This is a genomic window from Cupriavidus oxalaticus (assembly GCF_038900635.1).
Taxonomy (GTDB): Bacteria; Pseudomonadota; Gammaproteobacteria; order Burkholderiales; family Burkholderiaceae; genus Cupriavidus; species Cupriavidus oxalaticus_B.
In genome coordinates, this window is the sequence record NZ_JAYMRX010000001.1 from 341405 (window position 1) to 399075 (window position 57671).

Below are 57671 nucleotides of genomic sequence, written 5' to 3' on the forward strand. Positions count from 1 at the left end.
GGCGCCCTTTTTGCCTTGCAGGCGGGGCAACCCGCCGGGGGCGCGCTGTCGCGCCGTGGGGAGTCATGGCCGAGGCCCGGCCGATCGAAACCGGGTGGCGGCAAAGCCGCGCGGCGGTTAGAGTATGCAGTTGCAGTGCGCTGCCGACCTCGGACCGCGGTCACATGCCGCGGCAGCGCACAGGGGTCTGAATCCAGTTTCAGAGGTCCGAGCCAAATGCCATCGCATCATCCTTCGATCGGAGTACGGCAATGCCCCACAACCTCAAGAACACGCTAAAAGAATTCAAGATCGGCGCTTCCGGCAAGGGCCAGTTCTATTCCCTGCCGCAGCTGGCGCAAGAACTGGACCTGGACCTCGGGCGCCTGCCGGTATCGATCCGCGTCGTGCTGGAAGCCGTGCTGCGCAACTGCGACGGCAAGAAGGTTACCGAAGAACACGTCAGGCAGCTCGCCGGCTGGAAGCCGAATGCCGAGCGTGTCGACGAAATCCCGTTCGTCGTGGCCCGCGTGGTGCTGCAGGACTTCACCGGCGTGCCGCTGCTGGCCGACCTGGCCGCGATGCGCAATGTGGCCGAGAAAATGGGCCAGGATCCCAAGAAGATCGAGCCGCTGGTGCCGGTCGACCTGGTGGTCGACCACTCGGTGCAGGTCGACCATTTCCGCGAAAAGAAGGCGCTGGACCTGAACATGCAGCTGGAATTCCAGCGCAACAACGAGCGCTACCAGTTCATGAAGTGGGGCATGCAGGCGTTCGATACCTTTGGCGTGGTGCAGCCGGGCTTCGGCATCGTGCACCAGGTCAACCTGGAATACCTGGCGCGCGGCGTGCACAAAAAGGATGGCGTCTACTACCCTGACACGCTGGTCGGCACCGACTCGCACACCACCATGATCAACGGCATCGGCGTGGTCGGCTGGGGCGTCGGCGGCATCGAGGCCGAGGCCGGCATGCTGGGCCAGCCGGTGTACTTCCTGACGCCGGACGTGGTCGGCGTGGAGCTGACCGGCCGCCTGCGCGAAGGCGTCACCGCCACCGACCTGGTGCTGACCATCACCGAGATGCTGCGCAAGGAGAAGGTGGTCGGCAAGTTCGTCGAATTCTTCGGCGAAGGCACGGCCGGCCTGTCGGTGCCGGATCGCGCCACCATCGGCAATATGGCGCCGGAGTACGGCGCGACCATGGGCTTCTTCCCGGTCGACGAAAAGACCATCGATTACTTCCGCGGCACCGGCCGCACCGACGAGGAAATCGACGCGTTCGAAGGCTACTTCCGCGCCCAGCAGATGTTCGGCATTCCCCAGGCCGGCGACATCGACTTCAGCAAGACGCTGAAGCTCGACCTGTCCACGGTAGCGCCGTCGCTGGCCGGGCCAAAGCGCCCGCAGGACCGCATCGAGATCGGCAACGTCAAGAGCACGTTCGCGTCGCTGTTCAGCAAGCCGGTGGCCGAGAACGGCTTCAACAAGGATCCCTCCGAGCTGAATCAGCCCTACAGCACCAGCAATGGCATTGAAGTGAAGAACGGCGACGTGCTGATCGCCGCGATCACCTCGTGCACCAACACCTCCAACCCGAGCGTGCTGCTGGCGGCTGGCCTGCTGGCCAAAAAGGCGGTCGAAGCCGGGCTGGAAGTGGCGCCGCACATCAAGACTTCGCTGGCGCCGGGCAGCCGCGTGGTCACCGAATACCTGCAGGCCGCCGGCCTGCTGCCGTACCTGGAGAAGCTGGGCTTCGGCGTGACCGCCTACGGCTGCACCACCTGCATCGGCAATGCCGGCGACCTGACGCCGGAGCTGAACGAAGCCATCATCAAGAACGACCTGGTCGCGGCCGCGGTGCTGTCGGGCAACCGCAATTTCGAGGCCCGCATCCACCCCAATATCCGCGCCAACTTCCTGGCTTCACCGCCGCTGGTGGTGGCCTATGCCATCGCCGGCAATGTCACGCGCGACCTGATGACCGAGCCTGTCGGCAAGGGCAAGGCCGGCCGCGACGTCTGGCTGGGCGATATCTGGCCGACTTCGGAGGAAATCCACGCGCTGATGAAGTTCGCGATGGACGCCAAGACCTTCAAGGGCAACTACGAGCAGGTCAAGAAGCCGAGCAAGCTGTGGGGCGCGATCCAGGGCACCAAGGGCCAAGTCTACGACTGGCCCAAGTCGACCTACATCGCCGAGCCGCCCTTCTTCCAGGATTTCAGCCTGGAGCCGTCGGGCGCCTCGGCCAGCGTGCGCGGCGCGCGCGCGCTGGGCATCTTCGGCGATTCGGTGACCACCGACCATATCTCGCCTGCCGGCTCGATCAAGGACACCTCGCCCGCGGGCAAGTACCTGCAGGCGCATGGCGTGCTCAAGGCCGACTTCAACAGCTACGGCTCGCGTCGCGGCAACCATGAGGTGATGATGCGCGGCACCTTCGCCAACGTGCGCATCAAGAACCTGATGATCCCGCCCAAGTCGGACGGCGCGCGCGTGGAAGGCGGCATCACCATCCACCAGCCCACCGGCGAGCAGATGTCGATCTACGACGCCGCCATGAAGTACATCGCCGAGGGCACGCCTACGGTGGTGTTCGGCGGCGAGGAGTACGGCACCGGCTCGTCGCGCGACTGGGCGGCCAAGGGCACGCAGCTGCTGGGCGTGAAGGCCGTGGTAGCGCGCAGCTTCGAGCGCATCCACCGCTCCAACCTGGTCGGCATGGGCGTGCTGCCGCTGCAGTTCAAGGGCAGCGACAGCGCGCAGACTCTGGGTATCACCGGCAACGAGACCTTCGACATCGAAGGCACGGGCTTGGACAACCCGGGCGACCTCAAGCCGCAGCAGGACCTGGTGCTGGTGATCAAGCGCGCCAACGGCGACGTGCAGCGCGTGCCGGTGCTGCTGCGCATCGACACGCCGATCGAGGTCGACTACTACAATCACGGCGGCATCCTGCCGTTCGTGCTGCGCCAGCTGCTGGCCGCCTGACGCTCGCGCCTGGCCCATGCAAACGCCGCCACCCAGGCGGCGTTTGTCATGGCGCGCATGGTGCGGCGCCGGAATCACCCGCGCCGTTTCTCGCGCGTGTAAGTTCCACGCAAGGCAGTGCTGCCACACTGTGTCGCAAAGAACATTGGTCGCAATGACCCGGAGCGGGGCCACCCCGCTTCAGACAGACACTGGAGACAACATGGCAAAGATCATCATCGCATTCGTCGTCGTTGCCGGCGCGGCCCTCTACCTGCTGACCAAGGGCGGCAGCGACGTGTCGATTTCCGGCGAGCAGCACGGCGTCGAGACCCATGCGCCGGCGGCGCCGGCGGCCAGCGAACAGAAATAAGAAAGAGCCTTCGGCCTCGCCAGGGACAAGTCGCGCCGCATTGCGCGGCCGCCTTGTCAACGCAACGAGTAGAATACCGTTTTACGCATAAACGGACGGTTTCTTTCTATGGCAGGTTTTCGCCCCAAGGCTTCCCCACGTCTTTCGCCCGACGCCGAGCGGCTGGTGGCCGATGCGCTCGCCCTCGACGCATCGGGCAGCCGCATGGAGGATGGCTACTGGGAACGGCGGCTCTCGCAGCGCCTGGGCCGCCTGCTGAAGAACGGTAGCCAGACCGCGCTGGACGCGGCGCTGGAACACCTGTTCAAGCACAACGCCGACGCCTCCGACGTGCTGGCCGAGCAGGCCGAGACGCTGGCCGAATCGGCCACCATCGAGGTCGACGGCCAGCGCTACGACGCGCTGCTGATCGCCGCGCCAATCCTGGCGCACACGCGATACGCCATCCCCTCCGGCGCGCTCAAGCCGGAGCTCTCCCAGACGCTCGCCGTGCATTTGCAGGCACATGTACTGGCTTCCGACACCAAGGTGGCGCTGTCGCCGTACCTGTACAGCATCGACCAGTTGCCGCGCACCCACAGCGACACGTTTGCGCTGACGCACAAGCTGGCCGCGGCAGCGCTGGCCGGCTCGGTGCCCAAGGTTGACTTGCGCGACCTGCCCGAGACCGCGCCGATCCTGGCCGACCCCCGCTACCTGCTGGCCGTGGTGGTAGCCCCGCACGAGCAGGCGCTGTTCCGCTGGCAGGAAGACGCCAAGGAGCACCATGCCGAGCGCTCGGTGTGCCTGGAGCAATGGCGCAGCCAGGTCCAGCCGTCGGTGGCGCTGCTGCTGCCGGGCTGCGAGTTCGAGCTGCTGCTGCCCGACGCCTTCTTCCTGTCGTGCCGCGAATCCGACAAGAGCATCCGTCCGCTGACCGTGCGCGCCGCCGTCAACTACCTCGCCGGCACGCTCGATATCTCCGCCGGCCAGCTGGCCGCGGTGGTGGCCGCGTTCGGCGAGGAAGTGGTCGAGGAATACCGCGTCGGCTTCACCATGCGCGGCGAAAAGGATGTGATCTACGGCATCGTCTGGCCGGTGTACGGCCGCGAAGCCGGCGAAGTCGATGCCGACGAGAAGGGCAATCCGCTCGAGCAGATCTGCGAAGAATTGCGCAATGCCGGCGTGGAAGATATCTTCCGCCACGCGGCGCTGTTCGATCCGGAATACTGCGAGGACTGCGGCACGCCGCTGTATGCCGACCGCAATGGCGAGATCGTGCATGCGGAACTGCCGGAAGACGCGCCGACGCAGCAGCCGCTGTTCCACTGAAATCCTGCGCCCGCGCAAGCAAACGGCCCGCATCGCGGGCCGTTTGCTTTTGTCTTGCCGGCTGTCCTCAGGTGCTGCGCTCGCTGACGCAGCGCCAGAGCCCATGCCCCGATGCCGCGTACTTGCGCTCGAACGGCGTCATCGCCTGCACCGGCTGCCACGGCTCGACCACCTGCGCCGGACGCCCCACCAGCGCCAGCGCCTGCGCGAACTCGTCGATATAGACCCGCCAGTTGCTGCGGCACTCCAGGTAATCGCCGCACGCCGCCAGCGCCGGGAACACCGCATGGCCCTGCCAGCGCCGCCCCAGGTGGCCGATCTTTGGCCACGGATTCGGGTACAGCACGTAGTGGCGCGCCACCGGCACCGCGTCGGCCTGCAGCATGCGCCAGACATCGACCAGGTCGGCCCGCGCCCAGCTGAAATTGGCCGGCATTGCCGCCTCGCCCCACCAGTCCTTGCCCGCGGCCAGGCGCTTTTCGGACTGGTCGACGCCGATCACGTAGTGGTCCGGGAATGACGTCGCCAGGCGCAGCGTGCTTTCGCCCACGCCGCAGCCGGCATCCAGTATCAGCGGCACGCCGCCGGCCTGCTGCCAGTTGTCGAGCGCTATGCTCAGCGCGCGGCGGCTGGCTTCGCCGATCGGCTTGCGGAATGGTTCGGACAGGTGGCGCGCGACACGCGCGCCCAGGTGCTCGTGGACATCGGACTGCGCCGAGACGATGGTGCGGGAATTGGCAAACATGGCCCCATTTTACCGGTGCCGAACCCGGCAGCCGTGCATCGGAGGCTGCAACCATGCCACTTTAGCGGCACAATGCGGGACAAACCGCCTGAGAACCCGTCCGCAAGCGCCGGACCCGTACGAGGAGCCAGTCCCATGCCATCGACAACCGCCACGCCCCGCCAGCCCGTCCGCCAGGCCGCTTTCCACAGGCTGTTCCACGCCACCGCCGCGCTGGTGCTGGGTAGCGCCGCCTGTGCCGCCGTGGCGCTGGTGCCGGCCGGCGCCGCCCATGCCGAGGACCTGCGCATCGGGCTTGCCGCCGACGTCACCTCGATGGACCCGCACTGGAACAATTCCGGCCCCAACAATGCGATCGCGCTGCATGTCTTCGAGTCGCTGGTGTTCATGGACAAGAACGCCCGCTATATCCCCGGCCTGGCGCTGTCATGGAAACCGGTCAACGCCATCACCTGGGAAATCAAGCTGCGCCCCAACGTGAAGTGGCACGACGGCTCGCCCTTCACCAGCGAAGACGTCAAGGCGTCGCTGGAGCGCCCGGACAAGCTGACCAACAGCCCCGGCTCGTTCACCAGCTACACCAAGCCGATCGCCCGCATCGACACGCCCGATCCGCTGACCGTGCGCCTGACCATGAGCGTGCCCAATTACGCCAACCTGGCCAACGACCTGAACAGCGTGCCGATCATGCCGAAAAAGGTCGCCGCCACGCTGACGCAGGCCGATTTCGACTCGGGCAAGGCCATGATCGGCACCGGGCCGTTCAAGTTCGTGCGCTTCGCGCGCGGGCAGGAAATCGTAATGGAGCGCAATCCCAACTACTGGGGGCCCAGGCAGGAGTGGGACCGCGCGGTGTTCCGCATCATCACCGACAACGGCGCGCGCAGCGCCGCGCTGCTGGCCGGCGATGTCGACGTGATCGAGAGCGTGCCGTCGGCCGACGTTGCCAAGCTCAGGCAGAACCCGAAGTTCAAGATCGAGCAGCAGGTGTCGTGGCGCACCATCTTCTGGCAAATGGACCAGTCGCGCGACAACCCACCCTTCGTCACCGACAAGGCCGGCAAGCCGCTGGGAAAGAACCCGTTCAAGGACGCGCGCGTGCGTGCCGCGATCAGCAAGTCGCTGAACCGCGACGCCATCGTCAGCCGCATCATGGAGGGGCTGGCGGTGCCGGCGTCGTCGATCGTGTCGCCGCAGATCTTCGGGCATCCGGGCACCAAACCCGAAGCCTATGACCCGGACGGCGCCAAAAAGCTGCTGGCCGCCGCGGGCTACCCGGACGGCTTCGGGCTGACGCTCCACGCCACCAACAACCGCTACCTGAACGATGCCGCGGTGGCGCAGGCCACCGCCAGCATGCTGACGCGCATCGGCATCCAGACCAAGGTCGAGACCATGCCGGTGGCCGCCTACTTCACGCGCGCGCGGCAGGGCGAATTTGCCTTCCAGATGCTGGGGTGGGGTTCGGCGGCGGCGGATGTGGCGCTGCGCTCGATCACGGGCACGCCCAATCCCAAGACAGGGTATGGCACGTGGAACTGGGGCAAGTACAGCAACCCGCAGCTGGACCAGCTGATCGAGAAATCGCTGACCACCGTTTCCAGCGAGAAAGCGCGCGAAGAGAACGCGCGCACCGCGGCAAAGTTCGCGTTGGCCGACCACGCGATCATTCCGTCGCACAGCCAGCTGGCGATGTGGGCGATGAAGAAGGGACTGAAGTATGAGGCGCGGACGGACGAGTGGTCGCTGGCGCAGTTCTTTCACAAGGAGTGAGGGCGTCCGCCTGCTGGCGGTTTGCTCCCCTCTCCCGCTTGCGGGAGAGGGGCCAGGGGTGAGGGCCGGAATGTCAAAGGCTGACTCCCGTGGGTTTAAACCGTTGGCCTTGCTTGATGTGATACCTTGCCAGACCACCCCTCACCCCAACCCTCTCCCCTGAGGGGAGAGGGAGAACACCTTGCTTAGGCGAGTTCGGGCGGCTTGGGCGCACCCAACACCGCTCTCCCCTTTTTGCGTTTTCGCTTAGATCCTCAACCGCTCTTCCTGCCGCGCATTCGCCGCGCGCAGCTTCTGGACCCAGTCCCGCGCCGGCAACCCCGTGGTGTTCTCGACCACGTCGGCGCGCGCTTCCAGTACTTCCCACGCCACATCGATCTCCGGGCCATTGAACGCCATCGCGATGATGTTGCCGTCATGCACCTCCGGGAACACCAGCACGCGGTTGTCGAAGGCTTCGCAGATGCGCTCGATATTCTTCGGGAAGCTGTCGTGGTCGCCGAACAGGTTGATGGTCATCACGCCCGGCGCCTTCAGCGTGCGGCGGCAGGCACGGTAGAACGCGGTGGTGTCGAGCACCGGGCCGCGCGCGGTGGCGTCATACAGGTCCACCTGCAGCACGTCGATGGCGCCGGCGTGGGTGCCGTCCATCACGTAGTCCCATGCGTCCTGCTCGCGCACGGTCAGGCGCGCGTCGTCCTGGCGCAGGCCGAACATGCTGCGCCCGGCAATGATCACCGCCGGGTTCAACTCGACCGCGGTCACGCGCGCGCGGCTGAACTGGCGGTGGCAGAACTTGGTCAGCGCCGCCGCCCCGAGGCCGAGCTGCACCACGTGGAACTCATCCACCGAAGGCGACAGGAACAGCAGCCAGGCCATCATCTGCTGTGCGTATTCCAGCTCGATCGCATCCGGCTTGCGCAGGCGCATCGCGCCCTGCACCCACTCGGTGCCGAAATGCAGGTAGCGCACGCCGTCCAGCTCCGAGAAGGTCACGGGCGCAAAGCGCGGCGTCATGCGTTTTTCTTCGCGAGCAGTGCCAGCGCCAGGTTCCTGGCCACGGCTGCGACTGCCACGTGCCGGACGGCGCGAGGCCACGGCTTCAATCGATTTGCGTTTCAGTAGGGTCATATTGTCTAGAAATACACGGCTGCCATACCCGGCCGCCGGCAAGCCACTTACTTGCCCAACGCCGCCTGCGCGCGCTGCAGCCACTCGCGGTTGTGTTCGCGGGCATGGCGCGGCCAGTGGCGGGCGTCGTGGACGATTTCGGCATAGAGTTCGCGCGCGCGTTCGCGGTCGGCGGCATCGGGCTGCGCTGCCAGCCAGTCGGCGAACAGGCAGCGCGGCGCGACATCGCTGGCGCTGGTCAGGGCCTGCTCGAACGCGGCGCGCGCGCCTGGCGCGCCGGTGGCAGCCAGCGAGCGAGCATACAGCAAGGCGGGGTCGGGCTGCTGGCGCGCATGCGGGCTGGCGGCGAAAAGCTTTTCCAGCGTCGCCAGCGCCGCGGCCGCATCGCCAGTGGCAAACTGCGCCTGGGCCAGCCCCAGCAGCAGCGCCGGATCGGACGCGAACGGGCCGTTGGCCGCGGCCTGGTAGTGCTGCAGCGCCTCGGCCGGCTCGCCGGCTTCGAGCAGCGCGGCGCCCAGGCGCATGCGGTGCGCCACAGTCGGTGCACGGTCAAAATCGGTGCGGGCCTCGCGCACCGCGCGGTTGGGGTCGACCAGCTGCGAGATGGCGCGCGTGGCCACGCGCGCGCCGCGCGACTGGCGCAGCTCGGGCAGGAAGATGGCAAAGAAGTAGACCAGGCTGCCAAGCCCAGGGAACAGGAACAGGATCAGCAGCCAATACATGTTCTGGTGCGTGCGCACCGCATGCACGGCGAAGAACAACGCAACGATGATATGGATGCTGATACCGAAGATACGCATGGATAAGTCACCCTATGGGTCGTATGGGTCGTATGGGTCGTATGGGTTCGTATGGAGGTCTTATGGGGGCCGTATGGGGTCATCAGTCGGGCAAAGGGCCGGCGCCCAAGCGCTGGCCGCCGGCATTTTGACAGAAAGGCGGCGGCGCGATTCCCCTGCCTTCAGCCCGGAATGCCGGCGCCGGCCGGCTGCAGCCCCGCCACCGCCTGCGGTGTAAGCACCGCCTCGCCTTTCACCGCGCGCGCCACTAGCGCATCGGCGGCGTCGATGGCGATACGCTGCTCGGCATACCAGTCTTCGTCGTAATAGGTATTGCCATAGCGATCGCCGCTGTCGCACAGCAGCGCGACGATCGCACCGGCCTGCCCTGCCGCCCGCATCTGCTGCGCCAGGTACAGCACGCCGACGAAGTTGGTGCCGGTCGAGCCGCCGACGCGGCGGCCGAAGCGCCTGGCCAGGTAGCGCATGGCGGCGAAAGACAGCGCATCGGGCACCTTCAGCATGGCGTCGATGCAACTGGGGATAAACGAGCGCTCCACGCGCGGCCGGCCGATGCCCTCGATGCGCGATCCGGCTGGCAGCGACAGGTCCGGTTCAGGCTTGCCCGCCAGGCAGCTGCGGAAATAATCGAAGAACACCGAATTCTCCGGATCGGCGCACAGCACGCGCGTCTTGTGGCGGCGATAGGCGACATAGCGGCCGAGCGTGGCGATGGTGCCGCCGGTGCCGCCGCTCGACACCAGCCAGGCCGGTACCGGGTGCTCCTCCTCCGCCATCTGCTTGAATATCGACTCGGCGATATTGTTGTTGGCGCGCCAGTCGGTGGCGCGCTCGGCGTAGGTGAACTGGTCCATGAAATGGCCGCCGGTTTCCTGCGCGATGCGGTGCGACGCGGCATAGATCTCCGACGGGCTGTCGACAAGGTGGCAGCGCCCGCCATAGAACTCGATCGCCTCGACCTTGGCGCGCGACGTACCGGCCGGGATCACCGCCACGAACGGCAGCCCCAGCAGCCTGGCGAAATATGCCTCGGAAATCGCGGTCGAGCCGCTGGACGCTTCCACCACCGTGCTGCCCTCATGCAGCCAGCCATTGCACAGCGCATACAGGAACAGCGAGCGCGCCAGCCGGTGCTTCAGGCTGCCGGTCGGGTGGCTGGATTCGTCCTTGAAGTAGACACGAATGTCCGGGTAGCCCGGCAAATCCAGCGGTATCAGGTGGGTGTCCGCGGAGCGGTTGAAATCCGCCTCGATCTTGCGGATGGCTTCATGGGTCCAGTCGGAAAGTGGCATGGCGGCATGCGGGCACGGTGGCCGGGCATTGGGACAGGTCGTCAGCATGCCAGAAGCGTCCGCTGCCGGCAAAAATATGGCCCCGCGCCAGCCCGCAAGCCGGCGGCTGACGGCAAGGCCGCAAGCTTACCGGTAGACCAGCACCGGGATCTTGCTGTGCGTCAGCACCTTCAGGGTCTCGCTGCCGATCAGCAGCCCCTGGACTCCGCGTCGCCCATGCGAGGCCATCACGATCAGGTCGCAGCCCTTTTCTTCGGCGGCCTTGATGATGGCTTCGTAGGGATGGTCATTGACGGCGTACGTGGTATCGCACTTCACGCCTGCGGCGCCGGCCTCGTCGGCCAGGCCGCGCAGGTAGCGGGTGGCATCTTCCCACGCCTGCTTCACGTAAGTCTCGCGGGTGTCCTCCAGCATTTCGACCTGGTAGGTCAGCACATGGTAGTTCGGACAGACGCGCACCGCGGTGATCTGCGCCCCTGTTTCCCGAGCCAGCACGATAGCCTTGCGGAATGCGGATTCAGACAGGTCGGAGCCATCGACCGCCAGCAGGAGATGCTTGAACATGATTGCCTCCTTGCTCGCCAATTACGCTCACTTTCGATGCATCATCGCCTCGCGGCCGAAAGTGTGAGCCGCAAGTCGCACGACAAGGAGCGACCGATACCCCCGGTTTCGAATGATTCGTCACTCGATTGCAGTATAGGGTCGCCATGGCCCACGGCAATACGGGATGCATCACACATGCGATGCACCAAAATCGAGGGGCGCCGGGCGAGCCGGACTACGCCACCAGTGCGCGCCACAGCGCCAGCTTCTGCTCGAAACTGCGCGCGGCGTGCGCGGGACTGGATGAAGGCAGCACCACCGTCTGATAGCCCTGCGCGGCAAACTGCGGCGCGAAACGACCGGATGTGCCGCCGTTGAAGCCGACGCGCTCGAGCGTGGGTGCCAGCTGGCGCAGCCGCGTGAAATCGTTCGCCTGCGGATAGCGGATATTGCTGTCCAGGCTGCCTTCGCGCATGCACGCGCCAAGCACGTCCCAGACGCCGATGCGATGGGCCAGCAGCCGCACCAGCCGCTCGGCATACGGCAGCGCCGGCATCGGTTCGCCGGTGAGCGCGGCCATCAACGGCCAGAACTGGTTGCGGGGATGGGCGTAGTACTGGCGCGCTGCCAGCGACGCGGCGCCTGGGAAGCTGCCCAGCACCAGCACGCGGGTGTGGGTGTCGATGACGGGCGGCAGGCCCTGGTGAAGGTCGGGTTGCGGGGGGACGGTGTCGGGCATGGCAAAGGGCTCGGGCTGCTGGTCGACCACGACAGGCAATGCGAACAGCCGCGAGTGTTGTCTCCCCTCTCCCATTTATGGCGTAGGGGCGGGGGAGAGGGCCGGAGTCTCCACGAAGTGAAACGCCTCGGTGCTTGCCATGCGCCTGCCCTCTCCCCCGGCCCCTCTCCCGCGCGCGGGAGAGGGGAGCAAGACAGCCGCGCCCTCAGGCCAGCAGCTTGTTCACCCGCTGCACGTAAGCCGCCGGGTCTTCCAGCATGCCGCCTTCGGCCAGCAGCGCCTGGTCGAACAGCACCTGCAGGCGGTCGCTGAAGGCATTGCCCGATTCCTCGCCTTGCAGGTCGCGCAGCTTCTTCACCAGCGCATGCTCGGGGTTCAGTTCCAGGATCGGCTGCGCATCCGGCGCCTTCTGGCCGGCCTGCTTCAGCAGGCGTTGCAGGTAGCCGCTCATGTCGCCCTCGTCCGACACCAGGCACGATGCGGACTCGGTCAGGCGCAGCGTCACGCGAACATCCTTGGCCTTGCCGGCCAGCACGGTCTTGGCGCGCTCGACCACGTCCTTCCAGTCGGCCTCGGCCTTTTCCTGTTCGGCCTTCTCGGCTTCATCCGCCAGCTTGCCCAGGTCGAGGTCGCCGCGCGCCACCGACACCAGTTCCTTGCCGTCGAATTCGCGCAGGAACGACAGCATCCACTCGTCGACGCGGTCGGTCAGCAGCAGGACTTCGATGCCCTTCTTGCGGAACACTTCCAGGTGCGGGCTGTTCTTGCCTGCGGACCAGGTATCGGCCGTGACGTAATAGATCTTGTCCTGGCCTTCCTTCATGCGGCCGACATAGGCGGCCAGCGACACGTTCTGCTCGGCGGTGTCGTTGTGGGTCGACGCGAAGCGCAGCAATTTGGCCACACGCTCCTGGTTGGCCTGGTCCTCGCCGGCGCCTTCCTTCAGCGCCTGGCCGAACTGCTGCCAGAAGGTGTCGTACTTGGCGCGTTCGGCTTCGTCTTCACTGTCTGCCAGCGATTCGAGCATCGACAGCACGCGCTTGGTGCAGCCCTCGCGGATCGCCTTGACGTCGCGGCTTTCCTGCAGCAGTTCGCGCGACACGTTCAGCGGCAGGTCGGCGGAATCGACCACGCCCTTGACCCAGCGCAGGTAGCCCGGCAGCAGCTGCTCCGCGTCGTCCATGATGAAGACGCGCTTGACGTACAGCTTCAGGCCGGCCTTGTGGTTGCGGTCCCACAGGTCGAACGGCGCGCGCGCCGGGATGTAGAGCAGCTGGGTGTATTCGCTGCGCCCTTCCACGCGGTTATGGGTCCAGGCCAGCGGCGTCTCGTTGTCGTGCGCGATGTGCTGGTAGAACGCGGTGTACTGCTCGTCGGTGATGTCGGACTTGTTGCGGGTCCACAGCGCGCTGGCCTGGTTGACGCTTTCCCACTCGTCGGTGCGCTTGTAGCTGCTGGCCTCGGCGTCCCACACTTCCTTGGGCATGCGGATCGGCAGCGAGATGTGGTCCGAATACTTCTGGATGATGCTCTTCAGACGCCAGGCCGACAGGAAATCGTCCTCGCCCTCGCGCAGGTGCAGCGTGATGGTGGTGCCGCGCTCGGCGCGCGAGATCGCGTCGACGGTGAACTCGCCGTCGCCGGTGCTTTCCCAGCGCACGGCTTCCTCGGCGCCCACGCCCGCGCGGCGGGTTTCCACCGTGACCTTGTCGGCGACGATAAAGGCCGAGTAGAAGCCCACGCCGAACTGGCCGATCAGCGCGGCGTCCTTCTGCTGGTCGCCGGACAGCTGCTGGAAGAATTCCTTCGTGCCCGAGCGTGCGATGGTGCCAAGGTTGCGGATCGCCTCGTCGCGGCTCATGCCGATGCCGTTGTCGGTGATCTTCAGCGTGCGCGCCTGGGCATCGGCCTCGATGCGGATGGCCAGGTCGGCGTCGTTTTCCAGCAGGGAGGGATTCGCGATCGCCTCGAAGCGCAGCTTGTCAGTGGCGTCCGAAGCATTCGAGACCAGCTCGCGCAGGAAGATTTCCTTGTTGCTGTAGAGCGAGTGGATCATCAGGTGCAGCAGTTGCTTCACTTCCGCCTGGAAGCTCATCGTCTCGTGCGGTGCGGTCATGGTTCTCCTTTTGAATCTCGAAAACAGGGGAATCGGGGATGGTCGGGTGGCCGTCGGGGGCCGGTGCCGCCAGAAATAGGGGCGCCCGGGCCATTTTTCAAGGCCCGGGGATTGCAACGGGTACAGCGAAAAGTCGGCTCAGAGCCGTTCCAGCTGGCGCGCCAGGAAGCGCAGCATGTCTGGATCGCCGCTGCTGGCGACGTTGAAGCGCATCCACCCCGACGGCATCTGCGACGGCGAGAACAGGCTGCCCGGGGCGAACAGGTAGCCCTCTTCATGCCCGGCGGTGGCGATGGCATTGGTATCGCGCCCGGTATCGGCCCACAGGTACATGCCGGCGTGCTGGCCCGGGAACAGGCGCAGGCCCAGCCGCTCCAGCTCGCGCCGGGTCTCGTCGCGGGCGCGGTCCAGCCGGGTGCGCACGCGTTCGACGTGCTTGCGGTAGTGCCCCTCGGTCAGCACCTTGTACAGCACCCGCTCGTTGATCTCGGGCGAGGCCAGGCCCGCCAGCAGCTTGCTGTCGGTCAGTGCCGATGCCATCTCCGGGTGCGCGGCGATAAAGCCCACGCGCAGGTTGGCCGCCAGCGTCTTGGAAAAGCTGCCCAGGTAGATCACCCGGCGCAACTGGTCCAGGCTGGCCAGCCGGGTGGCGGCGTGGCCGGGCGGGCACAGGTCGCAGTAGATATCGTCCTCGACGATCAGGAAGTCGTACTGCTCGGCCAGCTTCAGCAACTGGAACGCCTTGGCGGCGGACAGCGAGGTCCCGGTCGGGTTGTGCAGCACCGAGTTGATCACGAACAGCTTCGGCCGCCGCGCCTGCACGATGCGCTCCAGCGCCTCCAGGTCCGGCCCCTCGGCGGTGTACGGCACGCCGATCACCTGCGCGCCCTGCGCGGCAAAGCGGGCGAACATCACGAACCACGCCGGGTCGCCGACCAGCACCGCGTCGCCGGGCTGAAGGTAAAGACGAGCGATCAGGTCGAGCGCCTGGGTGATGCCGGAGGTCAGCACGATCTGCTCGGCGCCGGCGCGGATCTCCAGCTCCTCCAGCCGGGTGCGCAGCTGCTGGCGCAGCGGCAGGAAGCCCTGCGGCGTGCCGCTGGCCAGGAAATGGTTGCCCGGCTGGCGTCCCAGCCCGCGCAGCGCGCTGGCGATCAGCTCGCCATCGAGCCACTCGTTGGGCAGGAAGCCCAGCCCCGGCGCCTTGTGCGCCTCGGCGGTATGGAACATGCTGCGCAGCAGCCAGGTGACGTCGATGTTGCGCGCCTCGGCCGCGTTGGACGACACCGGCGCCGCGGGGGCGGCCGGCGCGCGCTCGCGCACGTAGAAGCCCGAGCCGCGCCGCGATTCGAGGTAGCCGAGCGCCACCAGCCGCTCATAGGCCTCGACCACGGTAAAGCGCGAAATGCCTTTTTCCTGCGCCAGCTGGCGGATCGACGGCATGCGCATGCCGGCGCGGAACACGCGTTCGTCGATGCGCATGCGGGCCCATTCGGTCAGTTGCTCGACCAGCGTCATCTGCGCCGACGGGATCGGGTCGGGCAGGCGCTCGGTGGGCGGCAGCACCAGGCGCAGCGGGCGTCCGCCCGACGGTGCGGAGACCGGTGCGGAGGTGCCGCGCGCACCGCTTCCGCTATGCTGGGGGCTCGCGGCAGAGGAATCCGCGTCCCGGGTGTTCGCATCCATGTGCTGCTCCTGCAACTGTACTGAAGACGATCCGCAGAACTGTACCGGTACTGTACCGACTACCTTGTCTACCATCAAGCCAAGATGAAGCTCGCCCTCGACCACCTCGTCATCGCCGCGCCCGACCTGGACGCCGGCACCGCCCATGTCGCAGACCTGCTGGGGATTGCGCCCCATGGCGGCGGTGCGCATGCCGCCATGGGCACGCACAACCGCGTGCTCGGCATGTTCGGCGGCATCTACCTGGAAGTGATTGCGATCGACCCCGCGGCCGCCGCGCCCCAACGGCCGCGCTGGTTCGGCCTGGACGCCGAAACCGTGCGGCAACGGCTCGAGAAAGGTCCGTTCCTGCTGCACTGGGCCGCTCGCGTCGAACGCCCCACCGACCTGACGCTGTGGCAGTCGCAATACCCGGCCCGGATCGCGCCGGTGATCCCGATGACGCGCGGCGACCTGCGCTGGCGCATCACGGTGCCTGAGGACGGCGCCCTGCCCGGCTGGCAAGGCGAGGCCGATGCGGCCGGTGACGGCTTCGGTGACGGCCTCGGTGACGGCCTGTTGCCCAGCCTGATCCAGTGGGACGTGGCTGCCTACCCTGGCACCAGCCTGCCGCGGCAGGACCTGGCGCTGCGCAAGCTGTGCGGCCGCCATCCGCGCGCCGAACTGCTGCGGCAGGGCCTCGCCTGGCTGGGCGCGGACCACCTGATCGCGATCGAGCAGGGCGACGGCCAGCCGGAGCTGTGGGCCGACATCGAAACCCCGCAGGGCATCCGCACCCTGCGCTAGCCATACCGGCAAGCAACAAGAATCCCCGAGGAGACACCGATGTCCACGACCCGCAAGCGTTTTGACGACGATCCCTATCTCGATCACTGCACCGCGACCGTGCTGGCGGCCAGCGCCGAAGGCATCGAACTGGACGAAACCGTCTGCTACGCGCGCAGCGGCGGCCAGGCCGGAGACACCGCCACGCTGGCGCTGTCCGACGGACGCACCGTTGCCATCGTCGACACCGTGTATGCCGACGACCGCAGCCGCATCCTGCATCTGCCCACGCCGGACGCCGCGCTGCCGCGCGTGGGCGAGCGCGTCACGGTCACCATCGACTGGGCGCGCCGCCACCGGCTGATGCGCCTGCATACCTGCCTGCACCTGCTGGGCTCGCTGATCCCGGTGCCGGTGACCGGCTGCGGCATCTCGCCGGACTCGGCGCGGATCGACTTCGACCTGCCGGAATCGACGCTGGACAAGAGCGACCTTACCGAACGCCTGAATGCGCTGATCCGCGCGGAAACGCCGGTGCGGGTCACGCTGATCACGCAGCAGGAGCTGGCCGCGCAACCGGAGCTTGTGCGCACCATCGGCGCGGCGCCGCCGGCGGGAACGTCGAGCATCCGCATCGTCGAGATCCCCGGCGTCGACCGCCAGCCCTGCGGCGGCACACACGTGAGCAATACCAGCGAGATCGGCACCGTGGCGGTAACCAAGATTGAGAAGAAGAGCCGCGCCAACCGCCGCGTGGTGGTGGCGTTCGCATGACCGCCGTGACCCCTGGCCTGCTCACCGGCCTGACGGCGGCGCAGTTCCTGGCCCTGCTGACGCTGCTGACGGTCGGCCTGTTTACGCCCGGGCCCAACACCACCATCGCCGCGGTGACCGGTGCCAACTTTGGCCTGCGCGCGACGCTGCCGCATTGCGTCGGCGTGGCGTTCGGCTTTGCCAGCATCCTGGCGCTGTGCGCGGTCGGCGTGGGCGCGCTGATCCTCGGCCAGCCGGCGCTGGCGTCGCTGGTGCACCTGGCCGGCGTGGCCTACCTGCTGTGGCTGGCCTGGAAGATCGCGCGCAGCACGGCACTGGCCGAAAAGCAGGTGCTGCGCCCGCTCAACGTGTGGCAGTCGGCGGCACTGCAGTACGCCAACATCAAGGCCTGGATGCTGGCGCTGGCGGTGGCGGCGTCCTACATGGCAGACGCCCCCGCGCCGCTGCAGCGCATGCTGCTGGTTTGCGGCGTATTCGCCCTGCTGGGCTTCGTCAGCAACGGCGTGTACGGCGTGCTGGGTGCGGCGCTGCGGCAATGGCTGCGCGAGGGCGGGCGCGTGCGCTGGTTCAACCGCGCCATGGGCGGCGCGCTGGCGCTGACCGCGCTGTGGATCGCCGTCGGCGCCCGGCCCGGCGTGCATTGAACCGAACGACAAGAACACAAGAGGCCAACCATGCCCGCTTTCTCGCACACCTCCTCGCACACCTCCTCGCATAACTCCTCGCACAACTCCTCGCCCGCTGCCGTACCCGCCGCGCCCCCTTCCGGCGGCATGCTGCTCGGCTTCATCGGCGTGGCCATCTTCAGCCAGACGCTGCCGTTCACGCGCATGGCGGTGGCCGAGCTGGACCCGATCTTCGTCGCCCTGGCACGCGCCGTTCTGGCCGCGCTGCTGGCGCTGGCATTGCTGGCCATGCGCGGCGCGCTGGCCGCGGCACGCCGCCCGCGCGGCGGACAGTGGCCGCGGCTGGCGGTGACGGCGCTGGGGGTGGTGGTCGGATTTCCGGTGTTCTCGTCGCTCGCGATGCGCGAGGTGCCGGCCGGCCACGGTGCCATCGTGGTCGGCCTGCTGCCGCTGGTCACGGCCGTGTTCGCGGCCTGGTTCGGGCGCGAGCGGCCGTCGGTGGGGTTCTGGCTGTCGGCCGTGGCCGGCAGCGCGCTGGTGGTCGGCTTTGCCGTCTGGCAAGGCGCCGGCGGCCTGCAGCACGCCGACTGGTACCTGTTTGCCGCGGTCGTGCTCGGGGCACTGGGCTATGCCGAGGGCGGCAAGCTGTCGCGCGAGCTGGGCGGGCTGGAGACGATCAGCTGGGCGCTGGTGGCGTCGCTGCCGGTGCTGGTGCCGGTGGTGGCCTGGCTGGCGCTGCGCGAACTGCCGGCGATCGCCGCGGCGTCGCCGCGTGCCTGGGCAGGCATGGCCTATGTTTCGGTGTTCTCGATGTTTGTCGGCTTCCTTTTCTGGTACGCCGGCCTCGCAAAAGGCGGCGTGGCCCGCGTCGGGCAGATACAATTGCTGCAGCCGTTCCTGACGCTGGCGGGCGGTGCGCTGATCCTGGCCGAGCCGCTTGACGCCCCCACCATCGCCTTCGCGGTGGCGGTGATCGCCGTCGTGGCCCTCGGCCGCCGCGCCGCCGTGCGCCAGGGAGCACCTGCCCCCACCCCGGAAACGTCCCCAGTCCGTCCAGGACGCATTCACTGACCAGGAGTCCACGTATGTCCGTCTACGATACCCTTGCCCGCCTCGGCGTCGAGCTGCCGACCGCCAACGCCCCTGCCGCCGCCTACGTGATGGCCGCGCAGACCGGCAATACTGTATTCCTGTCGGGCCATATCGCCCGCAAGGACGGCAAGGTATGGGCCGGCAAGCTGGGCAAGGACATCGACACCGAATCCGGCAAGGCCGCCGCGCGCGCCATTGCCATCGACCTGCTGGCCACGCTGCATGCGCACGTTGGCGACCTGAACCGCGTCACCCGCATCGTCAAGGTGATGAGCCTGGTCAACTCCACCCCCGAGTTCACCGAGCAGCACCTCGTCACCAACGGCGCTTCCGAGTTCCTGGCCGAAGTCTTCGGCGAAAAGGGCAAGCATGCACGCAGCGCCTTCGGCGTGGCGCAGGTGCCGCTGGGCGCCTGCGTCGAGATCGAGATGATCGTCGAAGTGCAGTAATTTCCGCCGGCCGGCCCGGGCGACCGCGACCGGCCGGCCTTGCCACACCGAAACACCCTCCCCAGACCACAAGAGACACATCATGAAATGGGCCATCTCCCGCCGGGCGCAGCAACTGACCAGCTCGGCTATCCGCGAAATCCTCAAGGTCACCGAGCGTCCGGAAGTCATTTCCTTCGCCGGCGGCCTGCCCTCGCCGGCATCGTTCCCGGTAGCGGCCATGGAGGCAGCGACGGCCCGCGTATTCGCCGACAACCCGCAGGCGGCGCTGCAATATGCCGCGACCGAAGGCTACCTGCCGCTGCGTGAATTCGTCGCCAGGCGCCACGGCGTGGAGGTCGAGCGCGTGCTGATCGTCACCGGTTCGCAGCAGGCGCTGGACCTGATCGCCAAGGTGATGATCGACCCGGGCAGCAAGGTGATGGTGGAAACCCCCAGCTATCTCGGCGCGCTGCAGGCGTTCTCGCTGTTCGAGCCTGAATTCGTCTCGATCCCGACCGACGACAAGGGCCTGGTGCCCGAGGCGCTGACGCCCGAGCTGACCGCCGGCGCGCGCTTCCTGTACGCCCTGCCCAACTTCCAGAACCCGACCGGGCGCCGCCTGCCGCTGGAGCGCCGCCAGGCGCTGGTGGCGCGCGCGCAGGAACTGGGCGTGCTGGTGGTGGAAGACGATCCGTACGGCGCGCTCAGCTACACCGGCGACCAGCTGCCGACGCTGCTGTCGATGAACCCGGATGGCGTGATCTACATGGGCTCGTTCTCGAAGATCCTGGCTCCCGGCATGCGCCTGGGCTACGTGATCGCCCCTCCCGAATTGCACTTCAAGCTGTGCCAGGCCAAGCAGGCATCGGACCTGCACACGCCGACCTTCACGCAGCGCGTGGCCTACGAGACCGTGCGCGACGGCCTGCTCGACCGCCATATCCCGACCATCCGCGAGCTCTACAGCAAGCAGTGCCAGACCATGCTGGACGCGCTCAAGCGCCACATGCCGGAAGGCGTGAGCTGGAACACGCCCGAAGGCGGCATGTTCATCTGGATGGAGCTGCCCGAGGGGCTGGACAGCATGGTTATCCTGGAAGAGGCGGTGAAGCGCAATGTGGCCTATGTGCCGGGCGCGCCGTTCTACGCCAGCAACCCGAAGCGCAATGCGCTGCGCCTGGCGTTCGTCACGGTGCCGCCCGAGCGCATCGAGCAGGGCGTGGCGATCCTGGGCGAGCTGTTCCGCGAGTCCATCGCCGCCGCTGCCGCCAAGCAACCGCGCGCGGCCTGACGCCGCAGGGGCGCACGCATTCCAGGAGCCGACATGCTGCGTATCTGGGGCCGACTCTCCTCCATCAACGTGCAGAAGGTGGTCTGGTGCGCGCGCGAGCTGCACCTGGACCATGAGCGCGTCGATATCGGCGTCAACAAGGGCGACCTCGACACAGAGGCCTACGTCCGGCTGAACCCGAACCGCCAGATCCCGGTGATCGAGGACTTCCGCGGCACGGACGTCGGCGGCGAGCCCTTCGTGCTGTGGGAATCGAACGCGATCGTGCGCTACCTGTGCGCGCGCTACGGCGAGGGCACGCTGTGGCCCGAAGACGTCAAGGCGCGCGCCTCGGCCGACCGCTGGATGGACTGGCAGACCACGGCCTTCAGCCCGGCGATGGTGACGGCATTCCTGAACCTGGTGCGCAAGCCCGCCGGAGAGCGCGACGAGGCCGCCATCCGGGCCTCGTGCGCGCGCACCGAGCCGCTGGCCGACCTGCTCGACAAGGCGCTGGCAGGCCGCGAATTCATCGGCGGCGACCGCTTCACCATGGCCGACATCTCGCTGGCCTGCGCCGCGCACCGCTGGATGGGCCTGCCGGTCCGGCACCAGCCGCGGCCGGACCTGGAGCGGTGGCTCGCGTCGATGCGCGCCCGCCCTGCCGCCGGCGGCATCCTGGAACTGCCGCTGCGCTGAGCGGCGGCAGTTTTTTCCTTCCCCTGCTTCTGCCTGCCTACTTCGCGGCGCGCGAGCCCGAAGTCGCCGTAAAGATCCCCAGCCCGATAAACGCCGCTCCCGTCAGGTAGCGGCCGAATGCGCGCGCGCGCCCGGCGCGGCGCAGCGCCGGCATCACGGCGGCCGCGGCCATGACGTAGCAGGCGTCGGTGGTGGCTGCGATCAGCACGAAGGCCACGCCCAGCGCCAGGCTCTGCGCCAGCGCCGAGCCGGCGGGGTTCATGAACTGCGGCAGGAAGGCGGCGAAGAAGATCGCGGTCTTGGGGTTGAGCAGCGCCACCACGAAGCCGTCGCGCACCACCTGGCGCAGGCTGCGCTGCGCCACCTCCGGCGTGCCGCCGTCCGTCGTCGCACCGCCGCCCCGCAGCGCGCGGATGCCCAGCCAGATCAGGTAGGCCGCCCCCGCATACTTGACCACCGAGAACGCCAGCGCCGAGACCGAGAACAGCACCGCCAGCCCCAGCGATGCGCCGATGGCGTTGCCCAGGTTGCCCAGCGCCACCGCGCCGATCGACGCCAGACCGGCCTGCCGGCCTTGCGCCAGCGTGCGCGTCACGATGTAGACCACGGCCGGGCCGGGAGTGATGGCCAGCGCCAGGCTGGCCAGCACGAAGGCGGTCAGCAGCGGCCACGCGGGCAGGAATTCAGTCATTGGGCAGCCTCTTTCGGTATGGGGATGCGGGCGGCGCCCGCTTTATGGCGAACGACAGTATGCGCCGCCCGGCCGCGCTCGCGCCAGTCCCCGCCATGGCTGGCGGGCCAGTCATCCGGGCCGCGCGCAGGCAGGCAGACTTTTGCAACAGGCGCCGTTTAGAGTACTCTGGCCGGTGTGCCGGGCAGGCCCCGCGTGCACTGTAATGCCCCAGGGAAACCCTGATCCCTGAATGTGGCTCATGCCAGGCATGACGCAATGTACGTCAGCGAACACGGAACCCGTTTCTACAATCGCTGGTTCTTTCCCGCGCGCGGCGGATGCCGCATGCCGGTGCAAAGCGCAAGCGGGTTGCCCAGGGCACGCAGATCGCCCGGGCCCCCGAGCCAACCTGAGGAGGATTTCGATCGTGTGGAGTCAAGTCTATGACCCGCTGGGCAATATGGCGCTGTCGACCATTGCCGCGGGCATTCCGGTCGCCGTGCTGCTGGCAGCGCTGGCGTTCTTTCATATGCAGGCACACCTGGCAGCCGGGCTGGCGCTGGTGATCGGCATCGTCGTGGCATCGACGGTGTTCGGCATGCCGGCCGCGATGGCCGGCAAGGCGGCCGGGCTGGGCATTGTCTCCGGGCTGTTCCCGATCGGCTGGATCGTGCTGAACATCATCTTCCTGCACCGGCTCACCACGCTGAACGGATCATTCAAGGTGCTGCAGAACTCGATCTCCGGCATCACCGAGGACCGCCGCCTGCAGCTGCTGCTGGTGGCCTTCAGCTTCGGCGCCTTCTTCGAGGGTGCGGCCGGCTTCGGCACGCCGGTGGCCGTGACCGGCGCCATCCTGATCGGGCTGGGCTTCTCGCCGCTGGCCGCCTCGGGGCTGGCGCTGATCGCCAATACCGCGCCGGTGGCCTATGGCGCGCTGGGCGCGCCGATCATCGGCCTGGCCTCGGTGACCGGGCTGGACCTGCTCGACCTGTCGGCCATGATCGGCCGCCAGCTGCCGTTCTTCTCGGTGATCGTGCCGTTCTGGCTGATCTGGGCCTTTGCCGGCTTCCGCGGCATGCTGGCGATCTGGCCGGCGATCCTGGTCGCGGGCGTGAGCTTCGCCATCCCGCAGTTCCTGGTGTCGAACTTCCATGGCCCGTGGCTGGTGGACGTGATCGCGGCACTGGTGTCGATGGGCTCGCTGACGCTGTTCCTGAAGGTCTGGCATCCGAAGGAAATCTGGACTTCGACCAAGATCCTCGGCCGCCACGATGACTCCAAGGTCGACCACCCCGAAGCGCTCGAAGCCGACGCCCGCGCCAGCGCCGCCGCGGCCGGCATCTCGGTGGCGAAGGCCTGGATGCCGTGGGTGATCCTGACGGTGTTCGTGTTCGTCTGGGGCATCCCCGAGTTCAAGAAGCTGATGGATAGCCTGTGGGCCTGGAAATTCCCGGTGCCGGGTCTCGACAAGGCCATCGTCAAGGTGCCGCCAGTGGTGCCCAAGGAAGTCATCGAAGGCGCCGTGTTCAACTTCAACGTGCTGTCGATGGCCGGCACCGGCATCTTTGTCTCGGCGATCGCCGGCGGCCTGCTGATGGGCTACTCGGTGCCGCGCCTGTTCAAGGAGTACTGGGAAACCATCAAGCTGGTGCGCTACTCGCTGCTGACCATCTGCGCGATGTTCGGCGTCGGCTACCTGACCCGCTACTCGGGCCTCGATGCCACGCTGGGCCTGGCCTTCGCCCACACCGGCGTGTTCTACCCGCTGTTCGGCACCATGCTGGGCTGGCTGGGCGTGGCGCTGACCGGCTCGGATACGGCCTCGAACGTGCTGTTCGGCGGCCTGCAGAAGACCACCGCCGAGCAGCTGGGCCTGTCGCCGGTGCTGATGGCGTCGGCCAACAGCTCGGGCGGCGTGATGGGCAAGATGATCGACGCGCAGTCCATCGTGGTGGCCTCCACGGCGACCAAGTGGTACGGCCACGAAGGTGACATCCTGCGCTACGTGTTCTTCCACTCGATCGTGCTGGCGATCCTGGTGGGCCTGTTCGTGACGCTCCAGGCCTACGTGCCGCCGTTCACGCACATGGTGATCCACCATCCCTGATTGCCCTGCCGCCGCAGCAGTTTCGGCATAGCGTTTCAGAGTAAGCCCCGCCGCTGGCGGGGCTTTTCCATTGGGCAACGCGCGTATCATGTTGCGTCTGATCCGCCGCAAGCGCCCCCGGGATCCCGCAAGGACAAAACGGCCGACTGGGCGTGCCGTGGCACACAACGGGAATCCTGCCATGTTGCGTCGCCTGGAAAGACTGATCGACCCCTTCCGTCCCATGCCCGACCGCGAGCCGCCAGGCCAGGTCCTGCGCTTCTACACCTGGTACCTGCGCGAAGTCTGGGGCGTGTTCGTGCTGCTGTTGCTGGTGGGGCTGGTCGGCGCGCTGATCGAGGTGGCGCTGTTCAGCTTCCTCGGCCGGCTGGTCGACATGGCGCAGAGCACGCCCGGCGCGGAATTCTTCACCCGGCATCGCAACGAGCTGTTGTGGATGCTGGTGGTGGCAGTGCTGCTGCGTCCCATCTTCTTTGGCCTGCACGACGTGCTGGTGCACCAGGTCATCAATCCCAGCCTGTCCAACCTGATCCGCTGGCAGAACCACCGCTACGTGCTCAAGCAGAGCCTGTCGTTCTTCCAGAACGACTTTGCCGGGCGCATCGCCCAGCGCATCATGCAGACCGGCTTCTCGCTGCGCGACTCCGCCGTGCAGGCGGTCGACGCGCTGTGGCACGTGGTGATCTACGCGGTCAGTTCGCTGGTGCTGTTCGCGCAGGCCGACTGGCGGCTGATGATCCCGCTGCTGCTGTGGATCGTCTGCTACGTGGCCGCGCTGCTGTACTTCGTGCCACGCGTGAAGGAGCGCTCGGTGGTCGCCACCGAATCGCGCTCGCGGCTGATGGGGCGCATCGTCGACGGCTATACCAACATCACCACGCTCAAGCTGTTCGCCCATACCCGGCAGGAAGAAGACTACGCACGCGACGCCATGGCCGAGCAGACCGAGAAGACGCGGCTGGCCGGGCGCATGGTCAGCGGCATGGACGTCACCATCACCGCGATGAACGGCGCGCTGATCGCCGGCACCACCGGGCTGGCGGTATGGCTGTGGAGCACGGGGCATGTCACCACGGGCGCGATCGCGCTGACCACGGGGCTGGTGATCCGCATCAACAATATGTCCGGCTGGATCATGTGGGTGGTCAACGGCATCTTCGAGAACGTCGGGCAGGTGCAGGACGGCATGAAGACCATCGCCGTGCCGCGCAAGGTCACCGACCGCGCCAACGCGCAGCCGCTGCGCGTCACACAGGGCGAAGTCCGCTTCGAGCAGGTGGGGTTCCACTACGGCAAGGGCTCGGGCGTGATCGAAGGCGTCAACCTGACGGTCCGCCCGGGCGAGAAGATCGGCCTGGTCGGCCCTTCCGGTGCCGGCAAGTCGACGCTGGTCAACCTGCTGCTGCGGCTCTATGACGTGGAAAGCGGCCGCATCCTGATCGATGGGCAGGACATCGCCGATGTCACGCAGGAAAGCCTGCGTGCGCAGATCGGCATGGTGACGCAGGACACCTCGCTGCTGCACCGCTCGATCCGCGAGAACCTGCTGTACGGCAAACCCTCCAGCACCGAGGCCGAGCTGACCGAAGCACTGCATGGCGCCCGCGCGGACGAGTTCATTCCCAACCTGGTCGATGCCCACGGCAATACCGGACTGGAAGCGCAGGTGGGCGAGCGCGGCGTGAAGCTGTCAGGCGGACAGCGCCAGCGCATCGCAATCGCGCGAGTGCTGCTGAAGAACGCGCCGATCCTGATCCTGGACGAAGCGACCTCGGCACTGGATTCAGAAGTGGAAGCGGCGATCCAGGACAGCCTGGAAACGCTGATGCAAGGCAAGACGGTGATTGCCATCGCGCACCGGCTGTCGACGATCGCGCGCATGGACCGGCTGGTGGTGCTGGACAACGGGCATATCGTGGAGAGCGGCACGCATGCGGAATTGCTCGCGCATGGGGGGCTGTATGCGCGGCTGTGGGCGCATCAGACGGGGGGGTTTGTGGGGGTGGATTGAGACGTTGCCCGCCGGATTGGGGGCTCCCTCTCCCGCTTGCGGGAGAGGGTTGGGGTGAGGGCAGGAGCGTCTTCGAAGTCAAGCCTGCGGTATGCCACCGCCTGCCCTCACCCCCTGCCCCTCTCCCGCAAGCGGGAGAGGGGAGCAAACCAGCAGGCCACTCAATTGCCGCCGGCTGGCTCCACCCGCACCGGATCGATCCTCGGTTCCTTCAGCCTGGCCTCGATCTGCTTGCCCTTGCGCGCGCGCTTGCCGACATAAGGCAGCAGCGACTGCCCGGCCAGCTTCTGCGACGAAGGCTTGCCGCCGCGGCCCGCGCCTGACAGCATCAGCCCCGGCGCGCCCACGGCAACCGCCTGCAGCAGCTTCTCCTTGGGCTCCAGCTCCATCAGGATCACGCCGCGGCCGCCGGCCGACAGCACCTTGACCTCGTCCAGCGCCACCAGCAGCAGGCGTCCGTTGCCGGACAGGCAGGCCGCATGCGTGGCCTCGTCGCCGATCGGCGCCGGCGGCAGCTGGGCATCGCCGTCGTCCAGCGTCAGGAACGACTTGCCGCCCTTCTGCCGGCCGGTCATGTCGCCCACCGTGGTCAGGAAGCCGTTGCCGCCGGCCGTGGCGATCAGCATGCGCTGGCTGGCGCTGCCGGCAAAGGTGTGCGCCACCTGGCTGCCGGACTGCAGCTCGATCAGCGTGGTGATGGGCACCCCATCGCCGCGCCCGCCCGGCAGGCTGGAGACCGGCACGGAATAGACCCGGCCATTGGTGCCGAACACCAGCAGCACGTCGACGGTGCGGCAGTCAAAGGTGTTGTAGAGCGCATCGCCCGCCTTGAAGGTGAACTGCTGCGGATCGTGGCCATGGCCCTGGCGCGTGCGCACCCAGCCCTTCTGCGACATGATCACCGTCACCGGCTCGTCGATCACGCGCACTTCGGCGGCGGCGCGGCGCTGTTCCTGGATCAGCGTGCGGCGCGGATCCTTGTCTTCCGGGCTGTACTGCTTGGCGTCGGTCTCGATCTCCTTGATGATGCGACGGCGCATCATGGTCTCGGACTTGAGCAGCACGTCCAGGTCGGCCTGCTCTTCGCGCAGGTCCTTCAGTTCCTTCTCGATCTTGATCGCTTCCAGCCGCGCCAGCTGGCGCAGGCGGATTTCCAGGATGTCCTCGGCCTGGCGGTCGGTCAGCTCGAAGGCTTCGATCAGCGCGGGCTTGGGCTCGTCGCTCTCGCGGATGATGCGGATCACCTCGTCGATATTGAGCAGCACCAGCATCCGGCCTTCGAGGATGTGGATGCGGTCCTCGACCTTGCCCAGGCGATGGCGCGTGCGGCGCGTGACCGTGTCGAAGCGGAACGCGATCCACTCGCCCAGGATCTCGCGCAGGCCCTTCTGCCGCGGGCGGCCATCGGTGCCGATCATCACCAGGTTGATCGGCGCGCCCGACTCCAGGCTGGTATGCGCCAGCAACGCCTGGATGAACTCCTGCTGGTCGATGTTCTTGCTCTTGGGCTCGAACACCAGCCGCACCGGCGCGTCCTTGCCGGACTCATCGCGCACCGCGTCCAGCACCGCCAGCACGGTGGCCTTGAGCTGCTGCTGGTCCGGCGTCAGCGCCTTCTTGCCGGCCTTGATCTTGGGATTGGTGATTTCCTCGATCTCTTCCAGCACCTTCTGCGCAGATGTGTTCGGCGGCAGTTCGTTCACCACCATCTGCCACTGGCCGCGCGCCATTTCCTCGATGGTCCAGCGCGCGCGCACCTTCAGGCTGCCGCGGCCGTTCTCGTAGATCTGGGCAATGTCCACCGCCGGCGAGATGATCTGGCCGCCGCCGGGATAGTCCGGCCCCGGCATCAGCGCCAGCAGCTCGGCCAGCGAGATGTTCGGGTTGCGGATCATCGCCACGGTGGCCGCGGCGACTTCGCGCAGGTTGTGCGGCGGGATCTCGGTGGCCATGCCGACCGCGATGCCCGAGGCGCCATTGAGCAGCACGAACGGCAGCCGTGCGGGCAGCAGCTTCGGCTCCTGCATCGAGCCGTCGTAATTGGGGATGAAGTCGACCGTGCCCTGGTCGATCTCGTCGAGCAGCAGCCGCGAGATCGGCGTCAGGCGCGCTTCGGTGTAGCGCATCGCCGCCGCGCCGTCGCCGTCGCGCGAGCCGAAGTTGCCCTGGCCGTCGATCAGCGGGTAGCGCAGCGAGAAGTCCTGCGCCAGGCGCACCAGCGCGTCATAGGCGGACTGGTCGCCGTGCGGGTGGAACTTGCCCAGCACGTCGCCGACCACGCGTGCTGACTTGACCGGCTTGGCATCCGCGCGCAGGCCCATCTCGTGCATCGAGAACAGGATGCGGCGCTGCACCGGCTTCTGGCCGTCGGCCACTTCCGGCAGCGCGCGGCCCTTGACCACGCTGACGGCGTAATCGAGGTAGGCGCGCTCGGCGTAGCGGGCCAGTGTCAGCGAATCGGCCGGCTCTTCAGATTGAAACGTGATGTCTTGTTGTTCCATGGATAGGCAAGAATTCGGCGCGCCTTATTGAAGCAGCGCGCCGGGTTGCTTGTTGTTCAGTCACGCCGGTCAGGGCATGTCGCGCCGCCCGCCAATCACCATCTTCACGCGCGGCCCGTCGGCAGTAGCACTGGCGCGCATCGGCCGCGCGCCCTGCGCGGGTTGGTAGAACCGGTAAAACTGCAGCACGGTGCTGACATACTGCTGCGTTTCGGGGTACGGCGGAATCCGGTTGTTGTAGCGCTGCACCGCGCCCTCGCCCGCGTTGTAGGCCGCCAGCACAAGCTCAAGGTTGTTCGGGAACAGCTGCATCAGCCAGCGCAGGTAGCGCACGCCGGCGGTGATGTTGGTGCGCGGGTCGGCCAGCTTCTGCTCGACCGTGCGGCGCTGGTCGGCGCTGACGCCAAAGCGCGCGCCGGTGTCGGGAATCACCTGCATCAGCCCGATCGCGCCCTTGGGCGAGACCGCGCCGGGATTGAAGCCCGATTCCACCGCCATCACCGCCTTGACCAGCGCGGGATCGACGTCCTGCTTGCTGGCGATCTGGTGGATCAGCGGCTCGACGGTCTTGATGTTGGGATGGTTGACGACGTAGCGGTAGAGCTTGTGCTGCTCGAGGTCGACATCGCCGGCGCCGTCCGCGCCAGCCTGCGCCCTGCCCCGCTGGAGCGCCGCCAGCCGCGCGCTGTCGAGCTTGCCGCCGTCCCTCATGAAGAGCTTGTAGCGCGCGTCCAGCTTCTGGTCGGCAAAGTGCGCCACGCCGTCGGCGTCGATAAAGCCCCACAGCTCGGCGTGCGCCGCCGGCGCACAGGCGAGCCCGGCCAGCGCCAGCACGGCGGCTGCCGCATTGCGCCATGGTTTGCCGGGGGGTTTCGTCGTCATCGTGCGTTCCTGCTGGTCGGGCGAACCGGGGGATTATCGCCCCAATCGCGGGCCGGCGCTCCGGCATCAGATATCGGCCTCGACCTCGTTGCCCTTCTCTTCCAGCCAGCTGCGGCGCTGCGCGGCCTCGCCCTTGCCCATGAGCATGTTCATCATCTCCACGGTCTGCGGCAGGTCGAATTCGCCCAGCGTCACGGGCAGCAAGCGGCGCGTGTCGGGATTCATGGTGGTTTCCCACAGCTGCTCGGCGCTCATCTCGCCCAGGCCCTTGAAGCGCGAGATCTGCCAGCTGCCATCCTTGACGCCGTCCTTGACCAGCTTGTCCTGGATGGCCACGAGTTCGCCTTCATCCAGCGCATACAGCTTCTGCGCCGGCTTCTTGCCGCGCGCGGGGGCATCGACACGGAACAGCGGCGGACGCGCCACATAGACGTTGCCGGCCTCGATCAGCTTGGGGAAGTGACGGAAGAACAGCGTCAGCAGCAGCACCTGGATATGCGCGCCGTCCACGTCCGCATCCGACAGGATGCTGATCTTGCCGTAGCGCAGGTTGGACAGGTCGGGCTCGTCGTTGGCGCCATGCGGATCCACGCCGATCGCCACCGCGATGTCGTGCACCTCGTTGTTGGCGAACAGGCGGTCGCGCTCGGTCTCCCAGGTGTTGAGCACCTTGCCGCGCAGCGGCAGGATGGCCTGGAATTCCTTGTCGCGGCCCATCTTGGCCGAGCCGCCGGCGGAATCGCCCTCGACCAGGAACAGCTCGTTGCGGGTCACGTCGGTGGACTCGCAGTCGGTCAGCTTGCCGGGCAGCACGGCCACGCCGGAGCCCTTCTTCTTCTCGACCTTCTGCGCCGCGCGCGTGCGCGCCTGCGCCTGGCGGATCACCAGCTCGGCCAGCTTCTTGCCGTACTCGACATGGTGGTTCAGCCACAGCTCCAGCGCCGGGCGGCTGAAGGTGGAGACCAGCCGCACCGCGTCGCGGCTGTTCAGGCGTTCCTTGATCTGGCCCTGGAACTGCGGGTCGAGCACCTTGGCCGAGAGCACGAACGAGGCGCGCGCGAACACGTCTTCGCTCATCAGCTTGACGCCCTTGGGCTGCAGCGCGTGCATCTCGATAAAGCTCTTGACCGCCTGGAACAGGCCCTCACGCAGGCCGGACTCGTGCGTGCCGCCGGCCGGCGTGGGGATCAGGTTGACGTAGGACTCGCGCACCGGCGCGCCGTCCTCGGTCCAGGCCACCACCCACGACGCGCCTTCGCCGTCGGCAAAGCCTTCCTCGCCCGGGTTGGCGTCGGGGTCGGCAAAGTGCTCGCCCTCGAACATCGGGATTACTAACTCCGAGCCGCTGCCTTGCGCCAGCGCTTCGACCAGGTAGCCCTTCAGGCCCTGGTCGTACTGCCAGGTCTGGGTTTCGCCGCTCTTCTCGAGCACCAGCGTGACCTTGACGCCCGGCAGCAGCACGGCCTTGCTGCGCAGCAGCCGCTGCAGTTCGGCCTGCGGGATCGCCGCCGAATCGAAATATTTGGCATCCGGCCACACCTGCACGCGCGTGCCGTTCTTCTTCTCGCCGCGCTCGAACTTGCGCGAAGCCAGCGGCACGGTCACGTCGCCACCGGAGAAGGTCAGCGTGGAGCACATGCCGTCGCGCCAGACAGTCACGTCCAGCTGCGTCGACAGCGCGTTGGTGACCGACACGCCGACGCCGTGCAGGCCGCCCGAGAAGGCATAGGCGCCGCCCTTGCCCTTGTCGAACTTGCCGCCGGCATGCAGCCGGGTAAAGACGATCTCGACCACCGGCACGCCTTCTTCCGGGTGGATGCCCACCGGGATACCGCGGCCGTCGTCCTCCACGCTGACGCTGCCGTCGCGGTGCAGGGTCACCAGGATCTCGGAGCCGTGGCCGCCCAGGGCCTCGTCGGAGGCGTTGTCGATCACCTCCTGCACGATATGCAGGGGGTTGTCGGTCCGGGTGTACATGCCGGGGCGCTGCTTGACCGGCTCCAGGCCCTTCAGGACCCGGATGGAAGATTCGCTGTACTGACTGGTTTTGCTCGCCATGGAGTCGCTACGAAAGTGGATGTCCCGGCTGCCGCGGGCGTACAACTGTGCACGCGCCGGGGCACCGGGCACTGCATTGTAATGGATGCGCGGGGCTGTATTCCCGCTGAAAAGCGCTTGCCGCTGCCGCCGGTGCCGGCGCCGCATTTGCCGCGGCACCGCCACTTTTTGCCGCGCCGGCGGCTTCAGGGGGCCGGCGTACGCGTTTTCCGCGTCCGGGGTAAACTCGCCACCACCCGGCCCATGGCAAGCCAGATTGCCGTCCCGGCACGGTCCACAACAAGCACAGACAATCCATGCCGGCGCCGCGCCACCGCGCGGCCAGCCGCACACCGAGCCAAGACATGCAAAACCGACAACTTTCCCTGACCACCGTGCTGGTGTGCGGGGGCCTGCTCGTAACGCTCTCGATGGGCATCCGCCACGGCTTCGGCCTGTTCAACCTGCCGATCACGCAGGCGCACGGCTGGAACCGCGAGACCTTCGCCTTCGCGCTGGCGCTGCAGAACCTGATGTGGGGCGCCAGCCAGCCCTTCGCCGGCGCGCTGGCCGACAAGTTCGGCGCGCTGCGCATCATGCTGATCGGCGTCGCGCTCTATGTGGCGGGCCTGGTGGTGATGGCGCTGGCGACCAGCGGCACGGCCTTTGCCACCGGCGCCGGGGTGATGATCGGCATCGCCCAGTCCGGCACCACCTACAGCATCGTCTACGGCGTGATCGGCCGCGTGGCCAGCCCGGAGAAGCGCGTGTGGGCGATGGGCATCGCCGCCGCGGCGGGCTCGTTCGGGCAGTTCCTGATGATCCCGGTGGAACAGGGGCTGATTTCCGGCCTGGGCTGGCAGAACGCGCTGTACGTGATGGCGCTGATGGCCTGCGTGATGCTGCCGCTGGCGCTGACCCTGCGCGAACCGCCCGAGATGGCGCACGGCGCCGGCCAGCACCAGACCATCGGCCAGGCTATCCATGAAGCCTTCAGCAACCGCAACTTCCAGCTGCTGACGCTGGGCTACTTCGTGTGCGGCTTCCAGGTGGTGTTTATCGGCGTGCACCTGGCGCCGTACCTGAAGGACCAGGGCCTGACCGACCCGAAGGTGGCCGTGGTGGCGCTGGCGCTGATCGGGCTGTTCAACGTGTTCGGCACCTATACCGCCGGCGCCATGGGCCAGCGGCTGCCCAAGCGCTACCTGCTCGCGTTCATCTACCTGGCGCGCGCGGTCGTGATCGCCGGCTACCTGCTGTTGCCGCTGACGGTGGCCAGCACCTGGGTGTTCGCGGCGCTGATGGGCTTCCTTTGGCTGTCGACGGTGCCGCTGACCAACGGCATCATCGCGCAGGTGTTCGGGGTGAAGTACCTGTCGATGCTGTCGGGGGTGGTGTTTTTCTCTCACCAGATCGGCAGCTTCCTGGGCGCATGGCTGGGGGGCTATCTCTATGACCGCACCGGGGGGTACAACACGGTGTGGCTGATCTCGATCGGGCTGGGCGTGATGGCGGCGCTGGTCAACCTGCCGATCCGCGAGCAGGCGCTGGTGCGGGCCCAGCCGGCGGCGGCGTGATGGCGGCGGCCCGCGCGCGCATGGCGAAGGCAGCCTTGCTGGCGGCGCTGGCGGGGGTGCTGGCGCTTGGGTTCGTGGGGTATTTGCGGCCTTCGTTTGTGGTCGATCTGACGAATATGGTGCTGGCGTGGTGTGGGTGAGGGTTGGGCGCTACGGTTGGTGACATGCTGTCGGCCGTTGAAGCTGTGTTATCGCCGTTGATGACATGCTGTCGGCCCGTTGAAGCTGTGTTATCGCCGTTGATGACATGCTGTCGGCCGTTGCGGCTGTGTTATCGCCGTTGATGACGTGCCGTCGGCCTTTGAACCGCCTGGTTCCGCCCTGCTGGGCGGGTCACTTTTTGTCCGAGCGACAAAAAGTAACCAAAAAGCGCGTCGCCTGAGCGGCTGGCTATCAAGTTGGCGGTGTGGGTGGTTCTGGCGGTGGTGATTTCCGTTCGATGTGGCTAGTGGTTCGGACCTGCTACGCCAGGTGAGTTTGGGACGGTGGCTGCGTCGACCCATTATTGAACGATCCCCATGCAGCGCGTAGGCCGCCTGCTGCCGGCGTCAACGCAGGAACGCCTTCGGCTGCGCTGCGCGCCGGCAGTATCCAGGATTTAGGGCACGGGCACGGAGTGCGTCGCTGCGCTCGCACAGCGCCGTCGTGAAAGACGCCGGGCCCGAAGCCGGGCGAGGACGTCGGCGGCAACCCTGCCTTTAGGGCCGGCGCGCAGCGCAGCCGTAGGCGTTCCTACCATGCCGCCTGCAGCAGGGGCCACCCACAGCTCTGGGCTCGTTCAATCACCGCATCAATCCCAAGCCACCGTGGCGCACCAGGGCGTCAGGCAGCCCTGCCCTGCAACGAAGCAAAGCCCCATACGAAAGCCTCCACCCACTACGATAAGAGTGGCCGCCCGCAGGGCCGTAAACGCGCTTTTTGGTGACTTTTTGTCGCTCGGACAAAAAGTTACCCGCCCAGGAGGGCGGAACCAGGCGGTTCAACGGCCGACAGCATGTCATCAACAGCCACAACAGCCCCCCAAATCCCCAACCCCTTTACCCCTCCCCCTTCACCTTCCCCTCCAACACCTCCCACCTCTCCAGCGCCTCCAGCAATTCCATCTCGATCTCATCATGCCGCGTGGCGAGCTGCGCCGCCTTGACCGCGTCGCTGACATAAAGCGAGCCATCCTCCAACTGCCCCGAGATCGTCTTCTGCTCGGTTTCCAGCGCGGCGATGCGCTCCGGCAGGCCGTCCAGCTCGCGCTGCTCCTTGTATGACAGCTTGACCGAGCGGTTGGCGCCGCGCGCCTCGCGCGAATCCTTGCCCTTGGCCGGCTCAGCGGACTTCTGCTCCGACTTGCTCGCAGCCTGGATCGCGGCGGCGCGGGCCGATTGCTCGACCCAGTCGGAATAACCCCCCACGGACTCGCGCCACACGCCTTCGCCCTCGGCGGCGATGGTGGACGTCACCACGTTGTCCAGGAACGCGCGGTCATGCGAGACCAGGAACACCGTGCCGCTATAGTCCTGCAGCAGTTCTTCCAGCAGCTCGAGCGTATCGATATCGAGGTCGTTGGTCGGCTCGTCCAGCACCAGCACGTTGGCCGGCCGCGCGAACAACCGCGCCAGCAGCAGCCGGTTGCGCTCGCCGCCCGACAGCGACTTGACCGGCGAACGCGCGCGCTCCGGCGCGAACAGGAAGTCGCCCAGGTAGCTCATCACGTGCTTGCGCTGGCCGTTGACCTCGACCCAGTCGCTGCCCGGGCTGATGGTGTCGGCCAGCGATTTTTCCAGGTCGAGCGCGGTGCGCATCTGGTCGAAGTACGCCACCTGCAGGTTGCTGCCGTTGCGCACCGTGCCGCTGTCCGGCGGCAGCTCGCCCAGGATCAGGCGCAGCAGCGTGGTCTTGCCGGCGCCATTGGGGCCGATCAGGCCGACCTTGTCGCCACGCATGATGGTGGCGGTGAAGTCGTGCACCACCACCTTGTCGCCATAGGCCTTGTTCACGTCGGTCAGTTCGGACACGATCTTGCCGGAGCGGTCGGCCTGCGACACCTCCAGCTTGACGTTGCCCTGCACTTCGCGGCGCGCGGCGCGCTCGGTGCGCATTGCCACCAGCCGCTGGATGCGCGACACGCTGCGCGTGCGGCGCGCCTCCACGCCCTTGCGGATCCACACTTCTTCCTGCGCCAGCAGCTTGTCGAACTTGGCCTGCTCGACCTGCTCGGCGGCCAGCATTTCTTCCTTGCGCGCCTGGTAGGCGGCAAAGTTGCCGGGGAAAGACACTAGCCGGCCGCGGTCCAGCTCGACGATGCGGGTGGCCACGCGGTCCAGGAAGGCGCGGTCGTGGGTGATCAGCAGCACGCTGCCGCGGAACGACAGCAGCAGGTCTTCCAGCCAGCGGATGGCTTCCACGTCGAGGTGGTTGGTGGGCTCGTCCAGCAGCAGGATGTCGGGTTCGGCGACCAGCGCCTGCGCCAGCGCCACCCGCTTCTGCAGGCCGCCGGAGAGCGCGTCGACGCGCGTGTGCGAATCCAGCCCCAGCCGGGCCAGCGTGGTTTCGACGCGGGTGCGCAGCTGCCAGGCGCCGGCGGCGTCCAGCTCGGACTGCAGCCGGTGCAGTTCGGCCAGCGCCGCTTCGTCGTCGTGATGCTCGGCGACGCGATCGGCGGCGGCCTCATAGCGCATCAGCAGGTCGTGCGCGTCGCCCATGCCCTGCGACACCGCGTCGAACACGGTGATGCCCGGCTCGAACTGCGGCTCCTGCGGCACGTAGGCGCTGGTGACGCCGCTCTGGCGCGCGATCAGGCCGTCGTCCGGCGCCGACAGCCCGGCCACGATCTTCAGCAGCGAGGACTTGCCCGAGCCGTTGCGCCCGATCAGGCCCACGCGCTCGCCGGCCTCCAGCGAGAAATCGGCGTGGTCGAGCAAAGCCACGTGCCCGAAGGCGAGCTGGGCGTCGGTGATGGAAAACAGGGCCATGGGAGAAGACGACGAATGGAAAGACGGAGCCGGATGGGACGGGGATGTTTGCCGGGCACGGCGCGGCAGCCCGCATTGTAGACGACCCCGGCCGGCAGGCGCCCTCCGGCAGGCGGCCCAAAAAAAGAAGGGCCCGCGCGGTGCGGGCCCAAGAGTCTCTCCTCGGTGCCCTGCTCGCAAGGCACGCAAACAGAATATCAATGCGCCCGTTCCCGCTCCAGTCGGACAACTCCGTAAGGGAAAGTCCCGTCAACCCGGGCGTTGCTCGCCGGGCACGATTGCCGCGCCGGCAGTTGTCCGCACCCGGCGCCGCGTGGAACAATGGCTCGTCCTGCACCCTGGGTGCCGGCACGACCAGCAAGACAACGCAGAGCCGGCGCCACAGCCGGCCAGAAGAGGGAACGGGTGGTCGGCATTCGGCCGCCCGCGCCCGGTTCCAGTCATCTTTGTACGGGGGTTACATGTTCGATCCGGGTCCGGGGCGCCTGCCTTCCTGCGGGAAGCGCGCGCCCGTCTCTTCATGCCTTGCCCTGGCCGCGCTGGCGGTGGCGATGCTGGCCGCGGCCATGCCGGCGCCATCCACCGCCGCCACCGCGACCACCACCGCCGACACTGACGCCACGGCGCCGTCCGGCGGCGCGCCGGTGCTGCGCCGGATACGGCAGACCGGCGCCATCCGCATCGCCCACCGCGAAAGTTCGGTGCCGTTCTCCTTTGTCGTCGACGGCAAGCCGCTCGGCTATGCCGTCGACCTGTGCCTGAAGGTCGCCGACGCCGTACGCGGCGCGCTGAAGCTGCCGTCGCTGCGCGTGGACTGGGTGCCGGTCACGCCGGCCAGCCGCATCCCGGCCATTGTCGAGGGCAAGGCCGACCTGGAATGCGGTTCCACCACCAACAACCGCGAGCGGCGCGAGCAGGTCGCCTTCACCATCCCGCACTACATTGCCGGCAGCCGCATGCTGGTCAAGGCGGCGTCTGGCATCAGCAGGTGGCCGGACCTGCGCGGCAAGACCGTGGTCTCGACCACGGGCACGACGCCGCTGGCAACGCTGCGCAAGATGGATGAGTCCGGCGCGCTGCAGCTGCGGCTGGTCGAGGCCAGGGACCACGCCCAGGCCTTCGCCATGGTCGAGGCCGGCAAGGCCGATGCCTTCGTGATGGATGACGTGCTGCTCTATGGCCTGCGCGCCAACGCCGCGCACCCGGACGACTACCGCGTCACCGGCGACCTGCTCACCATCGAGCCCTACGCCATCATGCTGTCGCGCCACGACGCAGCCTTCAAGCAGCTGGTCGACAAGACGCTGGTGGCGTCGATCTACGACCAGGACACGCAGCGGCTGTACCGCAAGTGGTTCCAGGCGCCGATTCCGCCGCACGGCATCCGGCTCGATATCCCGATGAGCTACCTGCTGCGCGACTCGTTCAAGTTCCCGAGCGACAAGGTGTCAGACTGACGCGGCCAGGGGAAGGCGCGCCGGATGGTACGGCCAAGGCACTCGTGCGAAGATGTCGGCCTGCCAATGTGCGTGCCCCGTTCCGCGCCTCCCCGATGACCACCGCTTCGCTGAAACTTTCCGACCTGTCCGTCTCCGCGCTCGTCGCCGGACTGGTCGCCACGCTGACCGGCTATACCAGCTCGCTGGTGCTGATGATCCAGGCCGGCCAGGCCGCGCACCTGACCGACGCGCAGATCTCGTCGTGGATCTGGGCGCTGTCGATCGGCATGGGCGTCACCACGGTCGGCCTGTCGCTGGCTGCGCGCATGCCGATCGTGGTGGCGTGGTCCACCCCTGGCGCGGCCTTGCTGATCGCCAGCCTGCCCGGCGTGCCCTACCCCGAGGCAATCGGCGCCTTCCTGATGGCCGCGCTGCTGATGGTGGCCGCCGGCATGACCGGGTGGTTCGACAAGCTGATGCGGGCGCTGCCGGCCAGCATTGCCTCGGCGCTGCTCGCCGGCATCCTGTTCCGCATCAGCGTGGATGTGTTCGTGCAGGCGCAGCACCAGACCGTGCTGCTGCTGGCGATGTTCGCCGCCTACCTGCTGGGGAAGAAGCTGTGGCCCGCCTACGCGGTGCCTGGCGTGCTGCTGACGGGGGTGGCAGTGGCGGGCGCGCTCGGCCAGCTTGACTTCTCCGGCCTGCGGCTGGAACTGGCGGTGCCGGTGTGGACCACGCCGGCGTTCTCCCTGTCGGCCTTCATCAGCATGGCGATCCCGCTGTTTATCGTCGCGCTGGCGTCGCAGAACATCCCCGGGCTGGCGGTGCTGCGCGCCGACGGCTACCACGTGCCGGCCTCGCGCCTGATCGCCGTGACCGGGCTGGCGTCGGCCGCGCTGGCGCCGTTCGGCTCGCACGGCATCAACCTGGCGGCGATCACCGCGGCCATCTGCACCGGCCCGCAGGCCGACCCGGACCGCAACCGCCGCTATACCGCGGCGGTAGTCTGCGGCATCGGCTACCTGGTGGCGGGCACGCTGGCCGCGAGTATCGCCGCGCTGTTCGCCGCCTTCCCCAAGGCGCTGGTGGTCGGCGTCACGGCGTTCGCGCTGCTGGGCTCGATCGCCAACGGCCTGACCGTTGCCATGCAGACGCCGGCCGAGCGCGAAGCCGCGCTGCTGACCTTCATGATCACCGCCTCGGGCATGACCCTGGCTGGCGTCGGCTCGGCGTTCTGGGGCGTGGTCGGCGGCATGCTGGCGTTCTACGTGCTGCGCCAGCGCGCGGCGTGACCGCCTGGACCGCGTGAACGGCCCGGGCACCCTGAACGCCCCCCCAAGGCGCCGCTACAGCATCAGGAAGGCAACGTCGGCGGCGCTGACCGCATCGGGCGGCACGCCCTTGCGGCGCTGGAACAGGATGTGCTGCAGCACGCGGTCGCGGTGCGTGGCGAAGGTCTGCGGGTCCAGCCGCAACGCCATGCGCGCGTAGTGCTCGGCCATCAGCTTGTAGACCCGGTGGCGCACCAGCAGCATCTCGCTCTCTGCCTTGAACCGGCTCATCGTCCCGGTGTGGTCGTCTTCCAGCTGGCGCATGCCGACCACCACCCGCGCATGCATGCCCCGGTAGCGGTCGATTTCCGCATGGGCCTTGCGCAGCTCTTCTCGCAGCGACCTGACCTCCTGCATCAGCTTCATGTTGTGCTGCACGCCCCGCTGGATGCGCGTGGCTTCTTCCAACGCATGGTCCGCCGCGGCGATGGTGTCCTGCCACGGCGTCGCGTCCGGCTCCGGCTCCCCGGACTGCGTGGTCGTCAAGGCGGCCGTGCCGTCGATGCCGGTGTGATTCATACCGCTCCCCTTACCCCAAAAGCCAGCCGCCGGCATCGTCAGGTTCGTGCCGGCTTGGTCAGGCCGCAATACCGCGACTGCCAGTCACGCACGCCGCAGGGCGTGCCTTGTTCTGTATTTTGTTCCATTCAAAACCGCAATGGCGCTTCGCACAACCACCGCAACGGAGGGACGAGGCTTTGGCGCAACATGGCGGCGGCGCTAAGATGCCGGTTTGGCGCGATGCCGCCTCCCGATTTCCAGCCCCAGCCATGAACGGATACCTGCTCCTCGCCCTCGCCATCGTCGCCGAAGTCATCGCCACCAGCAGCCTGAAGGCCTCGCAAGGATTTACGCGTCTTTTGCCGAGCGTGCTGGTGGTGGGCGGCTACGTGGCCGCGTTCTGGCTCCTGATGATGGTGATGCGGACCGTGCCGGTAGGGATCGCGTATGCAATCTGGAGCGGAGCCGGGATCGTGCTGGTAACGCTGATCGCGGTGGTGCTGTACCGGCAGATCCCCGATCTGGCGGCTTGCCTGGGGATCAGCCTGATTATTGCCGGCGTCGCGGTGATTCAGCTTTTTTCGAAGACGAGCGCGCACTGAGCAACGCCATGCCCAGGCCGTAAAGTGCAACCGGCTTGATTGCTGGCAGCCGGAATACTTACCGAACCTCGCACGGCCCAGGCGTACATGTCACGGTAGAGCCCGGCGGTACGATGACCGTACGGCCGCTCGGCGGCGGATCAGCAACGGTTCGCTGCACCGAGATGCAGCCGGCGAGCCCGAGAAGCGGCAACAACACCAGTGAACGTACGAGAAGTCCGACGCGTGCCATGGCGATCTCCCTGTATGGCAAGGCTGCGGCCGGCAGGTGCCCGGAACGCAACCTTTGCCTCTGCGGAAGTATAGGCAAGCAGGGCGCAACTAGCGCGCCAATGGTCATCGAGCCGGGAGGGGAAGAACTGGATGGAGGCTGTGGTCCCGCCGACAGGAATCGAACCTGTATCTAGCGCTTAGGAGGCGCTCGTTCTATCCATTGAACTACGGCGAGGGGACCCTGAAGCAGGAGGGGAGTATATCAAAATCCTCTTGCCGGAAGTGAGGCGCCGCGCGCCTCAGTGCGAGTGGATATCCGCCGCGAACGCCAGCGCCTGTCCGAGCGACTCGCATTCGGTGAGGTTGCCGAAGTCGTCCGTCACGCATATCTCCCGGTGTCCCCAGAAAGGCGTCCGGACGATGCTCAGTCCGAGCCGGTTGAGGGGTTCGACGATCGTCGGCAGGATCAGCATGACGCCCTCGCAGGATGCGTGAGGGCCCAGTGTCGCTGCGGGGCGCGCGCCGCATCGGTGGTCTGCGGCACATAACAGAGGAGTATTACGGCTGGCGCGGGTTTTACCGGTGTGCGGAACAGTGGCGGGGAATTTCCGACATGTGTTCGCAATGGTGTCGGTGCCAGGCCAACGCTATTACCGGTCCGCCCGATGGCGCGAGGCCGTGCCGCCGTCCCCCAATCCGCACCGCACGGCGACCTGCCGCCAGCCGGGCGAGCGGCCGCGACCGCTGGCACGCGCCTTGCTGTATTCCGGTACCGCCCGGCACCACGCCGCCACTACCCGGAGACAGAAACATGGCCACCCTAGCTATCCACGATCTTGCCAGCTGCCGCGAACTTGCATCCGACGCCATGGCCCGCGTGCGCGGTGCCGGCGGGCAGTGGGTGTTCGGGTGGATCCGCCCGTTCGTGCCGTCGTCGCCGGTGCCGGCCGGCGCGGTGTTCAACTTTTACGAGATCAACTACAGCTTCTATGCTGATCAGATGAACAACCAGTTCCAGAACATCGATATCCGCAACAACGCGCCCAACTCCAACATCAGCGTCCAGGGCGACCAGGGCGCGAGGAACGACGGCCGCCTGGTCTGAGCAACCGTCGTGGCATGCCCCGGCGCGTCGGGGCATGAGATGGGCAGCAAAGGAACAAAGGGCGCGATGCGGAGCGGAGGCTAGTTTTGGGTTTCGATTCGCACTTCCAGTGGACCTCGGCGGCCTGCACCGACGTCGGCCGCGTACGCGAACGCAACGAGGATGCGTGCCTGGACCTGCCCGCGCAGCAGCTGTGGGCGGTCGCCGACGGCATGGGAGGACACGCCGTCGGCGACTTCGCCAGCCAGGCCGTGGTCCAGGCGCTGGCCGCGCTGCCGCCGCAGCCGCTGCTGGAAGACCGGATGGAGGCCACGCGCGCGGCGATGCAGGGCGTCAACCTGGCGCTGGTCGACGAAGCCGCGCGGCTGGGGGTGCGCTGCATCGGCAGCACGGTGGTGGTGCTGCTCGCCGGCGACCGGCGCTGCGGCTGCCTGTGGGCGGGCGACAGCCGGCTGTACCGGCTGCGCGGCGGCGAGCTGGTGCGGCTGACGCGCGACCACAACCAGGTCGAGCGCCTGCTGGCGCGCGGGCTGATCACGCCCGAGCAGGCGCGCCACCATCCCGCGCAGAACACCATCACGCGCGCCGTCGGCGCCGCGGCAACGCTGGCGCCGGAGCAGCTGCTGACCGAAGTTGCCGATGGCGACGTCTTCCTGCTGTGCAGCGACGGCCTGAGCAATGAGGTCGACGACCCCGACATCGCCGCGGTGCTGGCGCAACAGGATCCGCCGCAGGCCGCGCAGACGCTGCTGAAGATGGCGCTCGATGCCGGCGGGCGCGACAACATCTCGGTGGTGGTGATCCGCGCCGCCGATCCTTACGGCGACAAGACGCTGGTCAATCCCGAGCTGGACACCTGAGCGCCGCGCCTACCCCTTGCTCGCTTCCGCCTGCCGGCTGGCGCGGAAATCCTTGGAATGGATGCCGTGCTTCTTCAGCAGCATCTGCACGTGCGAGCGGTTCATATCGAAGCGCCGCGCCAGCTCGGCAACGGTGCCGCCGACTTCCTGCAGCCCGCGCTCCAGGAAGGCGCGCTCGGCTTCGTCGCTGGCCGCGCGCTTGGCCTCGCTGAGCGAGGTCGGCATGGCGATGTCGGCCCCCGCTCCCCCTGCTGCCCCCGCCGCCCCTACCACCGCCAGCGCCGCCGGCCTGGGCCGGAGGTCCTGCGGCAGTTGCGCCAGGTCGGCGGTGTCGCCGGCCAGGCATGAGAGCCGATACATCAGGTTGCGCAGCTCGCGGATATTGCCGGGGTAGTCGTAGTGCAGCAGGAACTCGCGCAGCCGCGGCGTCAGCCGGACCGGAGCGCGCTTGAGCATGCTGGCGGCCTCGTCGCTGAAGTAGGACACCAGCAGCGGGATCTCGTCGTGCCGCTCGCGCAGCGCGGGCAGGCTGACATGGATCACGCTCAGGCGGTAGAACAGGTCTTCGCGGAAGGTGCCGGCCTCGCTCATCTTGCGCAGGTCCTTGTTGGTGGCGGCGACGATGCGCGCATCCACCGAGATGATCTCGTCAGAGCCCACGCGCTGGATCTCGTGCGCTTCCAGCACGCGCAGCAGCTTGACCTGCCCGGTCAGCGGCAGCTCGCCGATCTCGTCGAGGAAGATGGTGCCGGTATGCGCGCTTTCGAACTTGCCGCGCCGGTCGTTGCTGGCGCCGGTGAAGGCGCCCTTCTTGTGGCCGAACAGTTCGGATTCGAGCAGGCTGTCGGGGATCGCGCCGCAGTTGACCGAGATGAACGGCTTGTCGGTGCGCGAACCGTTGGCGTGGATCACCTTGGCCATCAGCTCCTTGCCGGTGCCGCTCTCGCCGTCGATCAGCACCGGCAGGTCGGTCGGCGCGGCCTTCTCGGCAATTTCCAGGGCTTCGAGCAGCTTCGGGTTGTCGCCAAAGGTTCCCTCGAAGATAAAGCTGCGCTCCATCAGCGCCTGCCGCCGTTCGCGCGGCATGCGTTCGACTTCCTGCTGCGGCGGCGCAGCCCCGTCCGCGCTTTCGGCCGAGCTTTCAGCAGATGACGCCGCCTGCACGAAGCGCTCCTTGTGGGACAGCCCCATGACCTCGTCGCGCAGCGTGGTGGCCTGCTTGAGCAGCTTCTCGATCTCGGGGCGGTCCAGGCGCGACGCCCAGCGCAGCGTCGAGCGCAGGATCTCGATCTTCTCGATCAGGCCGGCGAACGACACCGGCGAAGTGACCGAGGCGGGGGTGGCACCCTGGTTGTATAGCTTCATGCTGCGCTCAGTTGCTTCTGCACCAGTTGGAAATACATGCCCTTGCGCTCCAGCAGCTCATCATGCCGGCCCTGCTCGACGATCGCGCCTTCATACAGCACCAGGATCTTGTCGGCCTGCATGATGGTGCTGAGGCGGTGCGCGATGATGACCGCGGTGCGCCCGCGCAGGATCTCCTGCATGTTCGCCAGGATGTTGCTTTCGGATTGCGTGTCCAGCGCCGAGGTCGCCTCGTCGAACACCAGCAGCCGCGGGTCGTGGTACAGCGCGCGGGCGATGCACAGCCGCTGGATCTGCCCGCCCGACAAGCCCATGCCGCGCTCGCCCACCACCTGCTCGTAGCCGAGCGGCAGCTTGCTGATAAAGGCATGGGCGTCGGCCATGCGCGCCACTTCCTCGATGCGGCGCCGGTCCGGGCTGTCGTCGCCGCAGGCGATGTTCTCGGCGATGGTGCCGGAGAACAGCAGGTTGGACTGCATCACATAGCCGACCTGCGCGCGGTAGAACGCGGCGTCGATCACGTTGAGGTCGTAGCCGTCCACCGACATCGAACCCTCGGTCGGCTTGTAGAAGCCCACCAGCAGCTTGGCCAGCGTGGTCTTGCCGGAGCCGCTGCGCCCGACGATGGCGACCATCTCGCCCGGCCGGATGGTGAAGCTGATGTTCTCCAGCACGTAGGGCGTGTCCTCGCCGCCATAGCGGAAGTACAGGTCCTTCATCACGATCTCGCCCTGCAGGTCGGGCAGCATCACGCGCGACAGCACGTCCTGCGGCTTCTGCTCGGGCTCCAGGTCGAGCACGTCGCCGAGCCGCTCCATGGCCACGGCCGCATCGTTGAGCTGGCTCCACAGCGCGACCAGGCCCATCAGCGGCGCCAGCACGCTGCCCATGAAGGCGTTGAAGGCAATCAGCTGGCCGATGGTCAGCTCGCGCTCGAGCACCAGCGTCGCGCCGACCCACAGCACCGCGATGGTGGTGGCGGCATTGAGCAGCTGGCTCACCAGCCCCACCAGAATATGGAAAGCCTGCGCCTTGTATTGCGACTCCAGCGCCTTGGTGTACTTGCGCTCCCAGCGCAGCCGCACCGGACGCTCGATGCCCATGCCCTTGACGGTCTCCGCGCCTCCCAGCGTTTCCATCAGGTAGGCCTTGGCATCGGTCGACGTGGCAAAGACCTCGCGCGCATAGGTCTTGACCTTGGGCGTCACCACCACCGTCAGCGCCGCGATCGGGATCACGAAGGCGATCAGCAGCAGCGTCAGCTTGACGTTGTAGAGGAACATGATGGTGAAGTAGATAAACACCATCAGCAGGTTCAGCGCCGTGGTCACCGTCGACTCGGTCAGGAAGGCGCGGATGGTCTGGTTCTCCTGGAAGCGCGCGAAGATGTCGCCGGTCTTGCGCTTGGCGAAGAACGACAGCGGCAGCGACATGGTGTGCTTGAAGAAATGCGACATCATGGCGAAATCCATGTTGCGCACCATGAAGTTGGCCAGGTACGCGCGGATCGTCGACATCAGCTGCGAGAACACGTTGGCAATGATGAGCCCAGCGATCAGCAGGTGCAGCAGCCCCACGTTCTGGTGCACGACCACGCCGTCGAGGATGTTCTGGATGATCAGCGGCGGCACCACGCCCAGCATCTGGATCACGAAGGTGGCCAGGAACAGGTGCGCCAGGATCTTCTTGTACGGCGCCAGGTAGCCGATGAAGCGCAGCCATGGCGAGCGCTGCACCGACAGCTGCGTCATGCTCTCGCCCGGCGAGAACAGCAGGCAGGTGCCGCTCCAGCCGCGCTCGAACTCCTCCGCGCTCATCTTGCGGAAGCCGATGGCGGGATCGGCCACCCACACCCAGCGCGACGAGATGCCGTACACCACCACGTAGTGGTAGCCCTCCCAGTGCACGATGAACGGCAGCTCGAAGCCCATCAGCGAGTCGCGCGTGCATTGCACCCCGCGTGTGGTAAAGCCCAGCGCCTCGCCGGCGCGCGCCAGGCTGTCGAGCGTGGCGCCCTGCGTGGTCACGTTGGCCAGCTCGCGCAGCTTGCCCAGCGTCATCGGGATGCCGTAGTGCCGGCAGATCATCGCCAGGCAGGCGGCGCCGCAGTCCATCTCCTCGGCCTGCTCGACCAGGCCGAAGCGGCGGATCAGCTTTTCGCCCAGTTCCGGCTTCGAATGCAGGTCCAGCAGCACCGGGCGCTTGCGCCGCTCGGCCAGCTTCTTCTGCCGATGCAGCTCGCGGTCGAGCGCGCGGATGCGTTCTTCCAGCACCTCGCGCAGGCGCGGATTGCGCTCCAGGATCAGCTGCACGGTCTTCTCGGGGATGACCAGCAGCCGCACGTCAGTCTCGGCGACGGCCGCGGCCAGCTGCTCCTGCCGCATCACGCAGGCGCGCTCGCCGAAGATATCGCCCTGGCCAAGCGTCGCCAGCGGAAACTCGCTGCCCTCTTCGCTGCGCACCACGCGCACGGTGCCCTGGCGCACCACGTACAGGCGCCGGTCCTCGCGCCCGTCCTGCTTCAGGATCTCCTTGCCGGCACTGACGCGCTTGACGCCCACGCTGCGCACGGCATCGGCCAGTTCCTGCTTGTCGAGCTTGCCGCGCAGGTCGAACAGCCGCGCGACAAAGCCGCCGGCGGAACTGATCGCGACATAGCTGGTGACAAAGGCCAGCGCGGCCGGGTTGCCGGCGACCACCGGCTCGGCAACGCTGCGCGGGATCATCAGCAGTTCGGTCTTGCCCGACGCGCGCACCGACGATTCATGCCGGTACTCGCGCAGCAGCGCGATATCGGCAAAGACCTCGCCAACCTTGCGCACGCCCATGCTGATTTCCTTGCCGTGTTCTTCGTTGAACACGCGCACGGACCCCGACTTGACGATAAACAGGCCGGCCGCCGCGTCGCCGGCATTGCAGACGGTATCGCCAAAGCCAAAGGTCAGCACCTGCGCAGCATCGGCCAGGCGCGCCAGTTCCTCCGGCGTCAGCACCGACAGGATTTCCACGCCGGCGAGGAAAGCGGCCAGCGCGGAGCCGCCCTCGGGCCTTTCCGACGCAGTCGGGGCAGCCGGGGCGGCGGCCGCGGCGGAGGCTTCGCCGGACTCGCTAGCGGGCTTCGATGACATGTTCCTGCGCCCTGCCCATCAGCCAGTCTTCGCGCAGCAGGCGCCGCACTTCCACCGCCACTTCGCTGTCGAGCGTGGCGGGATGCTTGGCGCGCACCAGGAAGACTTCGAAGAAGGAGCGGTCCGGCGCGGGAAACGGCCCCAGCAGGTCACCCGGCTCCGCGTTGAACACCTTGGCCTCGATATCGGTCTTGAGCGAGCCGCGCAGCACCTTGCCGATCTCGCCACCGTGCTCGCGCGTGTCGGCGATCGAATGTTCGCGCGCCATGTCGGCGAACGCCTCGGGATCGTCCTGCAGGTACGAGATCAGTTCCTTGGCCTTGCCTTCGCTGTCGACCACGATATGGCTGACCTCGATGCTGTCGAAGCGCGGCGAGTTCAGCGCAAAGTACTCCTGCACCGCGGCGTCGCTGCAGACCTGCTCCATCATCCGTTCCTGGTACAGGTTGTCGGTGATGAACGCCTCGAACTCGTCGAGGCTGACATTGAGCGCATCGAGGTAGTGGTTCATGTCTGCAGCGCGGTGCAGCCCCTGCACGCGGCGGAACTGGTCGGCGCGCTCCTGGATTTCGTCGGGCGTGACCACCATGCCCTGACGCTTCGCGGCGTGCACGGTCAGCTTGTCGCGCACCATCTGCTCGACCAGCCCTTCGAACTGCCCGGTCAGCTTGAGCAGCCGCACGAATTCCTCGACGCCGAGCACCTCGTCGTCGATACGGACAATGCCAGTCATGTCTAGGCTCCTTTGACGGCCCGGTGCGTACGCACGGGCATGCAGTTTGGCTGTTGCTGTGTTCTCCCGGCTGCCGCCGGCATTTATCCCGCCACCTCGCGGAAGGGGTCGAGCCCCAGGTCGATCAGGCGGCGCTCGCGCACCACGATCTCCGCCGTGGCAGTCATGCCATAGCGCAACGGATACTTGCTGTCGGCCACGGTGTAGTAGTCGCGCGCCAGGCGCACCCTGCCCTCGTACACCGGCTGCTTGTCCGGACCCGGCTTGGTCGCGGGCGAAATGAATTCCAGCGTGCCTTCGATGATCCCGTAGCGCTGGTACGGAAAGGCGCTGAACTTGAGCTTGACCAGCAAGCCTTCGCGCAGGAAAGCCCGGTCGCGCTCGGCAATGACGATCTTGACCACCGGGCGCGCATCCTTGGGCGCGATCCCGCCCAGCGGCGTATTGGCCTGCACCTTGTCGCCGCGCTGGGTGGAGGTGACATCGGTGATCACGCCAGACACTGGCGCCAGGATCAGCAGGAAATTGTCCTTGTCGATATTCTCGAAGCGGATGCGCGCGGCCGCGTCGGCCACCAGCCGTGCGGTCTGTACCTGCAGCCGCAGCTTGTCTTCGGTGCTGGCGATCTCGCGCATCGCGGCGTCGTACTGCACGCGCAGCCCGGCAAGGTCCTGCCCGCTGCTTTCGAGCAGCGCACTGGCTTGTGTCATCTCGCGCCCCAGGCGGGCATCGAGTTCGCTCAGCCGCGACTGCGCCACGCGCAGGTTGTTCTCGGCGTCCTGTGCCGCGGCACGCTTGGCATCGAGCTGCGACTGCGACACGCCGCCGCCGCCGGGCAGCGCCAGCAGGCGCGCATAGCGGTCCTGCTCCTGGCGCGCGAACTCGCGCGCGCGCCGGGCGTTTTCCAGGTTGCTGCGCGCTTCCTGCAACTGCGCGCGCTGCTCCTCGGCCAGCCGCGTGGTGCCCTGGGCGAGGCGGTTCTCGTGCTGGCGCGTGGCCACGTCGATCTGCTGCTTGAGCGCGTTGGCGCGGCGTTCCATCAGCGCCTTCTTCTCCGGAAACTGCTTCCATTCGCGCTCGGAATCCTCCAGCTTGAGCTGCGCTTCCAGCGCATTGGCGGCGGCCTCGATCGCGCCGCGCGCGTTCAGGCGCGCCAGTACGTCGTCCTTGGATACCGGCTGGCCTTCGGCAACGTACAGGTCGGCCAGCTCGCCGTCGACCGGCGCATAGAAGCGCCGCACTTCCGATTCGGGTGCCAGCGTGCCTTGCGCGGTGACGATGACGTCGGCGTGGCCGACGAAGGACCACACCAGCCCGCATATCACCAGCGCGAACGTGGTGACGATGGTCAGCATGCCCAGCCGCGACGGCTCCGCGGTAAGCAGGCCGATACCCTCTGCGCTGTGGTCTTCCAGCGCTTCGGACAGCGGCTTCAGGCCGGCCTGGCGGGAATCGTCCTTCATGGCTGCCTCGCTGGCTGCTGCGGCGTCGGGGCCGGGTCGGCCGCTTCACCCGGGGCGGCATCCGCGGGCACCTTGCCGCTGTCTTCGCCGCCGATCAGCTCGAGCTTGGTCTTGAGGACAGCGGGATCGAGCACGGTGCGCAGCTCGCGCAGCGCATGGCGCTGCTGGTCGGCCTCGGTGCGGATCTCTTCCTCGACCTTGGCCAGCTGCGCAAGGTCCGCACTTTCGCCGGCGCGCAGCTGCGTAAAGATGCGCATGCCCTGGCGCGCATCATCCTGCGCCTGCGACAACAGCCGGGCCTGCGCGCGGAACTTGGGCGAGATGCCGGGCTCGAGCCGCTGCTCGCTGCCGATCACGCCGTTGCTGCGGTATTGCTTCCACGCGGCGACGGCGCTGCCCATCAGCTCGCGCGCGCGCCGCAGCGCGCTGTCGCGCACACCGTTGACATCGGCTTCCACCGCCCTGGCGAAGAACTTGTCTTCGTCGGCGTCGAGCATGGCGTAGAAGCCAAGCAGGCGGTCTTCATAACCCTTGCTGCCGCGCGCCAACTGCAGCTCGGCAAACTGCGCCGCCACCTTCTGCTTGTGCGCGAGGTCGCGGGCGAGATCATCGCTCCAGGCACCGCCCTGAATCTGCCTGAAGCCAGCCAACGCAGCGTTGCTGTCGCCCTTCTGCCATGCGCTGGCGGCTCTGGCGTATTGCGTTGCCATCTCCGGCGGCGGCAAGCGCGGCGATAGTTGCACAAACTGCGCCTGGAACGGCGGCGTGGCAAAGCGGCTGTCGGCCAGCCGCGCCACCAGCGTGCCGGGGCGGCGCGCGCGCAACGCCTGCAGCAGCGCGGTGTAGCGGTCCAGGTCCGACTGCACCTGGTCCAGGCCGGCCAGCCGCGGGTATTTTTCGCGATAGTCGGCGATCACCGGCTGCAGCGCTTCGGGACGGTCACGGCCGAGTTCGGTGGCGATGGTGGCATCGAGCCGCGCGATCGCCGCGAGGTAGACCGACGCATCGTTCTGCAGCCGGCGCACGTCGCTGAGCGCATCGGCATAGAGATCGCGGAATGCCGGCACGTCGGCGGCGATGCGGCCCAGCGCGCGCTGGTGCGCGATGGTGTCCTGGTTCCAGTGCGCCAGCAGCTGGCGGATCGGCGCCTCGTCGCTGTAGAGGCGGATCGGCGCATCCGCGCCGCGCTGCGCGGCATAGCGTTCGAGCCGGCCGATCCATTCGAGTTCGGCCACCAGCGGCCGGGCGTCGGCGTTATGCGTGCCGAGCTGGCGCATCTGCGCGAGCGCAGCATCGGCACCGCCGAAGTCGCCGGCCTTGAGCTTCACGACCCAGCCGGGCACGTAGGCGCGCAGCAGCGCTTCGGTGCCGAGCGCCTGCACCTCGGCATCGTCGGGATGGCGCGCGAGATAGCTGTCGGCCGCCTTCGCGGCGCCGGCGTAGTCGCCCGCCGCATGCAGGGTATGCACCGCGCGCTCGTCGGCGCCGCGCCAGTAGAGCGCCACGCCGGCCAGCACGGCCAGCAGCAGTAGCGCGCCGCCCCAGCGCGCGGCGCGCCGCAGGCGTTTGCCGTCGGCGAGGCCGAAGCTGCGCGCCGCTTCCGCCAGCAGCAGCGCAACGCGCCCGCGCTTGCGCGGCGGATGGTCCGGCGCGGCAGTTGCGGCCGCGGCCTGGGCTTCGGCGTCGGCGTTGACTTCGTCTTCCTGGCGCGAAGCGTAGTCGACGCAGAAGATGTCCAGGAATGAATCGGCAGCGCCGACAAAGGTGGTGCGGTCCTCGTCGTCGCATGCGGCCGGTTCAGCCGCCACTGGCGCCGGTACGGCAGGCTCCAGCGTGGTGCGCGTCGCGGTGGCATCGTCGTCGCCGGCACGGCAGACCTCGGCCTTGTAGACGAAATGACTGCCGCCGAAAGCAATGCGGTCGCCGTTGTCCAGCGGCACGCCGTGGTCCGCGAGGCGTCTGCCGTTGACGAAGGTGCCGTTGGTGCTGCCGAGGTCTTCCAGGAACGGCACGCCGCCCTTCAGGTACACGTGCGCGTGCCGGCGCGACAGGTAGTTGACCTGCTGCGGATAGTTGTCGCGATAGCGCGCAAAGGCATCGTCGGCCTTGCTGATCAGGTACGGGAAGCCGTCGACATGGATGGGCAGGAGCCCGACATCGCCGCGCTCCGGCAGCAGCGTCAGCGCGACCCGCGGCGGCTCCGGCTGCGGCGCGCGCGGCGACAACCGCACGCGGAACGACAGCGCGGGACCGAACGCCAGCTCGTCGCCATCGCGCAGTTGCGCCGGTTGCCGCGCCACCGCCGCGCCGTTCACGCGCGTGCCATTCTTGCTGCCCAGATCAGCGACATAGACAGCGCCTTGCTCGGCAAAGATGCGCGCATGGCGCCTCGACAGCGGCGCGGCGAGGTCTTCGGGATAGGCGGCGAATGGCAGCTCGGTGCGGCCGACCGGGAACAGGTCTTCGTCGATGCGGATCTCGCCCAAGTCCGGCCGCGAGACCGGCGTCAGGAACACATCGAATTCCCTTGCCAGATCCTGGCTCGACTCCCGAGCGATCCCCTGGGCCATTTTCACCGGCATTTCCATGATCAGTGCTTCGTCAGGAGCCATGTTTCCAGGGAGCCAACAGCGCGGCTGCCACGGCGGCCGGCCAAGGGGGGTGAAGCGACTAAGAACATAGTAGGCGACGGCTTAGGCTAGTCAATCGGCTGCGGCGCGCGTGCAGCCGCGTGCTTTCACGGGGTTGAGCAGGGAATGAGGCAGGGACGGCACGCTGCGCGCCAGGGATTGCGCAACGCGTTGCGTACGCATGCGTCACGCCGCGCGCGAAGGGGCCCGCGGGCACCAGCGCGCTGCGCGGCAGCGCGCGCGCTATTGCGGCTGGCTGGCCGCCGTGTTGCGCACTTCGGTGTCGGGCCAGCCGCCGCCAAGCGCCTTGTACAGCGTGACAGTGTCGGCCAGGATCTGTTGGTGGACCGCCAACAATTGCAGTTGTGCGTTCAGCAGCGAGCGTTCGGTTTCGAACACCTCGAGCTGCGACACCACGCCTTCCCTGAGCTGCGCCTCGATCTGCGCCGAGACCACGCGCAGCTGCTCCACCTGCTGCTGCAGCTCGACGCGCTGCTTCTTGTGCGCATCGACATTGACCAGTGCGCTCTCCACCTCTTCAAAGGCGGTCATCACGGCCCGGCCATATTCGTTTTCCGCCACGCCCACCTGCGCCTCGGTGGTCTTCACGCGTGCACGCACGTTGGGATCGAGCATGGGCAGGTTGATGCTCGGCATGAAACCGAAGGTGAAGGACTTGAGCAGGTCGCTCAGCGCAAAGCTGGCGGTGCCGCCGCGCGCGGTCAGGCTGATGCTGGGCAGCTGCGCCAGCCGCGCCTGGCCGACGATGTTGTAGGCCGCCAGCACGCGATACTCGGCCGCGACGATATCGGGCCGGCGCGCCAGCAACTGCGACGGCAGGCCGGCCGGCACGCTGGGCGGCTTGACGCGATCCTGCAGGCGTCCCGCCGGCACCTTGAGATTGCCCGCGGGCACGCCCACCAGCGTCGCCAGCGCGTTCTCCGCCACATCGCGCGAACGGCGCAGCTCCAGCAGGTCCTTGTTGAGCCGGTTGATTTCCGCCTGCTGCTGCATCACGCGGATCTTGGGCACCAGGCCGTTCTGGTACATGGCCTGGTAGGTGGTGAGGATCTGCCCGTTCTTGGCGACGGTGCGCGTCTGCTGCTCGATCTGCTCGTCGAACTGCAGGATCGTGAAGTAAGTGGTCGATACATTGGACACCAGCGTCAGGTAGCCGGCGCGCCAGTCGGCCTCGGTGGCGCGGAACTCGGCGGTCTGCGCCTGCACGCCCTTCTCGACCTTGCCCCAGATATCGATATCCCAGTTCAGCTGCGCGCCAGCGTTGTAGGTCCAGGTGGACTTCTGCCCGGTGCTTTTCTCGAAGCTCGCGCCGGCGCCGATATCGATCACCGGGAGCGCGCCGGCACGTGCTTCGCCGATCTGCGCGTTCGCCACGCGGATGCGCGCGGCCAGCACCTTGATGTCGTAGTTGCCGGCCAGCGCCTGGTCGATCAGGCCATCCAGGTACGGGTCGTTGAAGTTGTGCCACCAGTTGGGCTGCACCGCGTCCCTGGGCGACACCGTGATCGAATCCTGGCGCGACCATTCGGCCTTGGCGGGCGTTTCCGGGCGCTGGTACACCGGCGGCCGGAAATCGGCGCAGCCTGCCAGCAGTGCGGCGCAGGCGGCGGATGCGAGCCAGGCAAGGCGGCGCGAGGCTTGGGTCGGCATGACCCGGGGAGCGGCGGTAAGGGATACGGGCACGGTGCGATCCTGCGTGCGTGCGCGGCGGGCGGGACGCGCTGGCGTGCCGTGGCCGCGAATGTCTGTCTGTATTGTGGTGCGCGCGGGCGCGCGCTCCAACCCCGATCTGCATCAGGCGAAATCAGGTGCAGCCGGGCATGGATGGGCACATAAGGCGCGCCGCGGAGACATCCCCGCGGCGCAGCGCCATCTCAACAAGCTTCTCAACGATAGATGTTGTTGCTGGCGTTCTGGTTGGTATCCACATGCGAACGGACATGGTCGAGGAAGGCCGAGCCGTTGCCGTTCAGGTTGGTGACAGACTGCATCTGCGCGATTTCCTGCGTGGCGGTGATGCTGCTGTCGAGCTTGAGCTTGATCGGGGCGTAGACCGCCGCGAAGGGCATGTAGCTGAGACCGCCGCGCACGGCGTGCATGCGCTTGCTGTCGAGGGTTTCGGTGGCGGGCAGGTCCTTGATGGTCAGCGTGGTCATGATCGTTCTCCGGGTATCGGTATGGGTGCGTGGGCAGCTATGGCGCGGGGCTCAGCCGTAGATGTTGTTGGTGGCGTTCTGGTTGGTGTGGACGTTCGACTTGACGTGGTCCAGGAACGCGGAGCCGTTGCCGTTCATGTTGGTGACGGTCTGCATTTGCGCGATTTCCTGCGTGGCGGTGATGCTCTTGTCGATCGACAGCTTCAGCGGCATGTAGGCGGCGACGAACGGCACGTAGGCGAAGCCGCCGCGGACGGCGTGCATGCGCTTCTGGTCCAGGGTGTCGATGGTGGTCAGGTCGTTGATGGTCAGCGTGGTCATGATGGGCTCCTGGTGCGGATGGTGTTGCCTTGGTTGGGTTCGAGCATCGGGTTGGTGTCGCGCTCGGTTGGGATATCGCAGGGAGCGTGCCAGGGGGTGGGGGTTGGGGGTTGGCGGTTTGTAAACGCCTGAAAACAAGGGGTTTTTTGTTTGGCCTTGCCCTTCAGGCTCAAGTTACCGCTGCTTTGGAAGGGCTCTGGCTGGTGGGTTCGACCCAACACGTTGAGGGTGTGTGTTGGGTGTCCTGTGACAGCGGAATCGGTGTTCCGGAGGTTATGCGCTTGCGCTTGGGATCTGGCGGTTGTTTTTGTGCCCGGTTCCGCCCTGAAGGGCGGGTAACTTTTTGTCCGAGCGACAAAAAGTCACCAAAAAGCGCGTTTACGGCCCTGCGGGCGGCCACTCTTATCGTAGTGGGTGGAGGCTTTCGTATGGGGCTTTGCTTCGTTGCAGGGCGGCACTGCCTGACGCCTTGGTGCGCCACGGTGGCTCGGGATTGATTCGATGTTTGAACGAGCCCAGAGCTGTGGGCGGCCCCTGCTGCTGGCGTCAACGCAGGAAGACCTGCGGCTGCGCGGCGCGCCGGTCCTATGTGTGTCCTTTTACTTCACATAGATCGTGATCCGCTTCGAATAAACCGGCGGGTTGGTCGGGATGTGCTTGTCATCCCCCATGATCAATTGCAGCGTGTGCTTGCCGGGCGGCAGCTCCAGCATGGTCTCGGTCTCGCCCGCGCCGAAATGCAGGTGGTTGCGGTCGTTCGGGATCTCCTTGTCCATCGGCGGCAGCTCGACGTCGATCAGCAAGTGGTGGTGCCCGGTGTTGGGGTACTTCACATCCTTCGGCGCCACCCCCATGTTCCGCAACCCGAACCACACCTTGAACGGCTTGCCGGCAGGCATCACCTGTCCGTCATTGGGCCAGCCGATATAGAGATAGGCGTTCGGCGGCGCCGGCGTGGATCCGCCCTGGGCCGCGAACGACACCAGCACGCTGGCAGCCAGCGCAGCGGCAGCAAGTAGTCTGGACATAACCCTCTCCCGTGGTGACCGTGCAATGCCACGCCGAACGCAACGCTAGCGCACGGTGATCGTGATCTTCTTCGAATAGATCGGCGGCTCGAACGGTATGTGCTTGGCGTCGCCCATCAGCATCTGCAGGGTGTGCTTGCCCGGCGGCAGTTCGATGCGCGCGTCGGTCTCGCCCGCGCCGAAGTGCAGGTGGTTCCGGTCGTTCGGGATTTCCTTGTCCAGCGGCGGCAGCTCGACGTCGATCAGCAGGTGGTGATGGCCACAGCGCGGCAGCTCGATGCCCTTGGGGCACACGCCCATGTTGCGCAGGCCCATGCGCACCCAGAACTTGCCGCCGGTGATCACCGTACCATCGTGTGGCCAGATGATGTAAGCCTCGGCATTGGGTGGCGCGGCTGTCGACAGGGACAGCGATGGCGCGGCCGCGAACACGGCAGCCGCCGCCAGGCGGAACAGGAATCGTCTGGACATACGCCCTCCCCGGAGATCTGCCCGAAACCCGATCACGTTGTCCCGTCAGCCCGTTCTTGTTGCTTGTTGGCCAGCGCTCGGCGATTCGTCATTCAGGTTAGGACGCAAGCCTGGAAAATGCGACCCCGGCGAAGCGCGGCGGCTTGCAATGCTTCGCCCGGGACACAGGCGCTGTGCTATCTTGAAGCAAGCCGGTCGAGGTCTCGGCAACACCACAATGCGCCCGCAGGGCATGTGCCGGCATGCAATCGGGTTCGCTGCCGTCCGACGAGGTGTGAAGATGTGGCGCAATCTACCAGTCGTGCATCTGGCCGCGATGGCCGGGATTCTTGCCTCCACGGCATTTTCCATGGGTGCGGCTTCGGCAGCGTCCACGGACACGCTGCTGCTGGCCGGCATCCTGCCCAAGAACACTGACGAGCAGTACGAGCTCAGCTTCTGGGAATCAATCAAGAACAGCAACTACGCCGCCGACTACGAGGCGTACCTGAAGCAATATCCCAATGGTCGCTTCGCGGTGCTGGCCAAGGCACGGCTCGAGCGGCTGCGTGCGTCGGCACCGGCGCCTGCGCCTGCGCCCGCGCCGAAGGCGCAGCAGCCCGCGCCGCCGCGGGCCGGCACTTCCTCGGGCGGGCAGGTTTCGCGCGCGCCGGCCGCGTCCGCGCCGGCCGCTGCGCGTTCCGCGCCTGCTCCTGCCCCGGCTCCGCCCTCGGCGGCAGCCCCCAAGGCCGGCGCCGCTGCCGTTGGCTCGGTCAGTGTCGCGCCGCCGCCAGCCCGCGCCGGCGAAATCCGCGATTGCCCTGCATGCCCGGTATTGATCGCGCTGCCAGCAGGCAGCTTCACCATGGGCAGCAGCGCCAGCGATCCGGCGGAGAAGCCGCCGCACCACGTCACCATCGGCCAGCCGTTCGCGATCGGCCGCTTCGAAGTCACGGTCGAGCAGTGGAATGCCTGCGTTGACGCCGGTGGCTGCCAGCGCGTGCCGACCATTGCTGAAAGCGCCAAGAACTCACCGGTCCGCGATGTCAGCTGGGACGATGCGCAACAGTACGTGGAGTGGCTGAGCAAGACCACCGGCAAGGCCTACCGCCTGCCGACAGAATCGGAATGGGAATACGCGGCGCGCGGCGGCACCGGCAGCGCGTTCTGGTGGGGCGACCAGATGCGCAAGGGCAACGCCAACTGCAAGGAATGCGGCGATCCGTGGAGCAACGATGCGCCGGCGCCGGTGGGTTCGTTCGCCGCCAACCCGTGGGGCCTGCATGACGTCAACGGCAGCGTGTGGGAATGGGTGGCCGATTGCTGGCACAGTTCGTACAAGGGCGCGCCCGCGGACGGACGCGCCTGGAACGAGAACGCCTGCGGCTCGCGCGTGATCCGCGGCGGCTCGTGGCGCGAAGGGGCCAGCTACATGGTGTCTTCCACGCGCTTCAAGTACAGCCCGAGCGTGCGGCAGTCGCAGAACGGCTTCCGCGTCGCGCGCGACATGAAATAGCGCGCAGCAGTATCTGGCATAAAGTGCAAGCAAGCGCGTGCGCGTGGTCAGCGCGCACGCGTCGAGATCTGCACTACGTCCGCGCTGATGCGATCGCTGCCATAGGTGCGCGCCATCTGCGCCAGCGGCTTCTCCAGCGCGCGCAGGTATTCCTGCCGCCCTTCCACCTCGGTGCGGCGCCCCTCGAACAGCGGCACCGGCGTCGTCAGCAGCACCACCAGTTCGGTGCCGAAGGGGGCCGACACGACCCACGCGCCGCCTTCGCCGATCGTCGCCTGGTGGCCTGCCGGGGCCTGGTGGGCCGAGACCCGTGAGCTGGGCACCATGTGCGCGACCTTGCCGTCGGCCGCGAAGTAATCGACGTAGACATAGGATTCCTGTGCCGGCGTACGCAGCTCCAGCACCAGCGGCGAGCCATCGGTCAGCTGCGAGCTCTTGCCGCGCAGCCGCAACGACGAGGCGCTGCCGCCTTCGCGATTGCCGGACCAGTACGGCGCAACCAGCTTCGCCACCTCGCACTTGTCCTCGGCAAGGGGCTGCGTCTCGACGGTCACGCCCTTCACGCCGGGCAACGCCGCCAACTGCTCCCGCAGGCGCGCCGGCCCCACGCTGTCTGCCAGGAAGCCGCGCACGCGCAGCGTATGGGCCTTCTCGCTGGCGCTGAGCAACGAACACGGCACGGCGGCGAGCGCCTTGGTGACCTCGGCCATGGAGAACACCGCGGGGCGCGCGGGCGCAGGCGGTTCTGCCGGCGGCTTTACGGGTGGCGAGACGGGCGTCGTGACGGGCGCTTCCGCGCGCGTCTGGGCGGGCGGCGCGGCGGGCTGGCGCTGCGCATGCCAGGCGTAGTAGCCGATCGCCGACACCCCGGCCAGCACGGCGGCGACACCGCCGATCATCATCGGCGAGCGCTGCGACGGCGTGGTCATCGGCAC

At 67.4% G+C, this 57671-nt stretch carries 46 protein-coding genes and 1 tRNA gene (1 of these 47 cut by a window edge); 20 read left to right on the forward strand and 27 right to left on the reverse strand.

Going from position 1 to position 57671, the window contains the following annotated elements; genetic code table 11:
• The first annotated feature begins 251 nt into the window (after window positions 1-251).
• The 3 genes from acnA (at window position 252) to VSR71_RS01620 (ending at window position 4632) form a co-directional block, all read left to right on the forward strand.
• Entirely contained in the window at window positions 252-2969 is a 2718-nt protein-coding gene (gene acnA, locus VSR71_RS01610) for an aconitate hydratase AcnA (RefSeq protein WP_342912197.1), read from the forward strand.
• 202 nt (window positions 2970-3171) lie between these two features.
• Window positions 3172-3321 (forward strand): hypothetical protein, encoded by a 150-nt coding sequence (locus VSR71_RS01615; RefSeq protein WP_209760010.1) that lies wholly within the window; start codon window positions 3172-3174, stop codon window positions 3319-3321.
• 108 nt (window positions 3322-3429) lie between these two features.
• On the forward strand, window positions 3430-4632 hold the full coding sequence (locus VSR71_RS01620) for a DUF2863 family protein (RefSeq protein WP_342912198.1): 1203 nt from the start codon (window positions 3430-3432) through the stop codon (window positions 4630-4632).
• 67 nt (window positions 4633-4699) lie between these two features.
• Here VSR71_RS01620 and trmB read toward each other — a convergent pair whose 3' ends face one another.
• Entirely contained in the window at window positions 4700-5377 is a 678-nt protein-coding gene (gene trmB / locus VSR71_RS01625; protein WP_342912199.1) for a tRNA (guanine(46)-N(7))-methyltransferase TrmB, read from the reverse strand.
• Between the two features lie 135 nt (window positions 5378-5512).
• Here trmB and VSR71_RS01630 point away from each other — a divergent pair, with 135 nt between their 5' ends.
• Window positions 5513-7150: an ABC transporter substrate-binding protein gene (locus VSR71_RS01630; protein ID WP_342912200.1), complete on the forward strand. Its 1638-nt coding sequence runs from the start codon at window positions 5513-5515 to the stop codon at window positions 7148-7150.
• Window positions 7151-7396: 246 nt separating this feature from the next.
• Here the strand turns inward: VSR71_RS01630 and VSR71_RS01635 are convergent, their stop codons facing one another.
• The 7 genes from VSR71_RS01635 to VSR71_RS01665 form a co-directional block, all read right to left on the reverse strand.
• Window positions 7397-8281: a spermidine synthase gene (locus tag VSR71_RS01635; protein WP_342912201.1), complete on the reverse strand. Its 885-nt coding sequence runs from the start codon at window positions 8279-8281 to the stop codon at window positions 7397-7399.
• A 47-nt stretch (window positions 8282-8328) separates the two neighbouring features.
• Window positions 8329-9081, reverse strand: coding sequence for a tetratricopeptide repeat protein (locus tag VSR71_RS01640; protein WP_342912202.1), 753 nt, complete (start codon window positions 9079-9081; stop codon window positions 8329-8331).
• A 161-nt stretch (window positions 9082-9242) separates the two neighbouring features.
• Complete coding sequence (locus tag VSR71_RS01645; RefSeq protein WP_342912203.1) at window positions 9243-10373, reverse strand: PLP-dependent cysteine synthase family protein; 1131 nt, start codon at window positions 10371-10373, stop codon at window positions 9243-9245.
• 126 nt (window positions 10374-10499) lie between these two features.
• Window positions 10500-10937, reverse strand: coding sequence for a universal stress protein (locus VSR71_RS01650; protein WP_342912204.1), 438 nt, complete (start codon window positions 10935-10937; stop codon window positions 10500-10502).
• 217 nt (window positions 10938-11154) lie between these two features.
• A complete protein-coding gene (locus VSR71_RS01655; protein ID WP_342912205.1) occupies window positions 11155-11658 on the reverse strand; it encodes a DNA-deoxyinosine glycosylase in 504 nt (167 codons plus the stop codon).
• Window positions 11659-11863: 205 nt separating this feature from the next.
• On the reverse strand, window positions 11864-13774 hold the full coding sequence (htpG, locus tag VSR71_RS01660) for a molecular chaperone HtpG (protein ID WP_342912206.1): 1911 nt from the start codon (window positions 13772-13774) through the stop codon (window positions 11864-11866).
• A gap of 138 nt (window positions 13775-13912) precedes the next feature.
• Window positions 13913-15460 (reverse strand): PLP-dependent aminotransferase family protein, encoded by a 1548-nt coding sequence (locus VSR71_RS01665; protein ID WP_342912207.1) that lies wholly within the window; start codon window positions 15458-15460, stop codon window positions 13913-13915.
• 84 nt (window positions 15461-15544) lie between these two features.
• Between VSR71_RS01665 and VSR71_RS01670 the strand changes: the two genes are divergently transcribed.
• The 7 genes from VSR71_RS01670 to VSR71_RS01700 all read left to right on the forward strand — a co-directional run bounded on the left by VSR71_RS01670 (window position 15545) and on the right by VSR71_RS01700 (window position 21117).
• Window positions 15545-16246 (forward strand): VOC family protein, encoded by a 702-nt coding sequence (locus tag VSR71_RS01670; RefSeq protein ID WP_342912208.1) that lies wholly within the window; start codon window positions 15545-15547, stop codon window positions 16244-16246.
• Window positions 16247-16285: 39 nt separating this feature from the next.
• On the forward strand, window positions 16286-16999 hold the full coding sequence (locus tag VSR71_RS01675; RefSeq protein ID WP_342912209.1) for an alanyl-tRNA editing protein: 714 nt from the start codon (window positions 16286-16288) through the stop codon (window positions 16997-16999).
• A complete protein-coding gene (locus VSR71_RS01680) occupies window positions 16996-17643 on the forward strand; it encodes a LysE family translocator (RefSeq protein ID WP_342912210.1) in 648 nt (215 codons plus the stop codon). Before VSR71_RS01675 ends, VSR71_RS01680 begins: the two co-directional genes overlap by 4 nt.
• Before the next feature lie 129 nt (window positions 17644-17772).
• Window positions 17773-18696 (forward strand): DMT family transporter, encoded by a 924-nt coding sequence (locus VSR71_RS01685; RefSeq protein WP_342912671.1) that lies wholly within the window; start codon window positions 17773-17775, stop codon window positions 18694-18696.
• Between the two features lie 14 nt (window positions 18697-18710).
• Window positions 18711-19166, forward strand: a complete 456-nt coding sequence (locus VSR71_RS01690; RefSeq protein ID WP_209759980.1) for a RidA family protein — start codon at window positions 18711-18713, stop codon at window positions 19164-19166.
• 82 nt (window positions 19167-19248) lie between these two features.
• On the forward strand, window positions 19249-20439 hold the full coding sequence (locus VSR71_RS01695) for a PLP-dependent aminotransferase family protein (protein ID WP_342912211.1): 1191 nt from the start codon (window positions 19249-19251) through the stop codon (window positions 20437-20439).
• A gap of 33 nt (window positions 20440-20472) precedes the next feature.
• Entirely contained in the window at window positions 20473-21117 is a 645-nt protein-coding gene (locus VSR71_RS01700) for a glutathione S-transferase (RefSeq protein ID WP_342912212.1), read from the forward strand.
• A 37-nt stretch (window positions 21118-21154) separates the two neighbouring features.
• Here VSR71_RS01700 and VSR71_RS01705 read toward each other — a convergent pair whose 3' ends face one another.
• Window positions 21155-21808 carry a LysE family translocator gene (locus VSR71_RS01705; RefSeq protein WP_342912213.1) on the reverse strand — a complete coding sequence of 218 codons (654 nt, stop codon included), beginning with the start codon at window positions 21806-21808 and terminating at the stop codon, window positions 21155-21157.
• A 409-nt stretch (window positions 21809-22217) separates the two neighbouring features.
• Here VSR71_RS01705 and VSR71_RS01710 point away from each other — a divergent pair, with 409 nt between their 5' ends.
• Together VSR71_RS01710 and VSR71_RS01715 are read left to right on the forward strand one after the other, a co-directional pair.
• Window positions 22218-23900: an L-lactate permease gene (locus tag VSR71_RS01710; protein ID WP_342912214.1), complete on the forward strand. Its 1683-nt coding sequence runs from the start codon at window positions 22218-22220 to the stop codon at window positions 23898-23900.
• Between the two features lie 181 nt (window positions 23901-24081).
• Window positions 24082-25911 (forward strand): ABC transporter ATP-binding protein, encoded by a 1830-nt coding sequence (locus VSR71_RS01715; protein WP_342912215.1) that lies wholly within the window; start codon window positions 24082-24084, stop codon window positions 25909-25911.
• A gap of 161 nt (window positions 25912-26072) precedes the next feature.
• Here the strand turns inward: VSR71_RS01715 and parC are convergent, their stop codons facing one another.
• The 3 genes from parC to VSR71_RS01730 form a co-directional block, all read right to left on the reverse strand.
• The gene (gene parC, locus VSR71_RS01720; protein ID WP_342912216.1) at window positions 26073-28412 is read right to left on the reverse strand and encodes a DNA topoisomerase IV subunit A; all 2340 of its coding nucleotides are present in this window, start codon (window positions 28410-28412) and stop codon (window positions 26073-26075) included.
• Between the two features lie 69 nt (window positions 28413-28481).
• On the reverse strand, window positions 28482-29294 hold the full coding sequence (locus VSR71_RS01725; RefSeq protein ID WP_342912217.1) for a lytic transglycosylase domain-containing protein: 813 nt from the start codon (window positions 29292-29294) through the stop codon (window positions 28482-28484).
• A gap of 66 nt (window positions 29295-29360) precedes the next feature.
• Window positions 29361-31352, reverse strand: a complete 1992-nt coding sequence (locus VSR71_RS01730) for a DNA topoisomerase IV subunit B (RefSeq protein ID WP_342912218.1) — start codon at window positions 31350-31352, stop codon at window positions 29361-29363.
• 344 nt (window positions 31353-31696) lie between these two features.
• On the opposite strand from VSR71_RS01730, the gene VSR71_RS01735 reads away from it, so the two are divergent.
• Complete coding sequence (locus VSR71_RS01735; protein ID WP_342912219.1) at window positions 31697-32908, forward strand: MFS transporter; 1212 nt, start codon at window positions 31697-31699, stop codon at window positions 32906-32908.
• 1037 nt (window positions 32909-33945) lie between these two features.
• Here VSR71_RS01735 and VSR71_RS01740 read toward each other — a convergent pair.
• On the reverse strand, window positions 33946-35874 hold the full coding sequence (locus VSR71_RS01740) for an ATP-binding cassette domain-containing protein (protein WP_342912220.1): 1929 nt from the start codon (window positions 35872-35874) through the stop codon (window positions 33946-33948).
• Window positions 35875-36440: 566 nt separating this feature from the next.
• Here VSR71_RS01740 and VSR71_RS01745 point away from each other — a divergent pair.
• Together VSR71_RS01745 and VSR71_RS01750 are read left to right on the forward strand one after the other, a co-directional pair.
• Window positions 36441-37331, forward strand: a complete 891-nt coding sequence (locus VSR71_RS01745; protein WP_428979341.1) for an amino acid ABC transporter substrate-binding protein — start codon at window positions 36441-36443, stop codon at window positions 37329-37331.
• A gap of 95 nt (window positions 37332-37426) precedes the next feature.
• Window positions 37427-38605, forward strand: coding sequence for a benzoate/H(+) symporter BenE family transporter (locus tag VSR71_RS01750; RefSeq protein WP_342912222.1), 1179 nt, complete (start codon window positions 37427-37429; stop codon window positions 38603-38605).
• Between the two features lie 54 nt (window positions 38606-38659).
• On the opposite strand, the gene VSR71_RS01755 is transcribed toward VSR71_RS01750, so the two are convergent.
• On the reverse strand, window positions 38660-39163 hold the full coding sequence (locus tag VSR71_RS01755; protein WP_342912223.1) for a hypothetical protein: 504 nt from the start codon (window positions 39161-39163) through the stop codon (window positions 38660-38662).
• A gap of 251 nt (window positions 39164-39414) precedes the next feature.
• Here VSR71_RS01755 and VSR71_RS01760 point away from each other — a divergent pair, with 251 nt between their 5' ends.
• Window positions 39415-39747, forward strand: a complete 333-nt coding sequence (locus VSR71_RS01760; protein ID WP_342912224.1) for a DMT family transporter — start codon at window positions 39415-39417, stop codon at window positions 39745-39747.
• Between the two features lie 373 nt (window positions 39748-40120).
• Here VSR71_RS01760 and VSR71_RS01765 read toward each other — a convergent pair.
• Together VSR71_RS01765 and VSR71_RS01770 are read right to left on the reverse strand one after the other, a co-directional pair.
• Window positions 40121-40195, reverse strand: a tRNA-Arg gene (locus tag VSR71_RS01765).
• A gap of 64 nt (window positions 40196-40259) precedes the next feature.
• Window positions 40260-40433, reverse strand: coding sequence for a hypothetical protein (locus tag VSR71_RS01770; protein ID WP_342912225.1), 174 nt, complete (start codon window positions 40431-40433; stop codon window positions 40260-40262).
• 338 nt (window positions 40434-40771) lie between these two features.
• Here VSR71_RS01770 and VSR71_RS01775 point away from each other — a divergent pair, with 338 nt between their 5' ends.
• On the forward strand, window positions 40772-41065 hold the full coding sequence (locus VSR71_RS01775) for a hypothetical protein (RefSeq protein ID WP_029045595.1): 294 nt from the start codon (window positions 40772-40774) through the stop codon (window positions 41063-41065).
• A gap of 86 nt (window positions 41066-41151) precedes the next feature.
• Window positions 41152-41925: a PP2C family protein-serine/threonine phosphatase gene (locus tag VSR71_RS01780; protein ID WP_342912226.1), complete on the forward strand. Its 774-nt coding sequence runs from the start codon at window positions 41152-41154 to the stop codon at window positions 41923-41925.
• Between the two features lie 9 nt (window positions 41926-41934).
• Here VSR71_RS01780 and VSR71_RS01785 read toward each other — a convergent pair whose 3' ends face one another.
• From VSR71_RS01785 to VSR71_RS01830, 10 genes are all read right to left on the reverse strand, one after another.
• Complete coding sequence (locus VSR71_RS01785; RefSeq protein ID WP_342912227.1) at window positions 41935-43290, reverse strand: sigma-54 interaction domain-containing protein; 1356 nt, start codon at window positions 43288-43290, stop codon at window positions 41935-41937.
• On the reverse strand, window positions 43287-46418 hold the full coding sequence (locus tag VSR71_RS01790) for a peptidase domain-containing ABC transporter (protein WP_342912228.1): 3132 nt from the start codon (window positions 46416-46418) through the stop codon (window positions 43287-43289). Before VSR71_RS01790 ends, VSR71_RS01785 begins: the two co-directional genes overlap by 4 nt.
• Complete coding sequence (locus VSR71_RS01795; protein ID WP_209759944.1) at window positions 46399-47151, reverse strand: peptidylprolyl isomerase; 753 nt, start codon at window positions 47149-47151, stop codon at window positions 46399-46401. The genes VSR71_RS01790 and VSR71_RS01795 overlap by 20 nt, the downstream gene beginning before the upstream one ends.
• Window positions 47152-47234: 83 nt before the next feature.
• A complete protein-coding gene (locus VSR71_RS01800) occupies window positions 47235-48614 on the reverse strand; it encodes an HlyD family efflux transporter periplasmic adaptor subunit (RefSeq protein WP_342912229.1) in 1380 nt (459 codons plus the stop codon).
• Entirely contained in the window at window positions 48611-51226 is a 2616-nt protein-coding gene (locus VSR71_RS01805) for an FHA domain-containing protein (protein WP_342912230.1), read from the reverse strand. The genes VSR71_RS01800 and VSR71_RS01805 overlap by 4 nt, the downstream gene beginning before the upstream one ends.
• A 261-nt stretch (window positions 51227-51487) precedes the next feature.
• Complete coding sequence (locus VSR71_RS01810; RefSeq protein ID WP_342912672.1) at window positions 51488-52915, reverse strand: efflux transporter outer membrane subunit; 1428 nt, start codon at window positions 52913-52915, stop codon at window positions 51488-51490.
• A 236-nt stretch (window positions 52916-53151) separates the two neighbouring features.
• Entirely contained in the window at window positions 53152-53421 is a 270-nt protein-coding gene (locus VSR71_RS01815) for a hypothetical protein (protein WP_209759938.1), read from the reverse strand.
• A 51-nt stretch (window positions 53422-53472) separates the two neighbouring features.
• Window positions 53473-53742, reverse strand: a complete 270-nt coding sequence (locus tag VSR71_RS01820) for a hypothetical protein (RefSeq protein WP_063241792.1) — start codon at window positions 53740-53742, stop codon at window positions 53473-53475.
• Between the two features lie 599 nt (window positions 53743-54341).
• A complete protein-coding gene (locus VSR71_RS01825) occupies window positions 54342-54770 on the reverse strand; it encodes a DUF4399 domain-containing protein (RefSeq protein ID WP_342912231.1) in 429 nt (142 codons plus the stop codon).
• Window positions 54771-54815: 45 nt separating this feature from the next.
• Window positions 54816-55241, reverse strand: coding sequence for a DUF4399 domain-containing protein (locus VSR71_RS01830; RefSeq protein WP_342912232.1), 426 nt, complete (start codon window positions 55239-55241; stop codon window positions 54816-54818).
• A gap of 349 nt (window positions 55242-55590) precedes the next feature.
• Between VSR71_RS01830 and VSR71_RS01835 the strand changes: the two genes are divergently transcribed.
• A complete protein-coding gene (locus VSR71_RS01835; RefSeq protein ID WP_428979342.1) occupies window positions 55591-56736 on the forward strand; it encodes a formylglycine-generating enzyme family protein in 1146 nt (381 codons plus the stop codon).
• Between the two features lie 47 nt (window positions 56737-56783).
• Here VSR71_RS01835 and VSR71_RS01840 read toward each other — a convergent pair whose 3' ends face one another.
• Window positions 56784-57671, reverse strand: the 3' end of a protein-coding gene (locus VSR71_RS01840) for a serine/threonine protein kinase (RefSeq protein ID WP_342912234.1). Its footprint extends 1167 nt past the window's final position; only the last 888 of its 2055 coding nucleotides appear in the window; its start codon lies off the right edge, out of view; its stop codon occupies window positions 56784-56786.

Excerpts from the sequence above, each read along its gene's own strand:
- VSR71_RS01645 (WP_342912203.1), bottom strand. The coding sequence starts at position 10,373 with ATGCCACTTTCCGACTGGACCCATGAAGCCATCCGCAAGATCGAGGCG.
- VSR71_RS01770 (WP_342912225.1), bottom strand. The coding sequence starts at position 40,433 with ATGCTGATCCTGCCGACGATCGTCGAACCCCTCAACCGGCTCGGACTG.
- VSR71_RS01715 (WP_342912215.1), top strand. The coding sequence starts at position 24,082 with ATGTTGCGTCGCCTGGAAAGACTGATCGACCCCTTCCGTCCCATGCCC.
- htpG (WP_342912206.1), bottom strand. The coding sequence starts at position 13,774 with ATGACCGCACCGCACGAGACGATGAGCTTCCAGGCGGAAGTGAAGCAA.
- parC (WP_342912216.1), bottom strand. The coding sequence starts at position 28,412 with ATGGAACAACAAGACATCACGTTTCAATCTGAAGAGCCGGCCGATTCG.
- VSR71_RS01810 (WP_342912672.1), bottom strand. The coding sequence starts at position 52,915 with ATGCCGACCCAAGCCTCGCGCCGCCTTGCCTGGCTCGCATCCGCCGCC.
- VSR71_RS01735 (WP_342912219.1), top strand. The coding sequence starts at position 31,697 with ATGCAAAACCGACAACTTTCCCTGACCACCGTGCTGGTGTGCGGGGGC.
- VSR71_RS01635 (WP_342912201.1), bottom strand. The coding sequence starts at position 8,281 with ATGACCCTACTGAAACGCAAATCGATTGAAGCCGTGGCCTCGCGCCGT.
- VSR71_RS01620 (WP_342912198.1), top strand. The coding sequence starts at position 3,430 with ATGGCAGGTTTTCGCCCCAAGGCTTCCCCACGTCTTTCGCCCGACGCC.
- VSR71_RS01705 (WP_342912213.1), bottom strand. The coding sequence starts at position 21,808 with ATGACTGAATTCCTGCCCGCGTGGCCGCTGCTGACCGCCTTCGTGCTG.
- VSR71_RS01755 (WP_342912223.1), bottom strand. The coding sequence starts at position 39,163 with ATGAATCACACCGGCATCGACGGCACGGCCGCCTTGACGACCACGCAG.
- VSR71_RS01670 (WP_342912208.1), top strand. The coding sequence starts at position 15,545 with ATGAAGCTCGCCCTCGACCACCTCGTCATCGCCGCGCCCGACCTGGAC.
- VSR71_RS01760 (WP_342912224.1), top strand. The coding sequence starts at position 39,415 with ATGAACGGATACCTGCTCCTCGCCCTCGCCATCGTCGCCGAAGTCATC.
- VSR71_RS01685 (WP_342912671.1), top strand. The coding sequence starts at position 17,773 with ATGCTGCTCGGCTTCATCGGCGTGGCCATCTTCAGCCAGACGCTGCCG.
- VSR71_RS01745 (WP_428979341.1), top strand. The coding sequence starts at position 36,441 with ATGCCGGCGCCATCCACCGCCGCCACCGCGACCACCACCGCCGACACT.
- VSR71_RS01785 (WP_342912227.1), bottom strand. The coding sequence starts at position 43,290 with ATGAAGCTATACAACCAGGGTGCCACCCCCGCCTCGGTCACTTCGCCG.
- VSR71_RS01740 (WP_342912220.1), bottom strand. The coding sequence starts at position 35,874 with ATGGCCCTGTTTTCCATCACCGACGCCCAGCTCGCCTTCGGGCACGTG.
- VSR71_RS01775 (WP_029045595.1), top strand. The coding sequence starts at position 40,772 with ATGGCCACCCTAGCTATCCACGATCTTGCCAGCTGCCGCGAACTTGCA.
- VSR71_RS01730 (WP_342912218.1), bottom strand. The coding sequence starts at position 31,352 with ATGGCGAGCAAAACCAGTCAGTACAGCGAATCTTCCATCCGGGTCCTG.
- VSR71_RS01615 (WP_209760010.1), top strand. The coding sequence starts at position 3,172 with ATGGCAAAGATCATCATCGCATTCGTCGTCGTTGCCGGCGCGGCCCTC.
- VSR71_RS01725 (WP_342912217.1), bottom strand. The coding sequence starts at position 29,294 with ATGACGACGAAACCCCCCGGCAAACCATGGCGCAATGCGGCAGCCGCC.
- VSR71_RS01675 (WP_342912209.1), top strand. The coding sequence starts at position 16,286 with ATGTCCACGACCCGCAAGCGTTTTGACGACGATCCCTATCTCGATCAC.
- VSR71_RS01815 (WP_209759938.1), bottom strand. The coding sequence starts at position 53,421 with ATGACCACGCTGACCATCAAGGACCTGCCCGCCACCGAAACCCTCGAC.
- VSR71_RS01800 (WP_342912229.1), bottom strand. The coding sequence starts at position 48,614 with ATGAAGGACGATTCCCGCCAGGCCGGCCTGAAGCCGCTGTCCGAAGCG.
- VSR71_RS01690 (WP_209759980.1), top strand. The coding sequence starts at position 18,711 with ATGTCCGTCTACGATACCCTTGCCCGCCTCGGCGTCGAGCTGCCGACC.
- VSR71_RS01700 (WP_342912212.1), top strand. The coding sequence starts at position 20,473 with ATGCTGCGTATCTGGGGCCGACTCTCCTCCATCAACGTGCAGAAGGTG.
- VSR71_RS01795 (WP_209759944.1), bottom strand. The coding sequence starts at position 47,151 with ATGACTGGCATTGTCCGTATCGACGACGAGGTGCTCGGCGTCGAGGAA.
- VSR71_RS01835 (WP_428979342.1), top strand. The coding sequence starts at position 55,591 with ATGGGTGCGGCTTCGGCAGCGTCCACGGACACGCTGCTGCTGGCCGGC.
- VSR71_RS01655 (WP_342912205.1), bottom strand. The coding sequence starts at position 11,658 with ATGCCCGACACCGTCCCCCCGCAACCCGACCTTCACCAGGGCCTGCCG.
- VSR71_RS01790 (WP_342912228.1), bottom strand. The coding sequence starts at position 46,418 with ATGTCATCGAAGCCCGCTAGCGAGTCCGGCGAAGCCTCCGCCGCGGCC.
- VSR71_RS01820 (WP_063241792.1), bottom strand. The coding sequence starts at position 53,742 with ATGACCACGCTGACCATCAACGACCTGACCACCATCGACACCCTGGAC.
- VSR71_RS01665 (WP_342912207.1), bottom strand. The coding sequence starts at position 15,460 with ATGGATGCGAACACCCGGGACGCGGATTCCTCTGCCGCGAGCCCCCAG.
- VSR71_RS01830 (WP_342912232.1), bottom strand. The coding sequence starts at position 55,241 with ATGTCCAGACGATTCCTGTTCCGCCTGGCGGCGGCTGCCGTGTTCGCG.
- VSR71_RS01640 (WP_342912202.1), bottom strand. The coding sequence starts at position 9,081 with ATGCGTATCTTCGGTATCAGCATCCATATCATCGTTGCGTTGTTCTTC.
- VSR71_RS01680 (WP_342912210.1), top strand. The coding sequence starts at position 16,996 with ATGACCGCCGTGACCCCTGGCCTGCTCACCGGCCTGACGGCGGCGCAG.
- VSR71_RS01695 (WP_342912211.1), top strand. The coding sequence starts at position 19,249 with ATGAAATGGGCCATCTCCCGCCGGGCGCAGCAACTGACCAGCTCGGCT.
- VSR71_RS01825 (WP_342912231.1), bottom strand. The coding sequence starts at position 54,770 with ATGTCCAGACTACTTGCTGCCGCTGCGCTGGCTGCCAGCGTGCTGGTG.
- VSR71_RS01750 (WP_342912222.1), top strand. The coding sequence starts at position 37,427 with ATGACCACCGCTTCGCTGAAACTTTCCGACCTGTCCGTCTCCGCGCTC.
- trmB (WP_342912199.1), bottom strand. The coding sequence starts at position 5,377 with ATGTTTGCCAATTCCCGCACCATCGTCTCGGCGCAGTCCGATGTCCAC.
- acnA (WP_342912197.1), top strand. The coding sequence starts at position 252 with ATGCCCCACAACCTCAAGAACACGCTAAAAGAATTCAAGATCGGCGCT.
- VSR71_RS01805 (WP_342912230.1), bottom strand. The coding sequence starts at position 51,226 with ATGGCTCCTGACGAAGCACTGATCATGGAAATGCCGGTGAAAATGGCC.
- VSR71_RS01630 (WP_342912200.1), top strand. The coding sequence starts at position 5,513 with ATGCCATCGACAACCGCCACGCCCCGCCAGCCCGTCCGCCAGGCCGCT.
- VSR71_RS01650 (WP_342912204.1), bottom strand. The coding sequence starts at position 10,937 with ATGTTCAAGCATCTCCTGCTGGCGGTCGATGGCTCCGACCTGTCTGAA.